The sequence below is a fragment of the Stenotrophomonas sp. 22692 genome, from assembly GCF_052045015.1.
In the GTDB taxonomy this organism is placed as follows: domain Bacteria; phylum Pseudomonadota; class Gammaproteobacteria; order Xanthomonadales; family Xanthomonadaceae; genus Stenotrophomonas; species Stenotrophomonas geniculata.
The window spans coordinates 1-42,156 of sequence record NZ_JBQEMR010000027.1 but is presented as its reverse complement, the minus strand read 5'-3'; the positions used below and the strand labels follow the sequence as shown (position 1 = coordinate 42,156).

36 protein-coding genes are annotated in these 42,156 nt (G+C 65.8%); 17 read left to right on the top strand and 19 right to left on the bottom strand.

The genetic code is table 11. The annotated features are described in order from the left end of the window. Positions 1 to 211 precede the first annotated feature (211 nt). From dnaE to ACTJJM_RS15970, 3 genes are all read left to right on the top strand, one after another. Complete coding sequence (dnaE, locus tag ACTJJM_RS15980; protein ID WP_224329145.1) at positions 212 to 3,799, top strand: DNA polymerase III subunit alpha; 3,588 nt, start codon at positions 212 to 214, stop codon at positions 3,797 to 3,799. 55 nt (positions 3,800 to 3,854) lie between these two features. Next, positions 3,855 to 4,724 (top strand): hypothetical protein, encoded by an 870-nt coding sequence (locus tag ACTJJM_RS15975; protein ID WP_224329144.1) that lies wholly within the window; start codon positions 3,855 to 3,857, stop codon positions 4,722 to 4,724. Between the two features lie 113 nt (positions 4,725 to 4,837). After that, entirely contained in the window at positions 4,838 to 5,797 is a 960-nt protein-coding gene (locus tag ACTJJM_RS15970; protein ID WP_043396479.1) for an acetyl-CoA carboxylase carboxyltransferase subunit alpha, read from the top strand. A 313-nt stretch (positions 5,798 to 6,110) separates the two neighbouring features. Here ACTJJM_RS15970 and ACTJJM_RS15965 read toward each other — a convergent pair whose 3' ends face one another. Then, positions 6,111 to 6,566 (bottom strand): CopD family protein, encoded by a 456-nt coding sequence (locus ACTJJM_RS15965; protein ID WP_019337631.1) that lies wholly within the window; start codon positions 6,564 to 6,566, stop codon positions 6,111 to 6,113. A 149-nt stretch (positions 6,567 to 6,715) separates the two neighbouring features. Between ACTJJM_RS15965 and ACTJJM_RS15960 the strand changes: the two genes are divergently transcribed. Both ACTJJM_RS15960 and ACTJJM_RS15955 read left to right on the top strand, forming a co-directional pair. Then, entirely contained in the window at positions 6,716 to 7,306 is a 591-nt protein-coding gene (locus tag ACTJJM_RS15960) for a class I SAM-dependent DNA methyltransferase (protein ID WP_224329143.1), read from the top strand. A 93-nt stretch (positions 7,307 to 7,399) separates the two neighbouring features. Then, the gene (locus ACTJJM_RS15955; protein ID WP_224329142.1) at positions 7,400 to 8,707 is read left to right on the top strand and encodes a polyhydroxyalkanoate depolymerase; all 1,308 of its coding nucleotides are present in this window, start codon (positions 7,400 to 7,402) and stop codon (positions 8,705 to 8,707) included. A 213-nt stretch (positions 8,708 to 8,920) separates the two neighbouring features. Here the strand turns inward: ACTJJM_RS15955 and ACTJJM_RS15950 are convergent, their stop codons facing one another. Further along, positions 8,921 to 9,910 carry a sensor domain-containing protein gene (locus tag ACTJJM_RS15950; RefSeq protein ID WP_049455666.1) on the bottom strand — a complete coding sequence of 330 codons (990 nt, stop codon included), beginning with the start codon at positions 9,908 to 9,910 and terminating at the stop codon, positions 8,921 to 8,923. Then, positions 9,907 to 10,272 carry a PadR family transcriptional regulator gene (locus tag ACTJJM_RS15945; RefSeq protein WP_043396488.1) on the bottom strand — a complete coding sequence of 122 codons (366 nt, stop codon included), beginning with the start codon at positions 10,270 to 10,272 and terminating at the stop codon, positions 9,907 to 9,909. Before ACTJJM_RS15945 ends, ACTJJM_RS15950 begins: the two co-directional genes overlap by 4 nt. 136 nt (positions 10,273 to 10,408) lie before the next feature. On the opposite strand from ACTJJM_RS15945, the gene ACTJJM_RS15940 reads away from it, so the two are divergent. Further along, positions 10,409 to 11,311, top strand: a complete 903-nt coding sequence (locus ACTJJM_RS15940) for a peptidylprolyl isomerase (protein WP_049455665.1) — start codon at positions 10,409 to 10,411, stop codon at positions 11,309 to 11,311. Between the two features lie 490 nt (positions 11,312 to 11,801). Here the strand turns inward: ACTJJM_RS15940 and ACTJJM_RS15935 are convergent, their stop codons facing one another. Then, positions 11,802 to 12,674: a DMT family transporter gene (locus ACTJJM_RS15935; protein WP_049455664.1), complete on the bottom strand. Its 873-nt coding sequence runs from the start codon at positions 12,672 to 12,674 to the stop codon at positions 11,802 to 11,804. Between the two features lie 115 nt (positions 12,675 to 12,789). On the opposite strand from ACTJJM_RS15935, the gene ACTJJM_RS15930 reads away from it, so the two are divergent. Next, positions 12,790 to 13,734: a LysR substrate-binding domain-containing protein gene (locus tag ACTJJM_RS15930; RefSeq protein WP_329837106.1), complete on the top strand. Its 945-nt coding sequence runs from the start codon at positions 12,790 to 12,792 to the stop codon at positions 13,732 to 13,734. 68 nt (positions 13,735 to 13,802) lie between these two features. Continuing rightward, complete coding sequence (locus ACTJJM_RS15925) at positions 13,803 to 14,096, top strand: hypothetical protein (protein ID WP_005415831.1); 294 nt, start codon at positions 13,803 to 13,805, stop codon at positions 14,094 to 14,096. A gap of 31 nt (positions 14,097 to 14,127) precedes the next feature. Here the strand turns inward: ACTJJM_RS15925 and ACTJJM_RS15920 are convergent, their stop codons facing one another. Together ACTJJM_RS15920 and ACTJJM_RS15915 are read right to left on the bottom strand one after the other, a co-directional pair. Then, the gene (locus ACTJJM_RS15920; RefSeq protein WP_224329386.1) at positions 14,128 to 14,934 is read right to left on the bottom strand and encodes a DUF4349 domain-containing protein; all 807 of its coding nucleotides are present in this window, start codon (positions 14,932 to 14,934) and stop codon (positions 14,128 to 14,130) included. Positions 14,935 to 14,939: 5 nt separating this feature from the next. Continuing rightward, on the bottom strand, positions 14,940 to 15,296 hold the full coding sequence (locus tag ACTJJM_RS15915) for a GFA family protein (RefSeq protein ID WP_049455663.1): 357 nt from the start codon (positions 15,294 to 15,296) through the stop codon (positions 14,940 to 14,942). Between the two features lie 112 nt (positions 15,297 to 15,408). Between ACTJJM_RS15915 and ACTJJM_RS15910 the strand changes: the two genes are divergently transcribed. Beyond that, positions 15,409 to 17,217, top strand: coding sequence for a DUF885 domain-containing protein (locus tag ACTJJM_RS15910; protein WP_049455662.1), 1,809 nt, complete (start codon positions 15,409 to 15,411; stop codon positions 17,215 to 17,217). Between the two features lie 495 nt (positions 17,218 to 17,712). On the opposite strand, the gene agp is transcribed toward ACTJJM_RS15910, so the two are convergent. Continuing rightward, complete coding sequence (gene agp / locus ACTJJM_RS15905) at positions 17,713 to 18,882, bottom strand: bifunctional glucose-1-phosphatase/inositol phosphatase (RefSeq protein ID WP_143994089.1); 1,170 nt, start codon at positions 18,880 to 18,882, stop codon at positions 17,713 to 17,715. A gap of 602 nt (positions 18,883 to 19,484) precedes the next feature. On the opposite strand from agp, the gene ACTJJM_RS15900 reads away from it, so the two are divergent. From ACTJJM_RS15900 to ACTJJM_RS15885, 4 genes are all read left to right on the top strand, one after another. After that, positions 19,485 to 19,655 (top strand): hypothetical protein, encoded by a 171-nt coding sequence (locus ACTJJM_RS15900; RefSeq protein ID WP_160314098.1) that lies wholly within the window; start codon positions 19,485 to 19,487, stop codon positions 19,653 to 19,655. Positions 19,656 to 19,723: 68 nt separating this feature from the next. Then, positions 19,724 to 20,446 (top strand): hypothetical protein, encoded by a 723-nt coding sequence (locus ACTJJM_RS15895; protein ID WP_160314097.1) that lies wholly within the window; start codon positions 19,724 to 19,726, stop codon positions 20,444 to 20,446. After that, positions 20,424 to 21,287, top strand: a complete 864-nt coding sequence (locus tag ACTJJM_RS15890) for an LpxL/LpxP family acyltransferase (protein WP_440865806.1) — start codon at positions 20,424 to 20,426, stop codon at positions 21,285 to 21,287. The genes ACTJJM_RS15895 and ACTJJM_RS15890 overlap by 23 nt, the downstream gene beginning before the upstream one ends. A 115-nt stretch (positions 21,288 to 21,402) precedes the next feature. Then, complete coding sequence (locus ACTJJM_RS15885) at positions 21,403 to 22,479, top strand: TraB/GumN family protein (RefSeq protein WP_049455661.1); 1,077 nt, start codon at positions 21,403 to 21,405, stop codon at positions 22,477 to 22,479. A gap of 39 nt (positions 22,480 to 22,518) precedes the next feature. Here ACTJJM_RS15885 and smrA read toward each other — a convergent pair whose 3' ends face one another. Together smrA and ACTJJM_RS15875 are read right to left on the bottom strand one after the other, a co-directional pair. Further along, positions 22,519 to 24,351, bottom strand: a complete 1,833-nt coding sequence (smrA, locus tag ACTJJM_RS15880; RefSeq protein ID WP_329837101.1) for a multidrug efflux ABC transporter SmrA — start codon at positions 24,349 to 24,351, stop codon at positions 22,519 to 22,521. A 131-nt stretch (positions 24,352 to 24,482) separates the two neighbouring features. Then, a complete protein-coding gene (locus ACTJJM_RS15875) occupies positions 24,483 to 26,045 on the bottom strand; it encodes a serine hydrolase (protein ID WP_071305505.1) in 1,563 nt (520 codons plus the stop codon). Positions 26,046 to 26,155: 110 nt separating this feature from the next. On the opposite strand from ACTJJM_RS15875, the gene ACTJJM_RS15870 reads away from it, so the two are divergent. Genes ACTJJM_RS15870 through ACTJJM_RS15860 form a run of 3 tightly spaced genes read left to right on the top strand, consistent with a single transcriptional unit; the run spans position 26,156 to position 28,396 of the window. Further along, positions 26,156 to 26,599, top strand: coding sequence for a VOC family protein (locus tag ACTJJM_RS15870; RefSeq protein ID WP_241873810.1), 444 nt, complete (start codon positions 26,156 to 26,158; stop codon positions 26,597 to 26,599). Beyond that, complete coding sequence (locus ACTJJM_RS15865) at positions 26,596 to 27,414, top strand: DUF72 domain-containing protein (RefSeq protein ID WP_329837098.1); 819 nt, start codon at positions 26,596 to 26,598, stop codon at positions 27,412 to 27,414. Before ACTJJM_RS15870 ends, ACTJJM_RS15865 begins: the two co-directional genes overlap by 4 nt. 34 nt (positions 27,415 to 27,448) lie before the next feature. Next, a complete protein-coding gene (locus ACTJJM_RS15860; RefSeq protein ID WP_329837096.1) occupies positions 27,449 to 28,396 on the top strand; it encodes a DMT family transporter in 948 nt (315 codons plus the stop codon). A 30-nt stretch (positions 28,397 to 28,426) separates the two neighbouring features. Here the strand turns inward: ACTJJM_RS15860 and ACTJJM_RS15855 are convergent, their stop codons facing one another. From ACTJJM_RS15855 to ACTJJM_RS15830, 6 genes are all read right to left on the bottom strand, one after another. Beyond that, positions 28,427 to 29,587, bottom strand: coding sequence for an AAA family ATPase (locus ACTJJM_RS15855; RefSeq protein ID WP_019337609.1), 1,161 nt, complete (start codon positions 29,585 to 29,587; stop codon positions 28,427 to 28,429). A gap of 121 nt (positions 29,588 to 29,708) precedes the next feature. Then, a complete protein-coding gene (locus tag ACTJJM_RS15850; RefSeq protein WP_043396537.1) occupies positions 29,709 to 30,779 on the bottom strand; it encodes a GGDEF domain-containing protein in 1,071 nt (356 codons plus the stop codon). A 116-nt stretch (positions 30,780 to 30,895) separates the two neighbouring features. Then, the gene (locus tag ACTJJM_RS15845; RefSeq protein ID WP_010486389.1) at positions 30,896 to 31,618 is read right to left on the bottom strand and encodes a pseudouridine synthase; all 723 of its coding nucleotides are present in this window, start codon (positions 31,616 to 31,618) and stop codon (positions 30,896 to 30,898) included. A gap of 34 nt (positions 31,619 to 31,652) precedes the next feature. Beyond that, positions 31,653 to 33,317 (bottom strand): sensor domain-containing diguanylate cyclase, encoded by a 1,665-nt coding sequence (locus ACTJJM_RS15840; protein ID WP_329837092.1) that lies wholly within the window; start codon positions 33,315 to 33,317, stop codon positions 31,653 to 31,655. Between the two features lie 110 nt (positions 33,318 to 33,427). Then, positions 33,428 to 35,851, bottom strand: a complete 2,424-nt coding sequence (locus ACTJJM_RS15835) for a putative bifunctional diguanylate cyclase/phosphodiesterase (RefSeq protein WP_057503249.1) — start codon at positions 35,849 to 35,851, stop codon at positions 33,428 to 33,430. Between the two features lie 218 nt (positions 35,852 to 36,069). Next, on the bottom strand, positions 36,070 to 38,016 hold the full coding sequence (locus ACTJJM_RS15830) for a DEAD/DEAH box helicase (protein WP_019337605.1): 1,947 nt from the start codon (positions 38,014 to 38,016) through the stop codon (positions 36,070 to 36,072). Between the two features lie 267 nt (positions 38,017 to 38,283). On the opposite strand from ACTJJM_RS15830, the gene ACTJJM_RS15825 reads away from it, so the two are divergent. Next, positions 38,284 to 38,505 carry an RNA-binding S4 domain-containing protein gene (locus ACTJJM_RS15825; RefSeq protein WP_010486399.1) on the top strand — a complete coding sequence of 74 codons (222 nt, stop codon included), beginning with the start codon at positions 38,284 to 38,286 and terminating at the stop codon, positions 38,503 to 38,505. An 11-nt stretch (positions 38,506 to 38,516) separates the two neighbouring features. On the opposite strand, the gene ubiM is transcribed toward ACTJJM_RS15825, so the two are convergent. The 4 genes from ubiM to ACTJJM_RS15805 form a co-directional block, all read right to left on the bottom strand. After that, positions 38,517 to 39,695, bottom strand: a complete 1,179-nt coding sequence (gene ubiM, locus ACTJJM_RS15820) for a 5-demethoxyubiquinol-8 5-hydroxylase UbiM (protein ID WP_049455657.1) — start codon at positions 39,693 to 39,695, stop codon at positions 38,517 to 38,519. 80 nt (positions 39,696 to 39,775) lie between these two features. Further along, complete coding sequence (locus ACTJJM_RS15815) at positions 39,776 to 40,165, bottom strand: MAPEG family protein (protein WP_010486403.1); 390 nt, start codon at positions 40,163 to 40,165, stop codon at positions 39,776 to 39,778. Between the two features lie 11 nt (positions 40,166 to 40,176). Continuing rightward, complete coding sequence (locus ACTJJM_RS15810; RefSeq protein ID WP_019337602.1) at positions 40,177 to 40,722, bottom strand: DUF4019 domain-containing protein; 546 nt, start codon at positions 40,720 to 40,722, stop codon at positions 40,177 to 40,179. A gap of 58 nt (positions 40,723 to 40,780) precedes the next feature. Then, positions 40,781 to 41,944, bottom strand: a complete 1,164-nt coding sequence (locus ACTJJM_RS15805) for a hypothetical protein (RefSeq protein ID WP_010486407.1) — start codon at positions 41,942 to 41,944, stop codon at positions 40,781 to 40,783. Positions 41,945 to 42,156: the final 212 nt, after the last annotated feature.

Below are 42,156 nucleotides of genomic sequence, written 5' to 3'. Positions count from 1 at the left end.
ATGCTCGGCTTTCCGCAGCAGCCGAGCGTGGGCTCGGCTCTACAGGAAACGGGCTCCCGCACGCCTGAACCCGGTCGTCCTCCGGGGCCTGTCAAGAGCTTGTCGCGCCTCTCCGCCCTCGTTACCCTGACCGGGCACTCCAGCGCTTCCCGACCCCGGCGACGATTCCCCCGTCAGCACCCGGGGCCCGCGCGCTCCAACCTGGTCCGGCATGTCCAACTCCCGCTTCGTACATCTCCACGTCCACACCGAGTTCTCGCTGGCGGACTCCACCATCCGTGTGCCGGCCAAACCGGACCAGGCGGACCCGAAGAAGGCCAAGCAGGCCAACCTGCTGTCGCGCTCGGTCGAGCTCGGCCTGCCCGCGCTGGCAGTGACCGACCTCAACAACCTGTTCGCGCTGGTCAAGTTCTACAAGGCCGCCGAAGGCGTGGGCATCAAGCCGATCGCCGGTGCCGACGTGCTGATCGCCGAGGAAGGCCAGGACCCGTGGCGGATGACCCTGCTGTGCCGCGATCGCGAGGGCTACCTGAGCCTGTCGCGGCTGCTGACCCGCGCCTGGATGGAAGGCCATCGCCCGGAAGGCGGTGTGGCCATCCATCCGGACTGGCTGAAGGCCGGCAACGCCAACCTGTTCGCGCTGGCCGGCCGGCAGAGCCTGGCCGGGCGCCTGGCGCTGGACGGCAAGCATGAGCTGGCCGAGCAGCAGCTGGCCGACTGGCAGCGCGTGTTCGGCGACGGCCTGCACCTGGAACTTACCCGTACCGGCCGCGAGGGCGAGGAAACCTTCAACCAGTTCGCGCTGATGGCGGCCGGCCAGCGTGGCCTGCCGGTGGTGGCCAGCAATGATGTGCGCTTCCTGTCGCCCACCGATTTCAGCGCGCACGAAGCGCGCGTGTGCATTTCCACCGGCCGCGTGCTGGACGATCCCAAGCGCCCGCGCGAGTACAGCGACCAGCAGTACCTGAAGTCGGCCGAGGAGATGTGCGCGCTGTTCGCCGACATCCCCGATGCGATCGACAACACGCTGGCGCTGGCCGAGCGCTGCAACATCGAGATGCGGCTGGGCACCTACTTCCTGCCCAACTACCCGGTGCCCGACGACGAGACCCTGGACACCTGGATCCAGAAGATGTCGCGCGACGGCCTGGAAGAGCGCCTGGAGAAGAATCCGCTGGCGCCGGGCAAGACCCGCGAAGAGTATTTCGAGCGCCTGGAGTTCGAGCTCAACACCATCATCAAGATGGGCTTCCCGGGCTACTTCCTGATCGTGGCCGACTTCATCCAGTGGGGCAAGAACCAGGGCATCCCGATCGGCCCGGGCCGTGGTTCCGGTGCCGGTTCGCTGGTGGCGTGGGCGCTGAAGATCACCGATCTGGACCCGTTGCCGTACAACCTGCTGTTCGAGCGCTTCCTGAACCCGGAACGCGTGTCGATGCCCGACTTCGACATCGACTTCTGCATGGACCGCCGCGACGAGGTGATCGACTACGTCGCACGCAAGTACGGGCGCGAGCGCGTCAGCCAGATCATCACCTACGGCACCATGGCCGCCAAGGCGGTGGTGCGCGACTCCGGTCGCGTGCTCGGCTTCCCGTACGGCCTGGTCGACGGCGTTTCCAAGCTGATCCCGAACATCCTGGGTATCCACCTGAAGGATGCACTGGGCAAGGGCAAGGAAGGCCCCAGCTCGGAAATGGCCTCGCCGGAACTGATCCAGCGCTACGAGACCGAGGACGATGTCCGCGACCTGATCGACCTGGCGCTGCAGCTGGAAGACCTGACCCGCAACGCCGGCAAGCATGCCGGTGGCGTGGTGATCGGGCCCGAGCCGCTGAGCGAGTTCTGCCCGCTGTATGCCGAACACGACGAGAACGGGCTGGGCAAGAACCCGGTCACCCAGTTCGACAAGAACGACGTGGAAGAAGTGGGCCTGGTGAAGTTCGACTTCCTCGGCCTGCGCACGCTGACCATCATCGACTGGGCGGTGAAGGCGATCAACAAGCGCCACGAGCGCGCCGGCATTCCGCCGGTGGACATCGCCGCGATCCCGCTGGACGACACGCCCACCTACAAGGACATCTTCGCCAACGGCAACACCGGCGCGGTGTTCCAGTTCGAATCCTCGGGCATGCGCCGCCTGCTGAAGGACGCGCGCCCCGACCGTTTCGAAGACCTGATCGCGCTGGTGTCGCTGTACCGCCCTGGCCCGATGGACCTGATTCCTTCGTTCAACGCGCGCAAGCACGGCCAGGAAGAAATCATCTATCCCGATCCGCGCACCGAAGCCATCCTGAAGGACACCTACGGCATCATGGTGTACCAGGAGCAGGTGATGCAGATGGCGCAGATCGTCGGCGGCTACTCGCTGGGCGGCGCCGACCTGCTGCGCCGTGCGATGGGCAAGAAGGTGCCGGCCGAAATGGCCAAGCACCGCGAGATCTTCCGCGAAGGTGCGGCCAAGGACGGCGTGGACGAAGCCAAGGCCGATGCGATCTTCGACCTGATGGAGAAGTTCGCCGGCTACGGCTTCAACAAGTCGCACGCCGCCGCCTATGCGCTGGTCAGCTACCAGACCGCGTGGCTGAAGCGCCACTACCCGGCCGAGTTCATGGCGGCCACGCTGTCGTCCGACCTGGACAACACTGACAAAGTGGTCGGCTTCCTCGACGAGGTGCGCAACCTTGGCCTGACCGTGCTGCCGCCCAAGGTGAACCAATCGGCCTTCATGTTCGAAGCGGTCACCCCGGACACCATCCAGTACGGCCTCGGTGCGATCAAGGGCGTCGGCCAGGGTGCCTGCGAGGCGGTGGTCGAGGAGCGGCTGAAGGGCGGCCCGTTCAAGGACCTGCTCGACTTCTGCACCCGCGTCGGCTCGGCCAAGCTCAACCGGCGCACGCTGGAAGCGATGATCAACTGTGGTGCGCTGGACGAGCTCGGCCGCAACCGCGCCTCGCTGATGCTGCAGCTGCCGGAAGTGATCAAGGCCACTGATCAGATGGCGCGCGAGCGTGCGTCCGGGCAGAACTCGCTGTTTGGCGGGCCCGACCCGAGCACCGTGTCGATCCAGCTGGACCTGCCCGAAGCCGAAGAATGGCCGCTGCTTCAGCGCCTCAACGGCGAGCGCGACACGCTCGGTTTCTACCTCAGCGGCCACCCGTTCGATCCCTGGCGCGACGATGTGCGCGATCTGGTAGGCAACGACCTGGGTTCGGTGGAGAAAATCTGGAGCGCCAACAGCGGCGGCGGTGGCGGCGAGAAGCGCTGGCGCCCGGAAGTGCAGACCGTGCTGGCCGGCCAGGTGGTCGGCGTGCGCCGCAAGGGCGAGAGCCAGATCTTCATCCAGCTGGAGGACGGTCGCGGCCGGGTGGAGTGCAGCGCGTTCTCCGATGCGATGGCCGAGTTCGGCCACCTGATGACCAAGGACCGCATCCTGGTGGTCAAGGGCGGCCTGCGTGAGGACGAATTCAACGGCGGCTTCGCGTTGCGCATCCGCCAGTGCTGGGACTTCGACGAAGTGTGCGCCAACTACGCCACGCGGCTGTCGCTGCGCCTGGACCTGCGCCAGCAGCGCCCGGTCTGGGAGCGCATCAATGCCCTGCTCGACCGCCATCGCCCGGGGCGCACGCCGCTGCGCCTGGACCTGCTGCTGAAGGGCCCGCACGGCGGTGTCGCCGGCATGCTGGATGTCTCCGGGCAGAGCGCAGTGCGCATCGATTCCAAGCTGATGGAGGCGCTGCGCGCCGACCCGGCCGTACGCACGCTGAAGGTGCGCTACAGCCCGCCGTGGGCCAGCTGAGGCTGGCTGCTTCGTGTTCCTGTTTTCCCGTTCCAGTCATCAAGGACGATTGCCGATGAAGACCCTGCTGTTCCCGTTCGTTGCCGCACTGGCGCTGGCCGCCTGCTCGCCGTCGAAGATCGAGTTCCAGATCGACAACCCGACCGACACGCCGCTGGCGCTGAGCATCGATGGCAAGGACCTGCCGGTCGCCGCGCACGGCTCGCGCCCGGTTTCGCTGGCCATTGGCGAGCATCGCCTGCACACCGACACGCTCGGCGATGTGCGCTTCATCGTCTACGTCGATGGCCGCGGCGGCCTGATCAACCCGACCCTGAGCGAGTACGTGATCGCTCGCGAGGTCTATGTCACCGACGAGAGCAAGCTGAAGAACTTCGGCACCGGCAAGGCCGGCATCGAGCTGGGCGGCGTCGACTTCGAGGGCCCGTTCGAGAAGAGCCACGAACTGTTCATCGACAAGACCTGGACCTACGGCGTGCGCGAACCCTTCCCGAAGGAAAAGGTGGTCGCCCACGTCGATTCCAGTGGTGGCCAGATCGTCGCCAAGGTGTTCACGGCACCGGATTTCATCGCCTACGTCGAGGAAGGCATGGGCGAGCCAGGTGCGTTCAAGCGCGAACAGCCGGCCGGCTACGTGGCCCCGGCATTCAGCCTGGAACCGGCCCCGGCCAGCCTGCCGGCACTCGACCCCGCCTTCGAGGCGCATGCCGCGCCGCTGCGCGAGGTCTACGCGCAGTGGCTGAAGGCCACCACCGCCGATGAACAGAAGGCCCTGCGCAAGCAGGACTTCGACGCGCAGATGGCCTTCACCTCGGCCACCGCCACCCTGGGCAGCGGCCTGGGCCGGGAAGCCAACGAGGCCTACAACGACTTCGTTTCCCAGCGCAGCCAGCTGATGGGCCGCAGCGCGCTGGTGGTGCCCTGAGCTGACTGGCGCGCCCTGCCCGGCTGCGCTACCGTCGCCTTCCAGACGAAGGCGTACGGGTGGTTTGCACGCATTCGGCTAGAATTCCCCTCTTCTTTACACGACGGCTTCCGATGAATCCGAACTACCTCGACTTCGAGCAACCCATCGCCGACCTGGAAGCCAAGATCCAGGAACTGCGCAACGCCAGTGCCGGGCCGGCGGTCAATGTCGAGGCGGAAGTGCACGCGCTGCAGGACAAGCTGCGCATGCGCACCGCGCAGATCTTCCGCAACCTGACCTCGTGGCAGGTGCTGCAGCTGGCCCGTCACCCGTCGCGCCCGTATACCGCCGACTACATCCGCGTCATGTTCGATGAGTTCCAGGAGCTGGCCGGTGACCGCGCCTTCGCCGACGACAAGGCCATCATGGGCGGCCTGGCCCGCATCAATGGCCGTTCCGTGATGGTGATCGGCCACCAGAAGGGCCGCGACACCAAGGAAAAGATCAAGCGCAACTTCGGCATGCCCAAGCCGGAGGGCTACCGCAAGGCCCTGCGCCTGATGAAGATGGCCGAGCGCTTCGGCCTGCCGGTGCTGACCCTGATCGACACCGCCGGCGCCTGGCCGGGCATCGACGCCGAATCGCGCGGCCAGTCCGAAGCGATCGCACGCAACCTGATCGAGATGGCCGAACTGAAGGTGCCGATCATCTGCACCGTGATCGGTGAAGGCGGCTCCGGCGGCGCGCTGGCGCTGGGCGTGGGCGACCGCACCGTGATGCTGGAATACGCGGTGTACTCGACCATCACGCCGGAAGGCTGCGCCTCGATCCTGTGGAAGGACGCCGGCAAGGCCAAGGAAGCCGCCGAGCAGCTGGGCCTGACCGCGCCGCGCCTGAAGAGCCTGGGCCTGGTCGACAAGGTCGTGCGCGAGCCCACCGGCGGCGCCCACCGCAACCCGACCCAGATGGCCAAGCGCCTGAAGGCCGTGCTGCTGAACGAACTGGACGCGCTGGACAAGCTGTCCACCGAACAGCTGCTGGAACAGCGCTACACCCGCCTGCGCAGCTACGGCACGTACGAAGCGGCCTGATTCATCGGCTTGTTACTTTCTTGCTCGTGCAAGAAAGTAACCAAAGAACACGCCGCCGAACGCGAGCCGGTGCTATGCACCGGTTCCCTGCGCTTCTCGGTGAATCAGGGGGCGGCGCCGAACTCGCTGCGCTCAGACATCGGCGCCTCTTCGCCCCTGTTTCACCTGCGATGCTCGGCTCGCTCACGGCGGACCTGAGCATCAAAAGCCACAGCTGCACCCAGTAGATCCACGCCATGCGTGGATGCCTCTGCTTTGGCGAAGAATCACGCGAGCCCGTAGAGCCAAGCATGGCTCTACGGATAACAGACTGTCAGAACGGCTTGGCCAGCACCAGCCACACGATCGGAATGAAGGCCAGCAGCGGGATCTCGTTGATCCAGCGCAGCGCGCGCGACGACGGCAACGCCCTGCCCTTGGCCACGCCCTTCAACAGGCGGCCGATCCAGCTGAAGTACACCAGCAGCACCACCACCAGCCCCAGCTTGGCATGCAGCCAACCGGCACCACCGGGCGCGACCATGGTCGGGAAATCCGGGATGACCTTGTAACCCAGCCACAGCACCAGGCCGAGCAGGAATGCCAGGCCGAACATCGAGTGGCCGAAGCGGTACAGGCGCAGGCCCATCAGCTGCAGGCGCTCGGTCACGGCCTGCTGGCCTGCGGTCTCGGCCAGGTTCACCAGGATGCGCGGCAGGTAGAACACCGTGGCCATCCACGCCACCACGAACACGATGTGGAAGGTCTTCACCCAGTAGTAGCTCTGCATGCGCTCGCTCCAGCGGCTGGCGTAGATGGGCGGCCATTCTCGCACGCGGTGACCACCGCGCCCCACGCACCGCCGCCGCGACACATCGACGCATGGCGCGCCGCAACACCGTACGATAGGCGCCGTTTTCCCCGATCGCGCACCGCCCCATGGACAAGACCTACGACGCCGCCTACTTCCAACGCTGGTACCGCCGTGCCGACATCGGTGGCAGCGCCCGCCTGGCGCGCAAGGTCGCCCTGGCCGTGGCCAGCGCCGAGTACTACCTGGAACGACCGATCCGCAGCGTGCTGGACATCGGCTGCGGCGAAGGCGCCTGGCGCGCACCGCTGTTGAAGCTCCGTCCGAAGGTCGAATACCTGGGCTTCGACAGCAGCGAGTACGCTGTGCGCCGCTACGGCCGCACCCGCAACCTGTACCTGGCCGCCTTCGGCGACTTCGCCTGGCTGCGGCCCTGCGCCCCGGTCGACCTGCTGGTGTGTTCGGACGTGATGCACTATGTGCCCGACCGCGAGCTGCGCGCCGGCCTGGCCGGCGTGGCCGAGCTGACCGGCGGCGTGGCCTTCTTGGAGACCTTCGCCGCCGAGGACGCGTTCGAAGGCGACCACGAGGGCTTCCAGGCCCGCCCGGCGCGCTGGTACCGCCGCACGCTGGCCCGGCACGGCCTGCTGCCGGTTGGGTCGCACTGCTGGCTCGGCCCCGCTCTGGCAGGCGATGCGGCCGCGCTGGAACGGATGTGAATCCGGATTCATTATTTTCAGTCAACTTAACCTGCGGGACACCGAGATGGGATATGCTGCGCGGCAACATATGACCATACATATTCGGTCGTCATGCTCTATCAACTGCACGAACTGACCCGCAACCTGCTCGCCCCCTGGGTGCATCAGGCCCAGGCCAACGCCAGATTCTTCGCCAACCAGGGTCACTGGTGGTCGCAGATGCCGGGCGCTGATCGCCTGGCGGCGGTCAATGAACTCTTCCATCGCATCGGCAAGGATTACGAGAAGCCCGAATGGGGCATCAACGAAATCGAGGTCGACGGCGAGCGCGTGCCGATCGTCGTGCACGAGGAAGTGAGCAAGCCGTTCTGCAAACTGCTGCGCTTCAAGCGCCACAGCAATGAAGCCGACCAGCTGCACACGATGCTCAACCAGCCGTTCGTGCTGGTCGTTGCGCCGCTGTCCGGCCACCACGCCACGCTGCTGCGCGATACCGTGCGCACGCTGCTGCGCGACCACCGTGTGTACGTCACCGACTGGGTGGACGCGCGCATGGTACCGGCCAACGAAGGCGAGTTTGGCCTGGACGATTACATCGCCTACATCCAGGAGTTCATCCGCCATCTGGGCGTCGAACGCCTGCACGTGGTCAGCGTGTGCCAGCCGACCGTACCGGTGCTGGCCGCGGTTTCGCTGATGGCCAGCCGTGGCGAACCGACGCCGCGCACGCTGGTGATGATGGGTGGCCCGATCGATGCGCGCTGCAGCCCGACCGCAGTGAACAACCTGGCCACGCAGAACCCGCTGTCGTGGTTCGAGAACAACGTCATCCACACCGTACCGGCCAGCTATCCCGGCGCCGGCCGCCGCGTGTACCCGGGCTTCCTGCAGCACGCCGGCTTCCTGTCGATGAACCCGAGCCGCCACTTCAGCTCGCACTGGGATTTCTACACCGACCTGGTAAAGGGCGACCTGGAAGACGCCGACGCGCACCGTCGTTTCTACGACGAGTACAACGCAGTGCTGGACATGCCGGCCAAGTACTACCTGGATACCATCCGCGTGGTGTTCCAGGACTTCCTGCTGCCGCGTGGCGAGTGGGTGGTCAATGGCGAGAAGGTCGATCCGTCGGCGATCCGCGATACCGCGCTGCTGAGCATTGAAGGCGAGCTGGACGATATCGCCGGCCTCGGCCAGACCGAAGCCGCGCAGGCGCTGTGCACCGGCATCACTGCGGACCGCCGTGAGCATTTCATCGTCGAAGGTGCCGGCCACTACGGCATTTTCAGCGGCCGTCGCTGGCGCGAGGTGGTGTACCCGAAGGTGCGCGACTTCTTCGCCGCCCATGCCGAAGCACCGGCGGCGAAGGTCACGAAGAAGAAGAGCAACGTCACCCCGTTGCGGCGAAAGGCGGGGTAATTCCCCCGTGCTGGGTGCCGACCTTGGTCGGTACGCCCTGGTAGATGCCAACCTTGGTTGGCGCTCCACCAGAGCGGAGCCGGCGAACATCCCGGTAGCTGATGGAGCGTGCCAACCCAAGGTTGGCACCTACCAGCGCGGAGCCCGTCAAACATCCCGACGTTGATGGTGATGCCAACCAAGGTTGGCACCTGCCGAAGCGTGGATTCCCGCTTACAACCGCACCAGCAGGTTCTTCGCGATCAGCCCATGCAGCTTGCCGATGCCACGTGCCAGATGCATCGTCAACAGCAGCAGCAGCGTGCCCGCCGCAGCAACCGCGATCGCCACCAGCGGCGAGGCCGCCATCGGCAGCACGTTCACGTCGTTGATGTACACGCCCGGAATCTCGCCACTGAAGATCGCCGCGACCGGCGCCCAGATCAGGCTCAGCGACAGCGACAGCAGCGTCACCGCGATGGTGAAGTAGACCACGCCCAACGGCAGCATCAGCACGAAGTACAGCAGGGTCAGCCAGGTACGGCCATCGGTGAACATGTCGCCGATGCGCTGCAGCCAGGTGCGGCTGCGATCGGTGTAACGCGGACGGCGCGGCATGCGTTCTCCCAGCAGCGCTTCCACCAGCCGTCCTTCCAGCAGCGCCAGCCCGCGCACCGAGCCGAAGAACAGCACGGTCAGCGGAATGCCCACGATCAGGATCAGCAGGCCCAGCGACAGCGACAGGCCGGTCACCACCCAGGTGAAGAAGAAGATGCCGGTAGCCAGCGACAGCAGCATGTAGAACAGCGCGCCGTAGGTATGCGGATCGGCGACCACGCCGAAGAAGCGCGCCAGCAGCGAGCGCTGCACCGGTGCCGGCAGCGGCGCGGCGGGCTCGACGCCGCTGGCTTCCGCCGCCGCACGCAGCACCGGCCCGGTATCCGCACGCGGCGTGCGCAGCGCGCGGTTCACCGTCACTTCGGTCTCGCGGTAGATCTCGGCCACTTCGTCCGGCGCACCGTAGCTGCCGGCCACGTCGGCGATGACCTCGGCTTCGCTGCGGCCGGGCTGCGCCGCCAGCTCCGAGCGCAGGTATTCCTCGGCGTCGTACAACGCGTCCTGCACCATCGCCGGATCGGCACCTTCCAGCGCCGCGCGCAGCTGCGCCAGATACTGCGGGATGGTGGTCGGCAGGGCGCGGCCTGCCAGGCTCGGGTCGTTCATTGCGGTACCCCCTCCAACACGGAATCGACGGAATCACGGGTGGCCTGCCAGGCCTGGCGCCACTGCGCCAGCACGCCGCGGCCACGTTCATTGATGCGGTAGTAGCGCCGGGGCGGACCACTGCTGGATGGCTCCACATGGCTTTCCAGCAGCCCGGCGCCCTCCAGGTTGCGCAGCACCGGGTACAGCGCGCTCTGCTTGCCGCTCAGCACGCCCTCGCCCACCCGCTCCAGCTCCTTGGCAATGAGGTAGCCGTACAGCGGCTCCCCGGCCCGGGCCAGCACCGCCAGCAGGGCCAGCGACACCGTTCCGGCGCTGAGCTCCTTCTGGAACTTCTTCAGGTGGACATCGTCTTCGACCATGACCTGCCCTCCACTACGTTGAAGTCCACAGTAGTGCGAAGTTCGGTATAGCGAATGTGTCGTTAGTCATCGTGCCGGTTGGCGCGGCTGCGCGGCTCACGCAGAATCGAACCCTCGTTCATGTTCCGGGGTTCCCATGCCGCACCGCCGTCGCCTTGCACTGACCGCCCTCGCCCTGGCCTGCCTGCTGCCCTCGCTGGCCAGCGCTGCCGCCCCGTACCGTAGCCCGCAGCAGATCCTCGATGCCTCGGCGGCCAGCGACTGGCGCACGCCGGACCCGGCCAACCTGCTGTACATGGACCTGCCCGCCGGGCGCGTGATCATCGAGCTGGCACCGCAGTTCGCCCCGCGGCATGTGGCCAACATCCAGACCTTCGCCCACGAGCACTTCTGGGACGGCACCAGCATCTACCGTTCGCAGGACAACTTCGTGGTGCAGTTCGGCGATGCCGACGCCGATGACGCAGCCAAGGCCAAGCCGTTCGGCAGTGCCGCGCGCAAGCTGCCGGCCGAGTTCGAGCGCGCCAGCGCCGGCCTGAAGGTCAGCGTGCTGCCGGACCGCGATGGCTGGGCCGCGCAGACCGGTTTCGTCGACGGCTTCCCGGTCGGCCAGGACCCGCAGGCCGGCAAGGCCTGGCTGGCGCACTGCTACGGGATGCTCGGTGCCGGCCGCAGCAACGAGGAAGACAGCAGCATCGGCGCGGAACTCTATGTGGTGACCGGCCAGTCACCGCGTCAGCTGGACCGCAACATCACCCTGGTCGGCCGCGTGCTGAAGGGCATGGAACTGCTCAGCGCGACGCCGCGCGGACCGGCGCCGATGGGCTTCTACACCGACCCGAAACTGCGCACGCCGATCATGTCGATCCGCCGTGCCAGCGACGTGCCGGCGGCAGAGCGCACGCCGATCCAGGTGCTGCGCACCGATTCGAAGACCTTCGCCGATACGGTGGAGGCGCGACGCAATCGCGTGGATGATTTCTATAAGCGCCCGGCGGGGCATATCGATCTCTGCAATATTCCGGTGCCGGTGCGGTAGGAGCCTGGCTTGCTGCGCGTTGCGCGTGCTGAAGGTACGTCACTGTTCATGGGCGTTACTTTTCTTTGTACGCAAAGAAAAGTAACCAAAAGAAACGTTCCGCCGGTCGCGAGCCGGCGCTGCGCGCCGGTACCCTGCGCTCAAGGCGGATCCAAGATCAAAGGCAGAAGCGCTCGCTTCGCTCGCCGGGCCCGGCCCGGCACTACCAAGCATCGTCGTGCAGCTGTGGCTCTTGACCTTGGGTCCGCCTTGAGTGAGCCGAGCATCGCAGGGGAATCAGGGGCGAAGAGGTGCCGATGTCTGAGCGCAGCGAGTTCGGCACCGTCCCCTGATTCACCGAGAAGCGAAGGGGACCGACGTGCGAAGCGCGGCGGCTCGCGACCTGGCGGCGCGTTTCTTTTGGTTACTTTTCTTTTCGCGCGAAAAGAAAAGTGACGCCCATGAACAATGAAGCACCTTCAGCACGCGCCACGCGCAAAACGCCAACGCCTCAGCCCTTCTGACTCGCCGCCACACTACCCAGAATCAACGCACCGGCAATCAGCATCTGCACCGTCACCGCCTCGCCCAGGAACAACCACGCAAACGCCGCGCCGAACAGCGGAATCAGGTACGTCACCGTCGACGCGCGTGACGGGCCGATGCGGCCAATCAGGCGATAGAACATCAGGAATGCCAGGCCGGTGCAGGCCACGCCCAAGGCGATCGCTGCACCCCAGGCCTTCAGCGGAATGGCGGCCTGTGGCCAGTGCGTCACCGCCATCGGCAGCATCCACAGCGAGGCACACGACAGCGTGGCTGCCGCCGCCGCGGCCGATGGCAGGCCGGTCATGTGCCGCTTCACCAGGTTCACGCCCAGCCCGTACAGCAACGACGCCGCAGCGCCGGCGATCACTGCGGTACCAATACTCAGGCCGGACACCTTGGCGGTGGCCAGCACCACCACGCCGGCGAAACCAACCAGCAAGGCGCCGGCGCGGCGCATGCCTATCTTCTCGCCGAAGAACAGGAAGGCGATCAGCGCGGCGAACAGCACGGTCATCGCATTGCAGATCGCGCCGATCGCCGCCGGCGCCTGCTCGGCAGCATAGGCGAACAGCACGAACGGCAGCGCCGAATTGATCAGGCCGATCGGTGCGAGCCACAGCCAACGACGCGGCGGGAACTGCGCGCGGGCGCGCCACAGGAACGGCAGCAGCACCAGCGCGCCCAGCACCAGCCGCACCTCGACCAGCGCGAACGGGCCGAACGACGGAACCGCCACCCGCATGAACAGGAACGAGCAGCCCCAGATGGCGCCCAGCAGAGTCAATTCGAGCGGCGTGCGCCAGTCGCGCTCGACCGCCTGTGGGACCGCATTCATACCCTGCCTCCGTCCATCGTCTGTTTCTCGCCAAGGCAGACAGGATCGGGTGCAGACGCCCGCCGCACAAGCGCGTAGTATCGCTGCCAGCCACAAATATGGTTTGAGGCTCGCCGTGCAGCTACGCCCTTCCCTGCTCCCCGCACTGGCCGTCTTCGCGGTCGCGGCGCGCCATCAGAACTTCGCCCAGGCCGCGCAGGAACTGCACCTGACGGCCAGCGCGATCAGCCACCATGTGCGGCGCCTGGAAGAGGTACTGGAGACCCGGCTGTTCCTGCGCCATGCCCGCGGCGTGCGCCTGACCGCGGAGGGCCGGCAGTTGGCCGACGCCGCCAGCGCCGCCTTCACGGATGTCGCGGCGGTCGCCCATCATCTGCAGCCGGATGCCGACAGCGTGCCGCTGCGGATCACCACGCTGCGCTCGCTTTCCTACTGCTGGCTGCTGCCTCGACTGCCACGCTTCACCCAGGCCTATCCGCACATCCGCATCGAGCTGCACACCGGCAGCGGCCTGGATCGCTACGACGACAATGGGCCCGAGGTCGGCATCCGCTACGGCCTGGGCCAATGGCCGGGCCTGCGTGCGCAGCATCTGATGGACGACTACCTGTTCCCGGTGGCCTCACCCGCGCTGGCCGGGGTCGGAACGCTGGACGATCCGGCCCGCATCGCCGAGCTGCCACTGCTGACCGACCTGTCACCGCAGGGTTGGCGCGACTGGTTCCGTCACGCCGGCGTGCGCCCACCGTCGCCGCTGCCGCCGATGCACACCTTCGCCGACAGCACCGATGCGATGCGTGCAGCGGTATACGGCATGGGTGCGGTGCTGGCGCGCACCCACATCGCTCAACCCTACCTGCAGCGCTACGAGGTGGTGCGCCTGCCCGGCCCGGCGCTCAAGGCGCGCTATGCGTATCACGTGGTGCATGCCGAAGGACAACCACCCAGCCCCACCGCGCGCCTGTTCATCGACTGGTTGCTGGAGCAGGCGCAGGACGAACGCACGCCCATTCCGGCATTGCCGGACAGCCTGCTCGGGCGCCCGGCCACACGCGCCTGACTGCGCCCTCACCCGCTCTTTGCTTCACGCTGGCTAGGCTGCTGGCGAACCCACAACGTACCTATGCCATGGCCATGCTGCGACTGCGCATCACCGGAACCGAAGACGACGCCCGCGCCATCAGCGACCTGCTGCTCGGCCTGGACGGCATCGAACATGTCGAGGAAACCGACGACCTGATGCCGCACATGGACGACGACGATTCCAGTTCGGCCGGGCTGTCCGATGACATCGGCCCGGGCATCCACGAGCTGGAAGTGGAAGTCGGCAATGAAAGCACCGCGCAGAAGGTGCGCGATGCGGTGCAGGAGCTGGCCCTGGAACTGGATGTGTTCGTCGAGTACGAGACCGACGAGGGCTGATGCCGGCAGGCTACCGGCATCAGCCTTCACCTCAGAGGTTGGGGGGTAGCTTGCGACGACGGCGACGCCACCACGCCCGCACACCCCAGGCCGCGATCAAGGCCAGCACCGCCACCGGCAGCAGCGCGGCAACCGCGCGGATCAGGAACGCCACGCTGGTGCTGAGGATGCTGCCCGACTCGCTCAGCGCCTCACCGATTTCGCTGCGGCTGCGTTGGCCCGAGGTGGTGTCGAAATGGATCGTCACCAGCTGGGTATCGATGCGTCGACGTTGCTGCGCTGAATCCTTGTTGGCCTGTTCGACGCCGGCTTCGATCTCGGACAGGCGCGTGGTGATCGCCATCAGGTCCTCGATCTTCAGGTCCTTGCGGTCCTGGTAGGACAGCAGCCGCGCGTGCTCCTTCTCCAGCCGTGCCTTGGTCAGTGCCGTATCGGCCACCGCCTGAGCGAGGTCCTCGGCGCGCGTGTTGCGCGACTGCAGCGTGCCCCCCTCACCGGCCAACGCGATCAAGGGCTCAGTGCCCTTCGGCGCGATACGTACCTTGACCTCGCCGCTGGGCTGCTCGCCACTGCGCTGGTCGACCTGCAGCACCGCACAATCGCCGAACTTCGCGCTCTGGCAGGCCTGCGCCACCTGCTGGATGCGGGGTGCGATCTGCGCCGCTTCCAGCTGCACCTGCACGTCGTGTTCGTAGGCGAGGAATGCGCCTTCCGGTGAAGCGACGGCAGCTTCGGCGGCACTGGCGCCCGCATCGGCCGCTGCATCGCCGTGTTTGGCGCAGGCTGCCAATGCAAGCAGCAGCACCGGCATCGCCGCCACGCGCGTCCACGCGCGCATCGGCCTCACAGTGCAGCTCCGTCATAGGAAGTCACCGCCAGCGTGCCCAGATCCACCTGCGGCACGCAGCGCACGTTCACCGCCACCATCGGCGTGCCGGTGCGCGGGTCGACCGCTTCGCTGTAGGGCGCGACACCGCACTCACGGCAATGGTGATGGTCGATGTGGGCCTTGTTGAAATGATAGGTGGCCACGTCCGCCGGATCGGTGGTCAGCTGGAACGCCTCGCGCGGGGCAAACCACAGCAGGCTGCCGCGGCGGCGGCACATCGAGCAGTTGCAGTCGATGACGTCGCTGATCGGCGCCTCGGCCTGTACGGTGAATGCGATCCTGCCGCAATGGCAGCTTCCCTGGTATTCCATGTCCTGCGCTCCGCTGGAGGGTCCGTGTCTGCGCCCATGGTAATCCTATGGCACGGGGACAAAGCAGCCCCGGGGCCCTATGCTCGGGGTTTGACCCTGTACAGGAACGCCGATGCGCCCGCATCTTCTTGCCCTCGCCCTGGTCGCCGCCCTCGCCGGTTGCCAGCCGGCCGACGCCCCGACCAACGCTTCCACCCCGTCCACCAGCCAGCAGGCCGGTGACGCGGCGGTCGATGCCGCCTTCGCCGATCTGTCCAAGCGCGCCCTTGACACCTGGATGCAGCTGTCGCCGGTCAGCGCCACCCAGATCGGCGACCACCGCTACGACAGCGAACTGGACGACCTGAGCGCCGCCGGCCAGCAGAAGACCGTGGCGGCATACAAGGCGCTGCTGGGCGAACTGGACAAGATCGAGGTAGCCAAGCTGGGCCGCGAGAACCAGGTGGACGCGGCGATCCTGCGCAACCAGCTGCAATCGGAAATCTGGAACGCCGAAGTGCTGCAGTCCGGCAAGTGGGACCCGCAGCTGTACAACGGCATCGCCGGCAGCGCGATCTACGGCCTGATGGCCCGCGAGTTCGCGCCGCTGCCGGAGCGCCTGAAGTCGGCCACCGCGCGCATGGAAAAGCTGCCGGCGATCTTCGCCCAGGCCCGCGAGAACCTGGATCCGGCCCGCGTGCCGAAGATCCATGCCGAGACCGTGGCCAAGCAGAACAAGGGCATCCTCAGCATCGTCGATACCTTCATCACGCCGCACATCGGTGAACTGCCGCAGGCCGACCAGCAGCGCCTGCAGGCGGCCATCGACGGCCTGAAGAAGGCGGTGGACGAGCAGCAGACCTGGCTGGACAAGACCCTGGTGCCGAACGCAAAGGGCGATTTCCGCATCGGTGCGGAAAAGTACGACCAGAAGCTGAAGTTCGCGCTGAGCTCGTCGCTGTCGCGCCAGGAGATCGGTGAGCGTGCACGTGCCGAACTCAAGCGCGTGCGCGAAGATATGTACGGCATCGCGCAGACCGTGCTGAAGGACAAGCCGGGTGCGCCGGAAATGCCGGCGCAGCCGACCGACGAGCAGCAGCAGAAGGCGATCGAGGCCGCGCTGGAACTGGCCTACGCCGACAAGCCGGCACGCGACAAGGTGGTCGACGATGCCAAGGCCGCACTGGAGCAGTCCACCGCGTTCGTGCGCGAGCACGACCTGATGACGCTGCCCGATGCGCCGGTGGACATCATCCTGATGCCGGAATTCCAGCGCGGCGTGGCCGTGGCCTACTGCGATTCACCGGGCCCGCTGGACAAGAACCTGAAGACCTTCTACGCCGTGTCGCCGATTCCGGACGACTGGAACGACAAGCAGGTCGACTCGTTCCTGCGTGAGTACAACTCGCGCATGATCCACCTGCTGAGCATCCACGAAGGCACCCCGGGCCATTACCTGGAAGGCTGGCATTCGGCCAAGTTCCCCTCCACCCTGCGTGCGGTACTGCGTTCAGGCCTGTTCGCCGAGGGCTGGGCGGTCTACACCGAGCGCATGATGCAGGAGCAGGGCTACCTCAACAACGACCCGCTGTTCCACCTGGTGCAGCTGAAGTTCTACCTGCGCACGATCTCCAACGCGATCCTCGACCAGGGCGTGCACGTGGACAACTGGGATCGCGAGAAGGCGATGCACCTGATGACCCACGATGCGTTCCAGCAGGAGAGCGAGGCAGCGGGCAAGTGGGTGCGTGCACAGCTGACCTCGGCGCAGCTACCGACCTACTTTGTCGGTGCGCAGGAACACTTCGACACCCGCAAGGCGATGCAGGACAAGCTGGGCGACAAGTTCAACCTCAAGGCCTACCACGACCAGATGCTGTCCTACGGCGCACCGCCGGTGCGTTTCGCCCGCCAGCTGATGCTGGACCAGCCGATCGAGTGATCGCGCCGGTGTGAGCTGAATGATAACGGCCCGGGGAAAAACCCGGGCCGTTTTCTGTTCTGGCGGTTGCAAACTGCCATCCTGGCGGTGCGAACTGCCATCCTGGTGGGTGCGAACCTTGGTTCGCACCGCTTCTGCCGCCACTCAATCAGACGATGTGGATATACAGCTTCCTCGAGTCCAGTCTCAAATCGAGGAAGTACTCCACACCACACCCTCGGCAGGCAGCGGGACAATCCTCATCGCTCCCGCGTTGGTTCTCCGAGGCATCAGCCACCACCGGATATCTACAATCAAAACACGTAAAGGCAATGTTGCTGCCATGGGGGTCGGCCCATATTTCATCTCCATCACCGTCCATTACAAGAAAGTCCGTGATGTTCATGATTCACCGGGATCGCTTGGTTGATTGCTGGAGACTACCCGAATCCGAGCATAAGGGGCGCGAAGCTGCTTCCGTCTCATCACACTGCGACGCCGCCATCCATCCCGGATTCAAGGTGAATGCAACAGGTTGTTGAACTGCGCGTCACTGCAACCCGACTGCGCGCAGCCCGGCAGCATCAGCTCCACCCGGCCCGGCGGCTGTGCGTCGGTCAACGGGATCGCACCACGTAGCTGCTCGCGCGTGGGATAGACATACACCAACCGGTAACGCACTTCACCGGCCCCACGATCACGCCAGCGCTCGAACTGCAGCAGGCCGCCGATCGGCGTCTTCTCGTACTGCCCCGGCAGGCTGTAGTCCGTGATTCCCAACGCCACCAGCACCGAACCGATGTTGGAATCGTGGCCGACCAGCAGGCTCACCTTTGGCGATGCCGGGTCCTCGAACAACGCATTCACTCTTGCCAGCAGCGGAGCGGCCACATCGCGCGCCACTTCGGGCGTTCCGAACAGGATGTCCTGGTAGCGATTGCGGATCTGCGCCAGCGCCTGCCATTGCGCCTCGGTGGTCAACCGGCCCCAGCCTTCGCGGGGGACGCCACTGCCCTGGTAGTGCTCCATCAACAAGGCATCGACCAACCCGCTGGCCAGGGCCAGCGAACCGGACGCGCGTGGTTCCTTGCCCGGTTCCGCATTGAAGATCGTGTCGGCCAGCATCAGATGGCACTCGCTGTGCCCCGCACAGGCCGCCGACTGCGGGTAGCGGGTGATCTGCTCCACCACGGACAGTGCCGGTGCCAGTTCCGATGCGGCCAGCGCTCGCTGCATTGCCGACAGTGCGCGCTCGCGGAAGACCGTGTCTCTGTTGTGGATCACCGGATTGAACAACGGATCCATCGTGCCCAGCGCCATGCGCTGCTCGACTGCGACATGACAGCCCGGGAAGGCACCGGCAACGAAGAACTGCGCGGTGGCCTGGGTGCGCTGAAGGCTGTTGGCATGGGCGTGGAAGTCAGCCAGCTGCGGGCAACCCGAAGCCGGCAACAGCTGCGCCTGACGCAGCCACTGGCCCATGTAACGGCCCATGTAGACCTCCAGCACGCCGCCTTTGGTGGTGAGCTCGCCTGCGCCCACGTCCCAGCCTGGCCAGCGCTCCGGAGTGGCATTGGCCAGCGCGCCCGACGCCACCACCGGCGCGCGCAGGTTGTGGCGGCTGAGCAGGATGACCTGCTCAAGTGAGCCCTCACGTGTTCCGCTCACCTCGCCATTGTCCGCCATGGCTGGAACAGCGGTCACAAGGCTCGTCACCAGCGATAGGCAACGAAAGATACGGAAGTGCATCCGAGTCTTTGAGCACGATTGAACCTGCATCACTGCTCCTATAGTGCAGATAGAGTCTCGAGCCCATATCTGCTGATCAACGGTCGGCACGGCAATGTCAAAACGGTGAACAGACCGTTCTCCGAGCTACCGAATGGGGATGGTAGCACCGTCAACCCATGACCTCCCCGACACGCGATGCAAACGCATCCAGTCGTGAAATATCCAGTGATCGCCTCCCACTCGAGGATGCTCCCTGAGTCACGTCCTCGTCTGATTGATACACGCGAGCGCCGAACCGATCCAGGATCTCGACGCCGCCCTGCGCTACATCCCCGGCCCCGACATTCAAGAGAAGCTCCAGGCATCAGAACAAGCCACGGACACAACGCGCAGAGCAGCTTGCTCGACTACGAGACTGATGCAGAAATTAGAAGAGAAGTCCTACGCAACGAACCCGCTACCACTGACAGCAAGTAGCCATACGGACGGCGCATTCTTGATGCCGACCAAGGGATGTGCCCTGGTCATCAACACACACCTATAAAAGGAAATACGTCATGCACGCATCCGCAACCATTTCAGATCCAAGCGCCGTCGCCGCATGGATGAAATCATCCAGCGCAAATGCAAGATCCCTCGACGCAGTGTTTGAAACCGAGGCGGACGAAATCAAAGTAGCCGCATTCAGCAGTGACTGCTGCGGATCGAACAATTACGAAGAGCGCTGACAGACTCCGTTGATGGCACGCGGCGTGGATGCGTGTCATCAACACTATCAAACAGGATCAGAATCACGATGACTCGCAGTCATGACGGCATGAGCCGAATAGCACAAAGCCCAGAACAAAGCCGCATGCGATGCGATGGAACATTCCCCTTGCCAAACGACACATCATCATCGACCGCAATCATTGCCGCGACGACTCGATCCAATATTAATCGCGCTATCGAACTCCGCAGAAGGGGATTGATAACCGAGATAATTGGCACAGATCCCGCTTACTCGACAACGCCATCTGACGCGCTTCGCAAACTGGAGGGTGATGCGGGAATTCACACCATTATCGTGTTCAGTGACCAGCTTACATCCAGCCTTGACGCTCCTGTCTTGACGTCCCACCACGGGCAGCAGCGCTACCTGCCTCTGGTGGAAGGAGTCCTCAACAGCATCCACGAATTTCAAATCATGACAGGCACATGCGATGACACGATCACATTGCCACCCTGCTCACCCATCACTTCCGTTCTGCGCACTATTTCGAACCATCTGAATTCCAACCAGAAGCTTGGAGGAGACTGGCTCGCGCAACCAGTTCAGACCAAGCGATGGCCTGCTACACGGCTAGCCGAGAGCAGATTCCGTCAGCGTGTCTTTCACTCAGCTCTGATGCACATGTACTGGAAGCATCCTGACTTCAATCCCAAGCATTTCGATTGGCTCCATGGACAACTCAAGAACCTCTACCGCGCATCGCAGCGAGCAAAGGAGGTCCAGGATGCACGAAAGTCAAGCACATGAGAGTCGTCAGCCTGCCCCGGAGGCCACCTTTCGGCACAGCGTCCAGACAGAGCAACAGCTTGGATTGACCCTTTCCGATAGGGAAAGGAAAGCCATCCTCTCCGCATGCGAAGTCAGCGGACTCGATATGGATTCCTACTACAGCTGGTATCAATCGAAAGCCTCCATCAGCTCCCAGTTGGCTGACCTTTGCCGCCCGTCACTGTTGGAGGCGGTCCACAGCATCGACCGTTCCGACTACTCCTCAATCGATGGAAAGCTCCCTGCCGACAGGGGAGTTGTGATCGCACTGCCGCATCACGGCCACTATATCCTGTCTGCGGTCCGTCTGATGGAGCACATTCGCCATCGGCGTGACATCTACATCTTCTATGGCGACCCAAAGAACCATGCAGGCAACGAATTGTTCGACGACCTGTACCACCGGCTCTTCAATCACGCCGGATGCCGCGCGAGCATCATCCACTCGAATGCCAGAGGGATAGGCATAGCGCTTCGCGCACTGAAAAATAGAGCTGCAGTCATCATGATGCCCGATGTCCACCGCTTTCGCGAAGAAACCTATTGCATTCCATTTTTGGGGCGCCCCTTGGACATCATGCTGGGAACCGCCGCAATGGCGCGCAAAACCGGAAGTTGCATATTGCCAGCCATCTCCGTCGTTGACCGGGATCTTCGAGCAACTATTACTTTCGGAGATGCCATCGAGCCTATACAGACGCGAGCATCGCTTCCATCTGAAGTAGCTGACTACTGGACGATGGCTGAAGTCTATCGTTTCCTTGAGCGTGCAATGGGACTCAGGCCATCTATTGGCAGTACATCAGGCAACACTTCATGAAATCCTCCAAGTTCCCGATGTTCCACCCCGAAACAATCGATGAAGCTTGGCACATGTTCTCCAATGACCCGCGAACCAAGCCACACACGCGTTATACGGCATGCCTGGATTGAACATGGATAGATTTCATTCTCCTTCCATTACCTTGGCGGCCATCGCCCTGATGGCGATGGCGCCCATCAATGGATACGCAACGGATCAAGAGAATGCCGATGCAACTCATCTTCCTGCGATCCACGCGGTCCACTCAGCCCCCGGCCCGCGCATCTGGCAGTTCAGAAAAGGCTCTTCAACGCTGCTTGTACTGGGCACGATTCAACCCCTAAGAAAGAGCCTATCCATCGATACTCGCAGCGTTGAAGCAGCAATCTCGACGTCTGATGCAATTCTGAGCCCTCCGGGCGTGACCGTGGAGCACGATGGCGGGGTATTTCGCAGCCTCATTCTGTGGCCCGCCATCCGCAAGCTCAAGTTCCTTTCAGGTAGAAGAACGCTTCGTGACGAGCTCACCGAAGAAGAGTACACGCGATTGAGCGATCTCAAGATTCTCTATGGCCTGCATGACGCGAGCATTGAGAGGATGCGCCCAATGTACGCGGCTTGGAAAATTCATGATGCTGCACTGCAATTCAGTGGAGCCCGAGCCGGTGAGCCACTTTCTCGAGCCATTGACCGTATGGCCCGCGATCATGGGATCCCGATGATCAACGCCCGCTTCCCGATGCGGGTGAGAGGGGGCAGGGAAACTATCCAGAATTTTCACATTGACTCCGTGAAAGACCGCAAATGCTTCTCGGATGCCACATCAAGCCTGCGGCCCTGGCTCGATAACCTAGATGAGCTAGGTCATGCGTGGGCAGAGGGAGATATTGAATCGGGCGCGCTCCTGCATGCCCCTCCATCGCCCTCCCGGTGCTGGGCTCGTCTGACCAACGACGCGATCGCCACTACAATGAATATTGACCTTGATATCCAGAGACGAACTCACTGGGTTGCAGTGCTCCGCTCAACTACTTCGCGGCACAGTACGGTTTTCACCACTCTGCCCTTGGATGATCTTCTGCATTCAAGAGGCATGGCCGCGGTACTCGTGGACGAGGGATACATCCCCGATGCCAGGGTGTTCTTTGGCGATCAGCCGCGACCTCCAAACATCGGAGCAAGTGAAACCTCAAATCATCCGGACGGGTGACGATGTAACTTGGCACCTTGCAACGCGGTCACATCGAAGTCACTGATCGGCAGCCACAAAGCCACCAGTCTGCCGCGCCCACAAGCGCGCATACAGGCCACCGGCAGCAATCAGCTCGGCATGGGTGCCGGTCTCGACGATGCGGCCCTGGTCCATCACCACCAGCCGGTCCATGCGCGCGATGGTCGACAGCCGGTGCGCGATGGCGATCACCGTCTTGCCTCCCATCAACTGGTCCAGGCTGTCCTGGATCGCTGCTTCCACTTCCGAATCCAGCGCCGAAGTCGCTTCGTCCAGCACCAGGATCGGTGCATCCTTCAGCAGCACGCGGGCAATGGCGATGCGCTGGCGCTGGCCACCGGACAGCTTCACGCCACGCTCGCCGACGTGTGCGTCGTAGCCACGACGCCCCTGCCCGTCCACCAGCGTATCGATGAAGGCTTCGGCACGTGCTTTGGCTACGGCTGCACGCAGCTGCTCATCAGTCGCATCCGGGCGGCCGTACAGCAGGTTGTCGCGGATCGAGCGATGCAGCAGCGAGGTGTCCTGGGTAACCACGCCGATCTGCTGGCGCAGGCTTTCCTGCGTAACGTAGGCAATGTCCTGATCGTCGATCAGGATGCGGCCGCTTTCCAGGTCGTACAGGCGCAGCAGTACGTTGACCAGGGTCGACTTGCCGGCGCCGGACGGACCGACCAGGCCGATCTTCTCGCCCGGCTTCACCACCAGGTCCAGGCCGGCAATCACACCGCCCTTTTTACCGTAATGGAAGTGGACGTCCTGGAAATGCACGCCGCCTCGGGTCACCTGCAGCGGCACCGCATCCTCGCGGTCCTGCACGGTCAGCGGCTGGGCGATGGTGGTGATGCCATCCTGCACCGTGCCGATGTCCTCGAAGATGCCGTTGATGGTCCACATGATCCAGCCGGACATGTTGTGGATGCGGATCACCAGGCCGGTGGCCAGGGTGATCGCGCCGACGGTGATGTGGCCGCCATTCCACAGCCACAGCGCGAGACCGCAGGTACCGGCAATCAGGAAGCCGTTGACGATGGCGATGGTCAGGTCCATGCCGGTGGTGATGCGGGTCTGTGCGCGGTGCTTGACCGCCAGCTCCCGGATCGACTCGGCCACGTAGGCCTGCTCACGCCCGCCATGGGCGAACAGCTTCAGCGTGGGAATGTTGGTGTAGCCATCGACAATGCGGCCCATTGCCTTCGAACGTGCTTCCGAGGCGATCCATGCCCGTTCCTTCGCGCGCGGCACGAAGTAGACCAGGATCACCACGTAGGCCAGCAGCCACAGGATCAGCGGCAGCATCAGCCGCCAGTCGGCCTGCGCGAACAGGTACAGCGCGGTGCCGGTGTAGACCACGATGTACCAGAGCGAATCGACCATCTGCACCGCCGACTCGCGCAACGAGGTACCGGTCTGCATCACCCGGTTGGCCACGCTGCCAGCAAAGTCGTTCTGGAAGAAGCTCAGGCTCTGCCGCACCACGTAGTTGTGCATCAGCCAGCGCGAGCGGTTGCTCAGGCCGGGCACGATCGCCTGGTTCACCAGCAGGTTGTGCAGGCCGACCAGGATCGGCCGCGCGATGACCGTGATGAACAGCATCCAGCCCAGTTCATTGGCGTGGCGCTTGAAGAAGCCGGCACCCGGCTGCTCGGCGACCATGTCGACGATGCGGCCCAGGTAATCGAACATCGCCACTTCCACCAGCGCCAGCAGCAGGCCGGCGATCAGGGTCGCCAGCAGCACTGGCCACACCGGGCGCAGGTAGTGCAGGTAGAACGGCAGCACCTTGCGCGGCGGCATGCGCCCGTCCACGGGCGGGAACACCGGAATCAGGGATTCAAACCAACGGAACATTGCATTCCCTCGCCTCTTGCAAGCGGCGAAGTATCCCACGCCGGATGTGTACGCCAGCCGATGATCACCCGCTCCCCCGGTAGTCGCCCACCTTGGTGGGCGCCTTACCGCATGCCGACCAAGGTCGGCATTTACCCATCAGTCGGTGTGAACAGCAGGTCCTGGAAATCGAAGCTGAAATCGGTCAGGTCGGAGATCGACTGCATGCGCACCTCGCGTACCTTGCCGTCCGGGTCCAGGCTGAAGTTCACGAACGCGTCGGCGTTGAGCGAACGGTCGTCCCAGCGCACGATGAAGGTGTCGTGCTGCCAGTGCTCCAGGCGCCCGCTCAGCTGCGCGGTCTTCATGAAGCGCAGGCGCAGGCCCTTGCCCTCGGCACTGATCTGCATGTCGCCATACCAGCGGTCACGGAAGGTGCCGGTGTAGCCGGCCAGTGCCAGCGACGGCTTGCTGCCCTTGTCGCGCGCGCTCTGGTGCTTGGCCCAGGCTTCGTCGGCCTTGTCCTGGCCCTTGGCCACGGCCTTGGCATAGGCGTCCACCCAGTCGTGCTTCTCGCCGCCCAGATAGGCATCGAGCACGCTCAGGGTGATCGCATTGAACGCCGCGCCCACTTCCTGGTTGGTCAGCACCACCACGCCCAGCTTCTCGCCCGGCACCAGGGTCAGCCGCGAGACCATGCCCGGCCAGCCACCGGTGTGCCAGACCAGCTTCTGCCCACGGTAATCGCTCAGGCTCCAGCCTTCGCCATAGCCGGCGAAATTGGCTCGCGCCGGTGCCAGCTCCGGCACGCTCGGCGCCGGGATCGACTGCGGGGTGATCATCCGCCACATCTGCTGCTGGCTCTTTTCACTGAACAGCGGCGTGCCATCGGCCAGCTTGCCTTCGGCCAGCTGCACCTTCATCCAGCGCGCCATGTCATGCGCGCTGGAATAGATGCCACCGGCGCCGGCGTTGTTCGACCAGGTCAGCGGCGCAACGGTGCGCAGGTCCTTGAAATCGTACTTGGCGTGGCCGACCGCGGCCTTGTCGCCGGGCTTCAGGTGATCGGCGTTGTAGCGCGTGCCGGCCATGCCCACCTTGTCGAAGATGCGGGTCTGCAGGAACTGCTGGTAACTCATGCCAGAGACATGCTCGATCACCTGCTGGGCGACCGCGTACAGGATGTTGTCGTAGGCATAGCTTTCGCGGAAACCGCCCTTCAGCGGCACTCTGCCCAACCGCTCCACCACTTCGGCATTGCTGTAGGACGTGGTCGGCCAGAACAGCAGGTCACCAGCGCCCAGACTCAGGCCACTGCGGTGGGACAGCAGGTCACGGATCGTCATCTGCCCGGTCACGAACGGGTCGGACATGCGGAACGACGGCAGGTGGTCGATCACCTTGTCGTCCATCTTCAGCTTGCCGTCCTCGGCCAACAGGTTCAGCGAGGTGGCGGTGAACGCCTTGGTGTTGGAAGCAATGGCGAACAGCGTATCGGCCTGCACCGGTTCCGGCTTGCCCTGCTCGCGCACGCCCCAGCCGCGCTCCAGCACCACCTCGCCATCCTTGACCACCGCCACGGCAATGCCGGGCACGTCGAACTGCGCGCGCACGCGCTCGACGGTCGCATCCAGGTCCTGCAGCTGCGCCGGGGTGGCAGCACTCGCCATGGTCGTGCACGCCAGCAGCACGGCTCCTCCAATCCAGGGTTTCATCCAGCACGATCTCCGAACAGGGGTGGCGGCCATGTGCAGGCCGTCACCGGGGTTTCGCGGGATGGTAACGTTCTGCGGCGCACCCTGCCCTGTGCCATAGGAGGGGTGTCATGGGCGGGAACGGCCAACCGAGCAACGGCTCCACCATCATTCCGTGCCTGCGCTATCGCGACGCGCAGGCCGCCATCGACTGGCTGCAGCGCGCCTTCGGCTTCCATGCCCAGGCTGTCTACGCCGATGGCGATACGGTGTTCCATGCGCAGCTGACCTTCGGCAGCGGCATGATCATGCTCGGCTCGGCCGACAGGGAAAGCGCCTGGAGCCAGCATGCCGCGATGCCGGACGAGGTGGGCGGCCGCCAGACCCAGAGTGCCTGCGTGATCGTGACCGATGCCGACGCCCATTACGCCCGGGCCAAGGCCGCAGGCGCCCGCATCGTCATCGACATCGCCGACCAGGACTACGGCGGCCGTGGCTATGCCTGCGCCGATCCGGAAGGCTACCTGTGGAGGTTCGGCAGCTACGATCCGTGGCGCGCGGACCACGACCAGTGATCGCCGCAGCGATCCGCTGCGGCATCGGCGGCTGGGTGTTTCCCGAATGGCGCGGCGGCGTTTTCTACCCCGTGGGCCTGCCGCAGCGTGAAGAACTGGCCCATGCCAGCCGGGCCCTGCGCTGCATCGAAATCAACGGCACCTTCTACCGCACGCCCACCGCAGCACAGTGCGCGCAGTGGGCCGCGCAGACGCCGGAAGGCTTCCGGTTTTCGATGAAGGCACCACGCTACCTGGTGCAGCGCCGCGACCTGTCCAGCACGGTGGAGGCAGCTGCGCCCTTCCTGCAGGCCGCACTCGCACTCGGCGACCGGCTGGGCCCCCTGCTGTGGCAGTTCGATCCGCGGCATCCGGCCGACGCCGAAGCGCTGGAACGGCTGATGGCGCAGCTGCCCAAGCAGCTGGGCGGCGTGCCGCTGCAGCACGCCCTGGAAGTCCGCAATGCCGAGGCGCATGGCCCGGCACTGGTTACCGCCGCACGCGCGCATGGCGTGGCCGTGGTGATCGAGGACAGCGACGAGGCGCCCCTGCACGGCGATGTCAGCGCCGGCTTCGTCTACGCACGGATCAAGCGCAGCCAGGCCCGCTTGAAGGAGGGCCTGCTGGCGCCCATGCAGCAGCGCTGGGCCGAACGGGCCAGGCGCTGGTCGCGCGGCGAGCCGGTGGACGACCTGCCCTGCCTGGCAGGGCCCGCCCCTGAAAGCCCGCGCGAGGTCTACCTCCTGTGCATCGGCGCAGGCAAGGCGCGCAACCCGGCGGCAGCGATGGCGCTGCAGCGGCAGGTTGACCAGAGCAGTCATTCCACACGCGGGTAGCGCTGCGACGTTCGCCTTGCCTCACAATAGGCAGATGAGCACACCCGACACCCGCAAAGCGCTGTGGCAGATCCATTTCTGTGTCCTGCTGTGGGGTATCACCGCCATCCTCGGCAAGCTGATCACCCTGCCCGCATTGCCGCTGGTATGGTGGCGCATGCTGCTGGTGACGGCGATGCTGGCCCTGCTGCCACGGGTGTGGCGCGGGCTGCGTACCCTGCCCCTGCGGCTGGTGGCCGGCTACGCCGGCATCGGCGCGCTGGTCGCCCTGCACTGGCTGACGTTCTACGGTGCGGTGAAGCTGGCCAATGCCTCGGTGGCCGCCACCTGCATCGCGCTGGCGCCAGTGTTCACCTCGATCATCGAGCCATGGGTGGCCAAGCGGCCGTTCCAGCTGCGTGAACTGGCGTTCGGCCTGGCGGTGCTGCCGGGTGTTGCGCTGGTGGTCGGCGGCGTGCCCGATGGCATGCGCCTCGGTGTGTTGATCGGCGCGATCTCGGCGCTGCTGGTGGCAGTGTTCGGCTCGCTCAACAAGCGCATGGTCAGCCACGCGGATCCGCTCACGGTCACCGCACTGGAGCTGGGTGCGGGCACCCTCACCCTGACCCTGCTGGCACCGCTGATGCCCTACCTGCTGCCGGCGCTGGCCAGCCCGCTGTGGGTGGTTCCGGGCCTGCACGACGGCATCCTGCTGCTGGTCCTGGCCGGGTTCTGCACGCTGCTGCCGTTCGCCCTTGCCCTGGTCGCGCTGCGCCACCTGAGCGCCTACACGGTGCAGCTGGTGACCAACCTGGAACCGGTCTATGCGGTGGTGCTGGCGGTGCTGCTGCTGCGCGAGCAGCACGAGGTCACCCCGTGGTTCTACCTGGGCGTGGCGATCATCGTCGGCGCGGTGTTCCTGCATCCGCTGCTGAACCGCCGCAAGCCGGTGCAGCATCCGGAAATCCTTGGCACGGCCGAGGCACGCAACATCGCCGATTGAGCGCGTCCACGCAGGGCGTGGATGGCCGTATCAACGCTGCGGCCAGTGCCATGCCGGCGCATCCAGCAGGCCCTGCCCGCTCAGCAGCGTGCGGCCCTGTTCCTTGTGCAGGTGCAGCGAATGACAGCCGGGCGCTTGCTCCAGTGCTGCGATCAAGCGGCTGGCGTGTGACACCACCCACACCTGGCTGCGCGCACTGGCCGCGATGATCAGCCGCGCCAGCGCCGGCAGCAGGTCCGGATGCAGGCTGGTCTCCGGCTCGTTGAGCACCAGCAGCGGCGGCGGGCGTGGCGTGTGTAGCGCAGCAGCCAGCAGCAGGAAGCGCAGCGTACCGTCGGACAGTTCGGCCATCGACAACGGCCGCAGCAACCCCGGCTGGTGGAAGCGCAGGGCCAGTCGACCGTCCAGCTCTTCGAAGCCGACCGTGGCGCCGGGGAACGCATCGTCAACGCTGCGTGCCAACGCGACCGGATCTCCGATTTCGAGAATGGTCACCCAGGCTGCCGCCAGATCCCGGCCGTCGTGATGCAGCACCGGCGTGCGCGTGGCCATCGCCGGTTGTCGCGCCGGGGCATCGGCATCGCTGCGGAAATGGTCGTAGAAGCGCCAGCGACGGATGTACTCACGCAAGGCGATGGTTTCCGGCATGCGCTGCGGATCGCCGACCTGGGTGAACAGGCTGTCGAACAGCGACAACCGGTCATCCACGAGATCCCAGCCGCGCGCATGACGTTGCCGCACCATTGCCCCACGGCGATCAACCAGCAGGTTGGCGCTGCGCAGGAACGGCCCGGCCCAGATCGCCTCCACCTTGATCTGCGGATCCAGCGCAAACGCCGAATGGCTGGGCGGCGGGTAGCCCAGGTCGATGGCATAGCCGAATTCGTCGGTGGTGAAGCCGAGCTTCAATCCCACCGATGCCTGCCGAGGGCCACCCTGCAGCGGGATCTCGCCGGCCGCGACCCGGCGATCGATGGATTCGGGGCCGGCCCACAGCGCCGAACCCAGCCCCCCTTCGCGGGCCAGCACCGCCGCAACGCCGCCCTGTGCGGTCTCCGCCAGCAGGCGCAGCGCGCGGTACAGGCTGGACTTGCCACTGCCGTTGTCACCGGTCACCACGTTCAACTGCTGCAGCGGCAGGACCAGCCCGTGCAGCGAACGATAGTGGGCGATGGCCAGGGTCTGCAGCATGGTCGGCGTCCGTGGGAACAGGAACGGCATATTCGCCGGGCACAATCGCACAGGCCGCGACACGGCGTTATCCCATCGGCAAAATCATCCACGCATGGCGTGGACCTACTGCATGCAGGGCTCAGCCCGCCCGTTCCACCCGGTTGCGACCGTTGCCCTTGGCCCGGTACAGCGCATTGTCGGCGCGCGCCAGCATGTCATCCACGCTTTCACCTGCCTGGTGCTGGGCAACGCCGATGCTGATCGTGACCGGGAAACCCAGCGGAAGGTCTGCCACGGCCAGGCGCAGGAACTCGCATTGCAGTTCGGCTGTGTGCAGATCGGTGCCCGGCATCACCGCCACGAACTCCTCACCGCCATAGCGCGCGGCCATGCCACGGCCGGCAAAGTGCGAGCGCAGCAGCACGCCCAGCTCGGCCAGCACCCGGTCGCCGGTGGCGTGGCCCTGGAAATCGTTGATGTGCTTGAAGTGATCGATGTCCAGCAAGGCCACGCAGGCCAGTCCCGGCTGCCCATCGATCTCCGCCACCGCCTCTTCCAGTGCCGCCGCCATCGCGCGGCGGTTGGGCAGTCCGGTCAACGCATCGGTGCGGCTCTGCTCGGCCAGGTCGGCATTCTGCGCCAGCAGTACGTCCTGGTACTCCGACAGCAGGCGCTCGTAGTCATCGCGTTCCAGCATGTGCTTCTGGATGTCGAGCGCGAAACGGCGCAGCTCCATCACCAGCATCACCTGCCGTGACAGAGCGGCCAGTGCCTCGGCCTTGTCGCTGGGCAGGTGCTGCGGATGTGCATCGAACACGCACAACGTACCCAGTGGCAGGCCATCGGAACTGATCAGTGGCGCACCGGCGTAGAAGCGGATGTGCGGGTCACCGGTCACCACCGGGTTGTCGTGGAAGCGGATGTCCTGCAACGCGTCCTCGACCACCATGATTTCCTGCGGCTGCAGGATGGCATGGCCACACATCGATTCGCTGCGCAGGTTCTCCGCCGCGTCGATGCCCTGGATCGACTTGAACCACTGCCGCTCGACATCGATCAGGGTCACCGCCGCCATCGAGGTACCGCAGACCGCCTTGGCGATCGCCACCAGGTCGTCGAATGATTTTTCGCGTTGCGAATCAAGGATGCGGTAGCGGTACAGCGCCTCGAGCCGAAGGGCTTCATTGGCAGGCTTGTCGGGCTTGATCATGCAGCGTCACATTCCGGCAGGTCACTGCGGAGTCTAGCCGATGTAGAGCCGAGCCCATGCTCGGCTGCACCCGGACAAAAGGGCAGCCGAGCAAGGCTCGGCTCTACAGAGGCCGTTTACCAGTCCAGCTGCTTCGGCAACAGGCCCTGCAGCTCCTGCTCGGTCAGGTTGCGCCACTGGCCCGGCTTCAACGCGCCGATCTTGATGTTGTCGATGCGCACGCGGCGCAGCTGGGTCACGCGATAGCCGAATTCGGCGGCCATCAGGCGGATCTGCCGGTTCAGGCCCTGCTGCAGGGTGATGCGGAAACCGAACTTGGCGATGCGCGAGGTCTTGCACGGCAACGTCATCTGGTCGTGGATGCGCACACCGCGCGCCATGCCGCGCAGGAACTCATCGGTAACCGGCTTGTTGACCGCCACCAGGTACTCCTTCTGGTGGCCGTTCTCGGCACGCAGGATCTGGTTGACGATGTCGCCGTTGCTGGTCATCAGGATCAGGCCTTCGGATTCCTTGTCCAGGCGCCCGATCGGGAAGATGCGCTGCTCGTGGCCGACGAAATCGACGATGTTGCCCTTGACCGAGGTTTCGGTCGTGCAGGTGACACCCACCGGCTTGTTCAGCGCAATGTAGACATGGCGGCGGGCGCCGGGCTTGCGGGCCACGCGCGCGCGCAGTGGCTGGCCGTCGACCAGCACCTGGTCTTCGTCGCCCACCACCGCGCCAGTGCCGGCCGGATGGCCGTTGACGGTGACCCGGCGGGCGGCGATCAGGCGATCGGCCTCGCGGCGGGAGCAGAAGCCGGTGTCGGCGATATGTTTGTTGAGTCGGGTGGTCATCGGCCTATTATCCGGCATCGCCGCCCGCAGCGCTTCATGCCAGGCCGGGCGGATCGAGCTCTTCACCGTCGAACACCCGGTTGCGGCCGGCGCGCTTGGCCACGTACATGGCATGGTCGGCCCGCCGCAACAGCCCGGCCAGATCGTCCTCGCCAGGCCGCCACTGCGCCAGGCCGATGCTGGCGGTCACTTCCAGTCCCGGCACCTGCAGGGCCTGCCCGGCCTCGGTGATGCGCTGGCGCAGGCGGTCCAGCCGCGCCGATGCCGCCTCGCGCGGCATGCCGGGCATCAGCAGCAGGAACTCCTCGCCGCCCATCCGCACCACTTCGTCCTGGCTGCGCACCGCAGCGCGCAGCGCGCGTGCCACCGCCACCAGTACCTGGTCGCCCACGGCATGGCCGTGGCGGTCGTTGATCTCCTTGAACAGGTCGATGTCGAGGAAGCCGATCACCAGCGGGCCACGCTCACGGTCGACCTGTGCCAGGTGACGGGCCAGCTGCTGCAGGCCGGCGCGGCGATTCGGCAGTCCGGTCAGGCCGTCGGTTTCGGCCAGCTGACGCAGTTCATCGCGCTGCTGGCGCAGTCGGCCCAGCCGCTGGTTCATGGCATAGGCGGCCATCATCAGCAGCCAGGTCACCGCCAGCTGCAGTGCTTCGACCCGGTACTCCAACAACCATTCCGCACGGCAGACATCGGCGATGATCAGGACCAGCATGGGTGCCAATGCGGCCAGTCCTGCCTGCGACCAACGGTTGCCACGCCAACGTGCCCATACGCCCATCAGCAACGCCAGGCCACACCCCAGCAGATAGGACACCTGCAGGCCCTGCGCGACCCAGGCCAGCTGTTCCCAGCGCAGCCACGGCACCAGGACGGCCAGCGCCACCAGGCCCCACAGCACGGTCGCCTGCAGCGGCCGCGACCGTGGCCATACGCGGTCACCGCCGTTCAGCCGCCACAGTGCCGGCAGTACCAGCGCCTGCGTGGCGGCGGTCAGCGAGAGCAGCCACCAGGCCCCACGCTCCCCCACCGGCAGCCACGGTTCCGGGTAGCCGCTGAGGCCACCGAGGATCGCCTGCCACAGCACCAGTACCGTGGTGCCCGCGACGTAAACCAGGAAGCTGCGATCGCGCGTGGTCAGGAAGGCCATCAACGCCGACAGCGCCAGTGCGATCGCCACGGCGATGCAGGCAGCACGCATCAGCAGGCGGGCGGTGTCGTTCTGCTGCACCGGGCTGGGCGCGCCCAGCCGCAGGGTCGGTACCCAACGTGTCTTCAGCGGTGTCTGCCAGGAAACCAGGAACGGCTCATGGCTGCCGGCCGGCGGTACGGCCACCAGGCCGATGCCTGCACGGAAGCGCGAATCACGGGTGCGGGCGTCGTGCATGTTGCCGCAGATTTCGCGGTCACCGTGCTGTACCCGCACTTCGCCGGCAAAGACATTGAACACGTCCAGCGCCTGTGGCTGGCCCGACCAGCCTTCCTGCGGAGCCGTCACCAGCACCTGCTGGCGCGGGCCCGACAGCATGTGCGGCGTGCACGCACGATGCGGGGTGGGCTCATCGGTGGCGCCACCGACCAGCAGGTAATCGCGCCCCGATTCCACCGCTGCGGCCTGCAGCGGCCACGGCGTCGCCAACCACGCCAGCAGTACGACCAGCACCGCTCCCGTTCCGTACTGCCACTGCCTGCCGCCCACGCCACATCCTGTTGTTGCTTACGCCCGCGCCCACTGCGCGTCGCCCCTGGCCGGCATTATCGCAGCCGGACGTACGCCGCACGTGTAGACCAAAGTCGCCGCCACGCCGTTCAGCCAGCCCCCGGCGGCCCCTTCACCGCGACCAGCCGCACCGGGCGCAGATCGGCCAGGGTCAGCCGCTCCAGCGGCTGCGGGCGTTCGATGGCATAGCCCTGCAGGCCCTGCACGCCAAGCCGGGTCAGCGCACCGGCAACCTCGGCGGTCTCCACCCACTCGGCCACCACTTCCATCTGCAGCTCGCGCCCGAGCTCGCTGATCGCGCGAACTGTGGCGTGGCTGACTGGATCAGTATCCATGTCCCGCACGAAGGCGCCGTCGATCTTCAGGATGTCCGCAGGCAACTGGCGCAGATAGCCGAAAGAAGACAGGCCGGAGCCGAAGTCATCCAGTGCCATCCGGCAGCCCCGCGCCTTGACCGCATCGATGAATGCACGGGCCTGGGTGAGGTTGCTGATCGCCGCAGTCTCGGTGATCTCGAAGCACAGCTTGGAGGCCAGCGCGCGGTTGCGCTCGAGCAGGTCGCAGACGAAGGCGAGGAAGCCGGGCTCGGCGATCGACTGCGCCGACACGTTGACGTTGCACAGGCCCAGCTGCCGGACGTGTGCCGGGCACACCTGCAGGTGGCGGAACAGCAGGCCGAGCACGTGCCGGTCCAGCGCCACGGCCATGCCATAGCGCTCCACCGCCGGCATGAACTGGCCCGGCAGGTGCAGGCTGCCATCGCTGCCGCGCATGCGCACCAGCACTTCGTAGTGCAGGTAGGTCGGATCGCCCACGCGGGCGATGCGTTGCGCATACAGCAGCATGCGGTTCTCGGCCATCGCCAGGCTGACGCCCTGCAACCGCTCGGCTTCCCGGCGGCGCTCCTCCAGCGCCATGCGGTTCTCATTGAAACAGTGCACCCGGTTGCGACCGGCCTGCTTGGCGGCATAGCAGGCGCTGTCGGCAGCACTCATGAGCCAGTTCGCATCGGGGGCGTCGGCGCTGACTTCAACCACACCGATGCTGCAGCTCAGCTGCGGGCTGCCCTCGCTGATCGGGAACGTGGCCTGGCCCAGGTTGCGGATCACCCGCTGCAGCACCCGCTTGGCCTCGTCCTGCCCGGCATGGGCGAGGAACACGGCGAACTCATCGGCGCCCAGGCGGCCGACCCAGTCACCGTCACGCACTGCAGCCACCAGATAGTCGGCGAAACTGCGCAGCATCTGGTCACCGGCGGCGTGGCCGAAGCTGTCGTTGACCAGCTTGAAGTGGTCCAGGTTGATGTAGCACAGCGCATGCGTGCCGCCGTCGCTGCGCACCTGCAGCAGCGAACGTTCCAGCAGCCGCTCGATTTCGCGCCGGTTGATCAGGCCGGTCAGCGGATCGTGGCTGGCGTGGTGTTCGATCTCGCGCGCCAGGGCATGGTTCTGGCTGACATCCTCGATGATCGCAAACACCGACAGGCCACCTCCCGCGCTGCGCACGCCGGTGCCACTCCAGCGCCCCCACACCAGGCTGCCATCGCGGCGGCAGAAGCGCAGCTCACTCGGCCGCAGCTGCCGGTCCCAGTCAATGCGGCCGACGCCATCGATGACCAGTTCGCCTTCCATCAACAGATCACCGAGCGACATCTGCAGCAGCACGTCGCGTCGGTAGTCGAGGATATCGGCCATCGCCTGGTTGGCTTCGATCACCTTGCCGTCGGTGTCGAGCTTGAGCATGCCGACATTGGCCTGGTAGAAGGCCGCACGGAAGCGGCTTTCGTGCTCGGTCAGGTCCTTGCCGACGCGGCGCGCCAGCGCGACAGCCATCAGGCTGATCGCCAGCACCGACAGCCCACCGACCACAAGCGTGGCGATCCGCACCATCGTGGCCATGCGCAGCAACGCCTGGGAAAATGCCTGTGCCTGCACCTGCAACCGCCGGTCCAGATCACGCAGCTGCTGCAGGTACCGGTCGCGGTCCGCCACTGGCAGCGCCCCCTGGGCATGCCCCGACTGCAGCTCGGCGACCAGCCGCTGCACGGCCAACAGGTCATCATCGGTCTGTCGCCACAGCGTGCTTGCTTCCCGGAATGCACCGATGTCGCGTGCATAGCGGAACGAGAACACCAGGCGCGGAATATCGGCGCGCGCGTTGCCGCCCTGCAGGAAGCCCTGCCTGGCCTTCTCCTCGTCCGGTACCGCCTGTTCCAGCGCCAGCCGGGCCTGCAGATCCCCCAACGGAATCCGCAGCGCCTGGCGCGCGTCGTCCAGGTCCTGGGCATCACCGCGCGCCAGATAGCGGCTGAGTGCGGCGGTCGCATCCTGCTGACCACGCGACCAGTAGCCCTGGCCGGCGATCCATGCGGTGGAGGCCGCCTGCAGCTCCTGGATCAAGGCGGACAGCGCGACCAACCCGATCGCCATGCCCGTCAACAACGCAAAGCGCAATCCCAGGCCACGGGTCATCGGCACCCGCCGGCTCTGCTGGTCCGTGCCACTTCTACCCATCCCGGATCCCCCCGAATGTGCTGCGGTGACAACCTCCCTTGGAACCGGCCCAGCCTATGACCGGCAATGTGTGGGCCATGCGAAAAAGGGGACGGAGGGGATTAAGTCGTTTTCGGCATAAGCGCGCGGCCTGCCATTTACGACTTCATCCCCTCCGTCCCCTTTTCCTGTACGCCAGCCCGGAGGCTGGCGTTGATCAGGACGGCTGCGGGTGCGGCTTAGAAGCTGCGCGGACCGCGCGGCTTGAAGCCGTCACGACGCGGCGGGCGGCTGTCGCGGTCACCGCCGCGGTCGCCGCCGTGGCCACCCGGACCACCCGGACCACCACGACGCGGGCCACCTGGGCCGCCCGGACCACGCTTGTCGAAGCGCGGCTTGAACGGACGCGGGGCCGGGTTGGTGTCTTCACCCGGGGCCAGCGCACGCATCTGCAGCTGCTGGCCGGACACCCACACTTTCTGCAGGTGCGACAGCACGTCCGGCGGCATCTGCGCCGGCAGGTCCAGCAGCGAGAAGTCGTCGTGGATGTCGATGCGGCCGATGAAGCGGCTTTCCAGTCCGGCTTCGTTGGCAATGGCGCCGACGATGTTGGCCGGCTTCACGCCATGCTGGTGGCCCACCGAAATGCGGTAGGTCTCCATGCCCTGCTCCGGTGCACCACGCGGCGGAACCTCGCGGCGCGGACGCTGCTCGAAACCACCTTCGGCGTCGTCACGACGCGGGCCACGCTCAAAGCGCGGACCACGCTCGTTGCGGTCGAATCGATCGCCACGCTCCGGACGGTCGCCACGGTCGAAGCGCTCGCGCGGCGCGCGCTCTTCACGCGGGGCGCGCACCGGCGGCTGCAGCAGGAACGGGGTGTCACCCTGCAGCAGCTTTGCCAGCGCGGCGGCGATCTCGATGGCGGGCACGTTCTGCTCGTTCTCGAAGCGCTCCAGCAGCTGGCGGTAGAAGTCCAGGCCACCGGCGCCGAGGGTTTCGCTGATGCGCGAGGTGAACTTGTTGATGCGGGTGTCGTTGACCGCCTCCACGCTCGGCAGCTGCATCTCTTCGATCGGCTGGCGGGTAGCGCGCTCGATCTGGCGCAGCATGCCCTTCTCGCGCGGGGTGGCGAACAGGATCGCCTCGCCGCTGCGGCCGGCACGGCCGGTACGGCCGATGCGGTGCACGTAGCTTTCGGTGTCGTACGGGATGTCGTAGTTCAGCACGTGGCTGATGCGCTCCACGTCCAGGCCACGGGCGGCCACGTCGGTGGCCACCAGGATGTCCAGCTTGCCTTCCTTCAGCATGGCGATGGTGCGCTCACGCTGGGCCTGCTGCATGTCACCGTTGATGGCGGCAGCGGCCAGGCCACGGGCCTGCAGCTTGCTGGCCAGTTCTTCGGTGCCGGCCTTGGTACGCGCGAAGATGATCATCGCGTCGAACGGCTCGACTTCCAGGATGCGGGTCAGCGCATCCAGCTTGTGCATGCCGCTCACCCACCAGTAACGCTGGCGGATGTTGGCCGAGGTGGTGGTCTTGGCCGCGATGGTCACTTCCACCGGGTCCTGCAGGTAGGTCTGCGCGATGCGGCGGATCTGCGGCGGCATGGTGGCCGAGAACAGGGCCACCTGGCGCTGCTCCGGCAGCTTCTTCAGCACGGCTTCGACGTCGTCGATGAAGCCCATGCGCAGCATTTCATCGGCTTCGTCCAGCACCAGGGTTTTCAGCTCGGACAGGTCCAGGGTGCTGCGGTCCAGGTGGTCGATCACGCGGCCGGGGGTACCGACCACGATGTGCACACCACGGCGCAGGGCCGACAGCTGCTGGCCGTACGGCTGGCCGCCGTACACCGGCAGCACGCGGAAGCCCGGGATCTTCGACGAATAGGACTGGAACGCCTCGGCAACCTGGATGGCCAGCTCGCGGGTCGGTGCCAGGATCAGGGCCTGCGGCTTGATCTGCTGCAGGTCGATGTTGGACAGTACCGGCAGCGCGAACGCGGCGGTCTTGCCGGTGCCGGTCTGGGCCTGGCCCAGCACGTCGCGGCCTTCCAGCATCGCCGGGATGGTGGCGGCCTGGATCGGCGACGGGGTTTCGTAGCCGATGGCGGTGACCGCCTGCATCACGGGCTCGGACAGGCCGAGCTGCGCAAACTGCAGCGGCGCTTGGGAATCTTGGGACATGGGGAACTCCGAAGACACTGCCGTCTTCCTGGCAGTGCGATAAAAAAGGTGATGGTCCGCGCTTTGGGCGCCCTTCTTATCGCGTGCCCTGGCGCTGCTCGGTTGGAGGAGATTTCACTCGCTCAGAGCGGAATCATACCGCATTGATCCTGAACAAGGCGTACAGCTTGCCATGCGCGTGTCGTCATGCCCCGTGCTGGCGCACAATACGCGCCCTCTTCCCCGGCCCGGCCGCTGGCCCGCGCCCCTTCCCAGGAAACCCGCTCCATGCAGATTCTCGAATTCGACCTCGACGGTGACTACGTCGAACTCAAGCAGTTGCTGAAGCTGGCCGACCTGGTCACCAGCGGCGGCGAAGCCAAGATGGTCATCGGTGACGGCCAGGTGCGGGTCGATGGCGAAGTCGAACTGCGCAAGGCCTGCAAGATCCGCGCAGGCCAGGTGGTCGAATTCGCCGACAGCCAGATCCGGGTGCTGGCTGCCGGCTGATCTGAAGCTGTTCAGGCCACGCGCTGGGTCAGGTGCGAGGCAATCAGCTGCCTGAACGGTGCTACGCCCTGCGCCAGGCGCAGGCCGGCCGCCCGCAGCAGGCGCGCCGGACGGCGATCGTCGGTGTACAGGCTGGCGATCGCATTGGTGGCCTCGTACAGCGGCCGCGACGCCAGCCGGTGACCGCGCTGGTAGCTGGCCAGCATGCCGGCCGCGGCAATGTCGGCACCGCGACGCTGCTGCTCGACGATGCCCTGCGCCAGCCGCTGTGCGCTGGCCAGTCCCAGGTTGAAGCCATGCGCGGTGACCGGGTGCATGCCGACTGCGGCATCGCCGATCAGTGCCGAACGCCCGCCGACAAAGCGGTGCGCATACACACCTACCAGCGGATACGCCTGCGGCGTGGCCACCGGCTGCATGCGGCCCAGGCGATGTTCGAAGCAACCGCTGATGGCCTCACCGAAGGCCACCTCATCCATTGCCAGCAGTTCTTCAATCTGCCGCGGCGGCAGCGTGATCACCGCCGACGCCTGGCCCTCGTTGAGCGGCAGCAGCGCCATCGTGCGGCCGTAGCCGAACCATTCCCAGGCAGTGTGGTGATGGTCGCGCTCGACCTGCATGCGGCACACCAGCATCGACTTGCCGAAGTCGCGCATCTGCGCACCGATGCCGAGCATGCGGCGGGTGGCGGAGAAGCGGCTGTCAGCGGCCACCAGCAGCCGCGCATGCAATTGGCTGCCGTCATCGAGTTTGACCACATGGCCCTGTGCATCGGCCTGCACGCCCTGCACCTTGCGCCCGTCGAACAGCTCCAGGCCGTCCTGGCCCTGCACGGCATCCCATGCAGCACGGCGGATCAGATGATTGGGCACCAGCCAGCCCAGCGGCTGGCCGTCGACCTGGCTGCTGGCGAAGGTCAGCGCGAACGGCGAGCCACCATTCATCACCTTGGCATCGCGCAGTTCAGCGACTTCGGCGTGCGGCAGGCGCTGCCATAACCCCAGCTGCTCCATGCTCTGCCGCGAGGCATGGGTCAGCGCGATCTCGCGGCCATCGAAGGCGGCTTCGGCCAAGGCTTGGCGCGGCTGCACTTCGACCAGCCCGACCTGCAGCCCGCTGCCGGCCAGCGCGCGCGCGAAGCACAGGCCTGCCGGTCCGGCGCCGACCACCACCACGTCCATCCTGCGCATGCGCGCCTCCTGCCGTTGATTCAGTCCGGGCCAGCATAGCGCCACACACCTGACCGGCCTTGATCTGGATCAGGCCCGGGTCACAACAACGCGAACACCAGCGCCAGGATCGACAGCAGCGACACCAGCCACACCAGGCTGCGCACGTAGGGCACGCCTGCGGCATACAGCGGCAAGTAGGCCACGCGCGCCCAGAAGTAGGCCTGCGCGGCCAGCGCGGTGGTGTCGTTGCCGCGCCCAGCCACGACCACTGCGATCGCGGCGGCGGCGAAGAACGGGAAGGTTTCCAGGAAGTTGGCCTGGGCCCGCTGCAGGCGACCGGCCAGCGGGCTGACCGGCTTCGCTTCGCCATCTCGCGCCGAAGCATTCCACTTCATCCCGCGCTCGCGGGTGACCACGGTGGAGGTGGCGAAAATGTAGACAAAGCCCAGCAGCACCGACCAGGCCAGCATCGTCAGTTCAGTTGCCATCATGCATCTCCTCAGGGTGCCGACGCACGCAGGCTGTAACCGGCCAGGCGCCACACCTGGTCCTCGTCGAAACGGAACGAGACCAGCTCGCGCACCGGCTGCGCGCTGTTGGCGAAACGGGTCGGGAAGCTGACGTTGATGTACAACCCTTCCGGCACCGCAGCGCCGGCGCTGTACTTGACCCGGGTAATGGTCGGCTGGCCGCGGCCGGCCAACGCACCCAGGCGCGAGCGCTCGCTGGTCAACTGGCTGACGAAGGCGGCCTTCGGTACCGCACGTCGCGCGACGGCCGAAGCGCCGTCCCACAATTCGCCTGCGCGGTTGGCATCCACCAGCTGCGCCGCCTTCACTGCGGCCGCACCCATTTCCGCGTCCTGTTTCTGCACCTGCGCCTGCTGCGCGGCGGTCAACACCGGAGCGTCGGCGGTAGCCGGTTTTGCAGCCGCTGGCGAGGCCGGTGCCGGGCGCGCGGGTGCCGGGGCGGGCGTGGCCGGCGCAGGTGCCTGCGCCAATGCGGTCAGGGGCAGCAGGGACAGCAGCAGGAGCACGCGCTTCATGGACACCGCCGGTTCTCGGGAAAGAACCGCAGTCTACGCCAGCGCGGTGAGCTGTTCGTCAGCGCGCGTTGGCGCTGCCTTCCACCGTGGCGGCATCGGCCTGCGCGGCAGGCGTGCCGGAATCTGCCGGCGCCTGTTCGGCCACCGGCGGCGGCTCCGACGGTGCCGGCGGCAGCGTTGCCACGTCGATCTCCGACAGCGGGCTTTCTTCCGGGCACACTGCATCCGGGAAACCGAAGCGCTGCTTCAGTGCCTGGCCGCAGCTGTTGATCGATTCCATGTCGGCGCCTTCGCGCTTGCACTGCTGGTCGAAGGCGATCAGGAACGCGTCCTTGCGCTGCACGAAATCATCGCCGCAGGCCCGCATCTGCTTGATCCGTTCCAGATCGTCCTGCACCGCGTTGGTGCCATCCAGGCCGTACTGGCGCAGCTCGTCCGCGGTCAGCAGGCGCAGGCTGCGGTTGGGCACGGTCATCATCAGATCAGCCACGCCCACCGCCACGCCGTTGCGCTGCAGGTAGTCCTTTACGTTGTCGTAGACCTCGTGCAGCTCGCGGTTGAGTTCTGCGCGCGAGGTGGCCTTGGAGCTGATGCGCATCATGCGGTGGATGCCAACCTTGCCTGACAGCAGGCGGTTGTCACCGGCGGCCAGCACGAACACGCAGGCACTGTGGCAGATCGAGCCTTCGCGCACCCAGATGGTCCAGCCGGATTCACCGATACTGTCACCGGCGACAATCGCCGATTCCACCTGGCCCCCGCTGGAATCCAGGTCGAGGATGCGCTTGTGGATCTTCTGCTGGTCGGCAACCACGGCCAACCGCCACATCATCTCGGCGAAGCCCGGGTTGATCTTGCCGGCGTAGCGCACGCGCATCAGGCCACGTTCGGCGCAGGGCGCCAGCGCCTGGCTGATCTGCTCGCGCTGCAGGCCTTCCAGCTCGACACCGTCGCCCGCGTCACCGGCATATTCGGTGCTGCAGCTGACCCACGCACGCCCGTTCTCCAGCTGCGCCTGCGGCCACGGCCGATCCGCCCGGCTGCGCGGCGGCGCCGGCGGCGGTGGCGCATCGGCGGCGTTGATCGACACCATGTTCTCGCCATCACTGGCCGGTGCCCGCGCCGCCTTGTCGGCAGCGGTCACATTGCCCGGATTCTCCAGCTGACTGCAGCCCGCCAGGGCCAGGCACAACAGGGGCAACCAGCGGAGTTTGGCGGACATCGGGCAACCGGATTTCAAGGGAGCAAGGGCCACAGTCTACCCGTCCGGGGCGCGCATTCAGCGCGTGGTACTGAACCCCTTCTGACCCTTGGGAAAGCGTGTCGACCAAGGTCGACACCTACCAGAGCGGGATGCCCTTCCGACAGATCGCAGGAACCTGTCGAAGGCGGGGTGGGTCCGGTTGCGGGAGTGTCCGCGGCATGGATGCCGCG

Excerpts from the sequence above, each read along its gene's own strand:
- ACTJJM_RS15890 (WP_440865806.1), top strand. The coding sequence starts at position 20,424 with ATGCACGAAAGTCAAGCACATGAGAGTCGTCAGCCTGCCCCGGAGGCC.
- ACTJJM_RS15860 (WP_329837096.1), top strand. The coding sequence starts at position 27,449 with ATGAGCACACCCGACACCCGCAAAGCGCTGTGGCAGATCCATTTCTGT.
- ACTJJM_RS15975 (WP_224329144.1), top strand. The coding sequence starts at position 3,855 with ATGAAGACCCTGCTGTTCCCGTTCGTTGCCGCACTGGCGCTGGCCGCC.
- smrA (WP_329837101.1), bottom strand. The coding sequence starts at position 24,351 with ATGTTCCGTTGGTTTGAATCCCTGATTCCGGTGTTCCCGCCCGTGGAC.
- ACTJJM_RS15875 (WP_071305505.1), bottom strand. The coding sequence starts at position 26,045 with ATGAAACCCTGGATTGGAGGAGCCGTGCTGCTGGCGTGCACGACCATG.
- ACTJJM_RS15925 (WP_005415831.1), top strand. The coding sequence starts at position 13,803 with ATGGCCATGCTGCGACTGCGCATCACCGGAACCGAAGACGACGCCCGC.
- ACTJJM_RS15965 (WP_019337631.1), bottom strand. The coding sequence starts at position 6,566 with ATGCAGAGCTACTACTGGGTGAAGACCTTCCACATCGTGTTCGTGGTG.
- ACTJJM_RS15970 (WP_043396479.1), top strand. The coding sequence starts at position 4,838 with ATGAATCCGAACTACCTCGACTTCGAGCAACCCATCGCCGACCTGGAA.
- ACTJJM_RS15815 (WP_010486403.1), bottom strand. The coding sequence starts at position 40,165 with ATGGCAACTGAACTGACGATGCTGGCCTGGTCGGTGCTGCTGGGCTTT.
- ACTJJM_RS15870 (WP_241873810.1), top strand. The coding sequence starts at position 26,156 with ATGGGCGGGAACGGCCAACCGAGCAACGGCTCCACCATCATTCCGTGC.
- ACTJJM_RS15885 (WP_049455661.1), top strand. The coding sequence starts at position 21,403 with ATGGATAGATTTCATTCTCCTTCCATTACCTTGGCGGCCATCGCCCTG.
- ACTJJM_RS15900 (WP_160314098.1), top strand. The coding sequence starts at position 19,485 with ATGCACGCATCCGCAACCATTTCAGATCCAAGCGCCGTCGCCGCATGG.
- ACTJJM_RS15850 (WP_043396537.1), bottom strand. The coding sequence starts at position 30,779 with ATGATCAAGCCCGACAAGCCTGCCAATGAAGCCCTTCGGCTCGAGGCG.
- agp (WP_143994089.1), bottom strand. The coding sequence starts at position 18,882 with ATGGCGGACAATGGCGAGGTGAGCGGAACACGTGAGGGCTCACTTGAG.
- ACTJJM_RS15830 (WP_019337605.1), bottom strand. The coding sequence starts at position 38,016 with ATGTCCCAAGATTCCCAAGCGCCGCTGCAGTTTGCGCAGCTCGGCCTG.
- ACTJJM_RS15835 (WP_057503249.1), bottom strand. The coding sequence starts at position 35,851 with ATGGGTAGAAGTGGCACGGACCAGCAGAGCCGGCGGGTGCCGATGACC.
- ACTJJM_RS15910 (WP_049455662.1), top strand. The coding sequence starts at position 15,409 with ATGCGCCCGCATCTTCTTGCCCTCGCCCTGGTCGCCGCCCTCGCCGGT.
- ACTJJM_RS15920 (WP_224329386.1), bottom strand. The coding sequence starts at position 14,934 with ATGCGCGCGTGGACGCGCGTGGCGGCGATGCCGGTGCTGCTGCTTGCA.
- ACTJJM_RS15940 (WP_049455665.1), top strand. The coding sequence starts at position 10,409 with ATGCCGCACCGCCGTCGCCTTGCACTGACCGCCCTCGCCCTGGCCTGC.
- ACTJJM_RS15960 (WP_224329143.1), top strand. The coding sequence starts at position 6,716 with ATGGACAAGACCTACGACGCCGCCTACTTCCAACGCTGGTACCGCCGT.
- ACTJJM_RS15810 (WP_019337602.1), bottom strand. The coding sequence starts at position 40,722 with ATGAAGCGCGTGCTCCTGCTGCTGTCCCTGCTGCCCCTGACCGCATTG.
- ACTJJM_RS15845 (WP_010486389.1), bottom strand. The coding sequence starts at position 31,618 with ATGACCACCCGACTCAACAAACATATCGCCGACACCGGCTTCTGCTCC.
- ACTJJM_RS15955 (WP_224329142.1), top strand. The coding sequence starts at position 7,400 with ATGCTCTATCAACTGCACGAACTGACCCGCAACCTGCTCGCCCCCTGG.
- ubiM (WP_049455657.1), bottom strand. The coding sequence starts at position 39,695 with ATGCGCAGGATGGACGTGGTGGTGGTCGGCGCCGGACCGGCAGGCCTG.
- ACTJJM_RS15945 (WP_043396488.1), bottom strand. The coding sequence starts at position 10,272 with ATGGTCGAAGACGATGTCCACCTGAAGAAGTTCCAGAAGGAGCTCAGC.
- ACTJJM_RS15915 (WP_049455663.1), bottom strand. The coding sequence starts at position 15,296 with ATGGAATACCAGGGAAGCTGCCATTGCGGCAGGATCGCATTCACCGTA.
- ACTJJM_RS15855 (WP_019337609.1), bottom strand. The coding sequence starts at position 29,587 with ATGCTGCAGACCCTGGCCATCGCCCACTATCGTTCGCTGCACGGGCTG.
- ACTJJM_RS15825 (WP_010486399.1), top strand. The coding sequence starts at position 38,284 with ATGCAGATTCTCGAATTCGACCTCGACGGTGACTACGTCGAACTCAAG.
- ACTJJM_RS15895 (WP_160314097.1), top strand. The coding sequence starts at position 19,724 with ATGACTCGCAGTCATGACGGCATGAGCCGAATAGCACAAAGCCCAGAA.
- ACTJJM_RS15805 (WP_010486407.1), bottom strand. The coding sequence starts at position 41,944 with ATGTCCGCCAAACTCCGCTGGTTGCCCCTGTTGTGCCTGGCCCTGGCG.
- ACTJJM_RS15950 (WP_049455666.1), bottom strand. The coding sequence starts at position 9,910 with ATGAACGACCCGAGCCTGGCAGGCCGCGCCCTGCCGACCACCATCCCG.
- ACTJJM_RS15935 (WP_049455664.1), bottom strand. The coding sequence starts at position 12,674 with ATGAATGCGGTCCCACAGGCGGTCGAGCGCGACTGGCGCACGCCGCTC.
- dnaE (WP_224329145.1), top strand. The coding sequence starts at position 212 with ATGTCCAACTCCCGCTTCGTACATCTCCACGTCCACACCGAGTTCTCG.